Source organism: Bacteroides fluxus YIT 12057 (genome assembly GCF_000195635.1).
Classification (GTDB): domain Bacteria; phylum Bacteroidota; class Bacteroidia; order Bacteroidales; family Bacteroidaceae; genus Bacteroides; species Bacteroides fluxus.
The window spans coordinates 1-55,232 of sequence record NZ_GL882646.1 but is presented as its reverse complement, the minus strand read 5'-3'; the positions used below and the strand labels follow the sequence as shown (position 1 = coordinate 55,232).

42 protein-coding genes and 5 pseudogenes are annotated in these 55,232 nt (G+C 37.5%); 23 read left to right on the top strand and 24 right to left on the bottom strand.

Annotation, left to right across the window (positions count from 1 at the left end; translation table 11 throughout):
* The 4 genes and pseudogenes from HMPREF9446_RS11450 to HMPREF9446_RS11435 all read right to left on the bottom strand — a co-directional run.
* Positions 1-980, bottom strand: a pseudogene (locus HMPREF9446_RS11450) (hypothetical protein); the annotation flags it as partial.
* The gene (locus HMPREF9446_RS11445) at positions 964-2,685 is read right to left on the bottom strand and encodes a restriction system-associated AAA family ATPase (protein ID WP_009125822.1); all 1,722 of its coding nucleotides are present in this window, start codon (positions 2,683-2,685) and stop codon (positions 964-966) included. The pseudogene HMPREF9446_RS11450 and the gene HMPREF9446_RS11445, both read right to left, overlap by 17 nt.
* Positions 2,660-4,051: a restriction endonuclease subunit S gene (locus HMPREF9446_RS11440; RefSeq protein ID WP_039969213.1), complete on the bottom strand. Its 1,392-nt coding sequence runs from the start codon at positions 4,049-4,051 to the stop codon at positions 2,660-2,662. Before HMPREF9446_RS11440 ends, HMPREF9446_RS11445 begins: the two co-directional genes overlap by 26 nt.
* Positions 4,051-5,505 (bottom strand): HsdM family class I SAM-dependent methyltransferase, encoded by a 1,455-nt coding sequence (locus HMPREF9446_RS11435; RefSeq protein WP_009125820.1) that lies wholly within the window; start codon positions 5,503-5,505, stop codon positions 4,051-4,053. Before HMPREF9446_RS11435 ends, HMPREF9446_RS11440 begins: the two co-directional genes overlap by 1 nt.
* A 234-nt stretch (positions 5,506-5,739) precedes the next feature.
* On the opposite strand from HMPREF9446_RS11435, the gene HMPREF9446_RS11430 reads away from it, so the two are divergent.
* From HMPREF9446_RS11430 to HMPREF9446_RS11380, 11 genes are all read left to right on the top strand, one after another.
* Positions 5,740-6,777 (top strand): alcohol dehydrogenase, encoded by a 1,038-nt coding sequence (locus tag HMPREF9446_RS11430; protein ID WP_039969225.1) that lies wholly within the window; start codon positions 5,740-5,742, stop codon positions 6,775-6,777.
* A 43-nt stretch (positions 6,778-6,820) separates the two neighbouring features.
* Entirely contained in the window at positions 6,821-7,147 is a 327-nt protein-coding gene (locus HMPREF9446_RS11425; RefSeq protein ID WP_009125818.1) for a hypothetical protein, read from the top strand.
* Positions 7,148-7,974: 827 nt separating this feature from the next.
* On the top strand, positions 7,975-8,295 hold the full coding sequence (locus HMPREF9446_RS11420) for a helix-turn-helix domain-containing protein (RefSeq protein ID WP_005845276.1): 321 nt from the start codon (positions 7,975-7,977) through the stop codon (positions 8,293-8,295).
* Positions 8,296-8,297: 2 nt separating this feature from the next.
* Complete coding sequence (locus HMPREF9446_RS11415; RefSeq protein ID WP_009125816.1) at positions 8,298-9,563, top strand: type II toxin-antitoxin system HipA family toxin; 1,266 nt, start codon at positions 8,298-8,300, stop codon at positions 9,561-9,563.
* A gap of 21 nt (positions 9,564-9,584) precedes the next feature.
* Positions 9,585-11,303, top strand: a complete 1,719-nt coding sequence (locus tag HMPREF9446_RS11410) for a hypothetical protein (RefSeq protein WP_009125815.1) — start codon at positions 9,585-9,587, stop codon at positions 11,301-11,303.
* Between the two features lie 135 nt (positions 11,304-11,438).
* On the top strand, positions 11,439-11,720 hold the full coding sequence (locus HMPREF9446_RS11405) for a helix-turn-helix domain-containing protein (RefSeq protein ID WP_009125814.1): 282 nt from the start codon (positions 11,439-11,441) through the stop codon (positions 11,718-11,720).
* A gap of 23 nt (positions 11,721-11,743) precedes the next feature.
* Positions 11,744-14,572 (top strand): type I restriction endonuclease subunit R, EcoR124 family, encoded by a 2,829-nt coding sequence (locus HMPREF9446_RS11400; protein WP_009125813.1) that lies wholly within the window; start codon positions 11,744-11,746, stop codon positions 14,570-14,572.
* Positions 14,573-14,580: 8 nt separating this feature from the next.
* Positions 14,581-15,327, top strand: coding sequence for a GIY-YIG nuclease family protein (locus HMPREF9446_RS11395; protein ID WP_009125812.1), 747 nt, complete (start codon positions 14,581-14,583; stop codon positions 15,325-15,327).
* A 5-nt stretch (positions 15,328-15,332) separates the two neighbouring features.
* On the top strand, positions 15,333-16,886 hold the full coding sequence (locus tag HMPREF9446_RS11390) for a type I restriction-modification system subunit M (RefSeq protein ID WP_009125811.1): 1,554 nt from the start codon (positions 15,333-15,335) through the stop codon (positions 16,884-16,886).
* A gap of 7 nt (positions 16,887-16,893) precedes the next feature.
* Positions 16,894-18,300, top strand: a complete 1,407-nt coding sequence (gene rhuM, locus HMPREF9446_RS11385; protein ID WP_009125810.1) for a RhuM family protein — start codon at positions 16,894-16,896, stop codon at positions 18,298-18,300.
* The gene (locus tag HMPREF9446_RS11380) at positions 18,300-19,523 is read left to right on the top strand and encodes a restriction endonuclease subunit S (RefSeq protein ID WP_009125809.1); all 1,224 of its coding nucleotides are present in this window, start codon (positions 18,300-18,302) and stop codon (positions 19,521-19,523) included. The genes rhuM and HMPREF9446_RS11380 overlap by 1 nt, the downstream gene beginning before the upstream one ends.
* Here the strand turns inward: HMPREF9446_RS11380 and HMPREF9446_RS11375 are convergent.
* On the bottom strand, positions 19,516-19,947 hold the full coding sequence (locus HMPREF9446_RS11375) for a restriction endonuclease subunit S (RefSeq protein ID WP_234393924.1): 432 nt from the start codon (positions 19,945-19,947) through the stop codon (positions 19,516-19,518). The two genes, HMPREF9446_RS11380 and HMPREF9446_RS11375, sit on opposite strands and share 8 nt — an antisense overlap.
* 163 nt (positions 19,948-20,110) lie before the next feature.
* Here HMPREF9446_RS11375 and HMPREF9446_RS11370 point away from each other — a divergent pair, with 163 nt between their 5' ends.
* Positions 20,111-20,500, top strand: coding sequence for a hypothetical protein (locus HMPREF9446_RS11370; protein ID WP_009125807.1), 390 nt, complete (start codon positions 20,111-20,113; stop codon positions 20,498-20,500).
* 135 nt (positions 20,501-20,635) lie between these two features.
* Here HMPREF9446_RS11370 and HMPREF9446_RS11365 read toward each other — a convergent pair whose 3' ends face one another.
* On the bottom strand, positions 20,636-21,805 hold the full coding sequence (locus tag HMPREF9446_RS11365; RefSeq protein WP_009125806.1) for a restriction endonuclease subunit S: 1,170 nt from the start codon (positions 21,803-21,805) through the stop codon (positions 20,636-20,638).
* A gap of 40 nt (positions 21,806-21,845) precedes the next feature.
* On the opposite strand from HMPREF9446_RS11365, the gene HMPREF9446_RS11360 reads away from it, so the two are divergent.
* Positions 21,846-22,772 (top strand): tyrosine-type recombinase/integrase, encoded by a 927-nt coding sequence (locus HMPREF9446_RS11360; protein WP_005864322.1) that lies wholly within the window; start codon positions 21,846-21,848, stop codon positions 22,770-22,772.
* Positions 22,773-23,097: 325 nt separating this feature from the next.
* Here the strand turns inward: HMPREF9446_RS11360 and HMPREF9446_RS11355 are convergent, their stop codons facing one another.
* From HMPREF9446_RS11355 to HMPREF9446_RS19155, 6 genes and pseudogenes are all read right to left on the bottom strand, one after another.
* Positions 23,098-23,625 carry a hypothetical protein gene (locus HMPREF9446_RS11355; RefSeq protein ID WP_005864323.1) on the bottom strand — a complete coding sequence of 176 codons (528 nt, stop codon included), beginning with the start codon at positions 23,623-23,625 and terminating at the stop codon, positions 23,098-23,100.
* Between the two features lie 4 nt (positions 23,626-23,629).
* Positions 23,630-24,841, bottom strand: a complete 1,212-nt coding sequence (locus HMPREF9446_RS11350) for a hypothetical protein (RefSeq protein ID WP_009125804.1) — start codon at positions 24,839-24,841, stop codon at positions 23,630-23,632.
* Positions 24,838-25,257: pseudogene (locus HMPREF9446_RS11345) on the bottom strand (plasmid mobilization protein). Before HMPREF9446_RS11345 ends, HMPREF9446_RS11350 begins: the two are co-directional and overlap by 4 nt.
* A 314-nt stretch (positions 25,258-25,571) precedes the next feature.
* Positions 25,572-26,642, bottom strand: coding sequence for an AAA family ATPase (locus tag HMPREF9446_RS11340; RefSeq protein ID WP_009125801.1), 1,071 nt, complete (start codon positions 26,640-26,642; stop codon positions 25,572-25,574).
* 2 nt (positions 26,643-26,644) lie between these two features.
* Positions 26,645-27,019, bottom strand: a pseudogene (locus HMPREF9446_RS11335) (helix-turn-helix domain-containing protein).
* A gap of 102 nt (positions 27,020-27,121) precedes the next feature.
* A pseudogene (locus tag HMPREF9446_RS19155) lies at positions 27,122-27,454 on the bottom strand (hypothetical protein); the annotation flags it as partial.
* A gap of 211 nt (positions 27,455-27,665) precedes the next feature.
* Between HMPREF9446_RS19155 and HMPREF9446_RS11330 the strand changes: the two are divergent.
* The 5 genes from HMPREF9446_RS11330 to HMPREF9446_RS11310 all read left to right on the top strand — a co-directional run bounded on the left by HMPREF9446_RS11330 (position 27,666) and on the right by HMPREF9446_RS11310 (position 33,118).
* Positions 27,666-28,427 (top strand): type IV toxin-antitoxin system AbiEi family antitoxin, encoded by a 762-nt coding sequence (locus HMPREF9446_RS11330; protein WP_009125798.1) that lies wholly within the window; start codon positions 27,666-27,668, stop codon positions 28,425-28,427.
* Positions 28,420-29,937: a DUF262 domain-containing protein gene (locus HMPREF9446_RS11325; RefSeq protein WP_009125797.1), complete on the top strand. Its 1,518-nt coding sequence runs from the start codon at positions 28,420-28,422 to the stop codon at positions 29,935-29,937. The genes HMPREF9446_RS11330 and HMPREF9446_RS11325 overlap by 8 nt, the downstream gene beginning before the upstream one ends.
* 5 nt (positions 29,938-29,942) lie before the next feature.
* Positions 29,943-31,976 carry a GmrSD restriction endonuclease domain-containing protein gene (locus tag HMPREF9446_RS11320; RefSeq protein ID WP_009125796.1) on the top strand — a complete coding sequence of 678 codons (2,034 nt, stop codon included), beginning with the start codon at positions 29,943-29,945 and terminating at the stop codon, positions 31,974-31,976.
* A gap of 189 nt (positions 31,977-32,165) precedes the next feature.
* Entirely contained in the window at positions 32,166-32,420 is a 255-nt protein-coding gene (locus HMPREF9446_RS11315; RefSeq protein ID WP_148345793.1) for a hypothetical protein, read from the top strand.
* Positions 32,421-32,437: 17 nt separating this feature from the next.
* The gene (locus HMPREF9446_RS11310; protein WP_148345791.1) at positions 32,438-33,118 is read left to right on the top strand and encodes a hypothetical protein; all 681 of its coding nucleotides are present in this window, start codon (positions 32,438-32,440) and stop codon (positions 33,116-33,118) included.
* Between the two features lie 249 nt (positions 33,119-33,367).
* Here HMPREF9446_RS11310 and HMPREF9446_RS11305 read toward each other — a convergent pair whose 3' ends face one another.
* The 10 genes from HMPREF9446_RS11305 to HMPREF9446_RS11255 all read right to left on the bottom strand — a co-directional run bounded on the left by HMPREF9446_RS11305 (position 33,368) and on the right by HMPREF9446_RS11255 (position 48,574).
* A complete protein-coding gene (locus HMPREF9446_RS11305) occupies positions 33,368-34,033 on the bottom strand; it encodes a hypothetical protein (protein WP_009125793.1) in 666 nt (221 codons plus the stop codon).
* A 15-nt stretch (positions 34,034-34,048) separates the two neighbouring features.
* A complete protein-coding gene (locus HMPREF9446_RS11300; RefSeq protein ID WP_009125792.1) occupies positions 34,049-35,083 on the bottom strand; it encodes a nucleoid-associated protein in 1,035 nt (344 codons plus the stop codon).
* A complete protein-coding gene (locus tag HMPREF9446_RS11295) occupies positions 35,067-36,590 on the bottom strand; it encodes a hypothetical protein (protein ID WP_009125791.1) in 1,524 nt (507 codons plus the stop codon). Before HMPREF9446_RS11295 ends, HMPREF9446_RS11300 begins: the two co-directional genes overlap by 17 nt.
* Complete coding sequence (locus HMPREF9446_RS11290) at positions 36,590-37,621, bottom strand: hypothetical protein (protein ID WP_009125790.1); 1,032 nt, start codon at positions 37,619-37,621, stop codon at positions 36,590-36,592. The genes HMPREF9446_RS11295 and HMPREF9446_RS11290 overlap by 1 nt, the downstream gene beginning before the upstream one ends.
* A 17-nt stretch (positions 37,622-37,638) precedes the next feature.
* Positions 37,639-39,486: an AAA family ATPase gene (locus HMPREF9446_RS11285; protein WP_009125789.1), complete on the bottom strand. Its 1,848-nt coding sequence runs from the start codon at positions 39,484-39,486 to the stop codon at positions 37,639-37,641.
* 3 nt (positions 39,487-39,489) lie between these two features.
* Positions 39,490-43,020 (bottom strand): Eco57I restriction-modification methylase domain-containing protein, encoded by a 3,531-nt coding sequence (locus tag HMPREF9446_RS11280; RefSeq protein ID WP_009125788.1) that lies wholly within the window; start codon positions 43,018-43,020, stop codon positions 39,490-39,492.
* Positions 43,021-43,031: 11 nt separating this feature from the next.
* Positions 43,032-46,301, bottom strand: coding sequence for a helicase-related protein (locus tag HMPREF9446_RS11275; RefSeq protein WP_009125787.1), 3,270 nt, complete (start codon positions 46,299-46,301; stop codon positions 43,032-43,034).
* Between the two features lie 2 nt (positions 46,302-46,303).
* The gene (locus HMPREF9446_RS11270; protein WP_009125786.1) at positions 46,304-46,507 is read right to left on the bottom strand and encodes a helix-turn-helix transcriptional regulator; all 204 of its coding nucleotides are present in this window, start codon (positions 46,505-46,507) and stop codon (positions 46,304-46,306) included.
* Positions 46,508-47,210: 703 nt separating this feature from the next.
* A complete protein-coding gene (locus HMPREF9446_RS11260; RefSeq protein WP_039969206.1) occupies positions 47,211-48,170 on the bottom strand; it encodes an IS3 family transposase in 960 nt (319 codons plus the stop codon).
* A 26-nt stretch (positions 48,171-48,196) separates the two neighbouring features.
* Positions 48,197-48,574, bottom strand: coding sequence for a transposase (locus HMPREF9446_RS11255; RefSeq protein WP_009125783.1), 378 nt, complete (start codon positions 48,572-48,574; stop codon positions 48,197-48,199).
* A 167-nt stretch (positions 48,575-48,741) separates the two neighbouring features.
* Here HMPREF9446_RS11255 and HMPREF9446_RS11250 point away from each other — a divergent pair, with 167 nt between their 5' ends.
* The 4 genes from HMPREF9446_RS11250 to HMPREF9446_RS11230 all read left to right on the top strand — a co-directional run bounded on the left by HMPREF9446_RS11250 (position 48,742) and on the right by HMPREF9446_RS11230 (position 51,429).
* Positions 48,742-49,062 carry a helix-turn-helix domain-containing protein gene (locus tag HMPREF9446_RS11250; protein WP_009125782.1) on the top strand — a complete coding sequence of 107 codons (321 nt, stop codon included), beginning with the start codon at positions 48,742-48,744 and terminating at the stop codon, positions 49,060-49,062.
* 41 nt (positions 49,063-49,103) lie between these two features.
* Positions 49,104-49,409, top strand: coding sequence for a helix-turn-helix domain-containing protein (locus HMPREF9446_RS11245; RefSeq protein WP_009125781.1), 306 nt, complete (start codon positions 49,104-49,106; stop codon positions 49,407-49,409).
* 354 nt (positions 49,410-49,763) lie between these two features.
* A complete protein-coding gene (locus tag HMPREF9446_RS11235; RefSeq protein WP_009125779.1) occupies positions 49,764-50,528 on the top strand; it encodes a type IV toxin-antitoxin system AbiEi family antitoxin in 765 nt (254 codons plus the stop codon).
* Positions 50,521-51,429 (top strand): nucleotidyl transferase AbiEii/AbiGii toxin family protein, encoded by a 909-nt coding sequence (locus HMPREF9446_RS11230; protein ID WP_009125778.1) that lies wholly within the window; start codon positions 50,521-50,523, stop codon positions 51,427-51,429. Before HMPREF9446_RS11235 ends, HMPREF9446_RS11230 begins: the two co-directional genes overlap by 8 nt.
* A 183-nt stretch (positions 51,430-51,612) precedes the next feature.
* On the opposite strand, the gene HMPREF9446_RS11225 is transcribed toward HMPREF9446_RS11230, so the two are convergent.
* The gene (locus tag HMPREF9446_RS11225; protein ID WP_009125777.1) at positions 51,613-52,611 is read right to left on the bottom strand and encodes an IS110 family RNA-guided transposase; all 999 of its coding nucleotides are present in this window, start codon (positions 52,609-52,611) and stop codon (positions 51,613-51,615) included.
* A gap of 536 nt (positions 52,612-53,147) precedes the next feature.
* Positions 53,148-54,386 (bottom strand): site-specific integrase, encoded by a 1,239-nt coding sequence (locus tag HMPREF9446_RS11220; RefSeq protein ID WP_009125775.1) that lies wholly within the window; start codon positions 54,384-54,386, stop codon positions 53,148-53,150.
* Between the two features lie 248 nt (positions 54,387-54,634).
* On the opposite strand from HMPREF9446_RS11220, the pseudogene HMPREF9446_RS11215 reads away from it, so the two are divergent.
* A pseudogene (locus HMPREF9446_RS11215) lies at positions 54,635-54,943 on the top strand (hypothetical protein); the annotation flags it as partial.
* Positions 54,944-55,232 lie beyond the last annotated feature (289 nt).

Below are 55,232 nucleotides of genomic sequence, written 5' to 3'. Positions count from 1 at the left end.
ATCGTGTATTGGATGATAGTTGCGGATTTTAGGATATTGATGATCTCATTGTGAGGCATACCTCCTTGTTTGATCATTCTGTATTGCTCCAAATTGTTTTTCATATTGGGTGAGCAACATTCTGCTTTATATCGGGTGTCTATGTCGTACAGCCTTTTCCAGTTGCTGAGTTCTTGGGGATGATCGTTGCAGTCTATTTGCATGTCGATGTCCTGTGGCTGTATCTTCTCCAGGTCGCAATTGCCCTGTACCTTGATTTTGATTCTAATTTCCGGAATATCATGTCTGAATGGATAAAAGGCTTTGATCCGTTCTTTGCCGGCTCTTCCGGGCTTTTGTATGAATAGGGTATCTTTATCGTGTTTATACCTGTTGCAATGCTCGCAAGTTGGAACAAGATTGTGGGTGTTTAATGTGGTGAAAGGGTATAGTGACTGAGGCAGGAAGTGGTCGAAAGGACTTCGTATGGAATTGTACCGGTTCGAAATTCTATCCAGTCCACAGCAGTGGCATGTGGTGTCACACCCTACAATATTCTTATAATAATCTTTCAGCGTCGGATATTTCTTCTGGGATGTACTTTTGAGGGTTGCATTTTGGTATAGATTGGAGCAAAACTTCCGGATGCAATCTGATAATCCTTTGTTTATCCGGGATAGTTCATAATAGGTTACAGGTTGGTGGATGCCGATACAGAGTTCACGAATCTGGTTGTTTACCGATACAGCCCGGCGCAAGGTTTTGATATCTTGACCGGGTAATCCCTGGACTATCTGGTAAATGGCGCTTAATGTGTCCAGTAAATTGCCATGATTTTTCAGAAAATCTTTGTAGAAGTCAACCTTGACCATATCAAGAGTGAAATCCGGATAGTGTTCCTTTAATTTAGGAGCCTTGCAGATTACCTCCAGAAATATATAATTGACAAACGACTGCATTTTCCGGATTCTATGTCTGATTAGCTTAAATGGTATGAGCATCGTCTTCTTGATTTGAAAATTCGTATATTAGCAATAACTTCTCAATGGAATCGCCAAGTTCTCTGTTGATATCCTCTATGATATCTTTGAGTTTTTTCCCTTCCTTCAGTTCTTTTCTGTATTTGTTGATTTTATCCAAAGAGTATTTTCCGATGGTGGATGTTTCTTGGAATATGTTGCTTGTAAGCGTATTGACTGAGGTTCCGTATGTCTGATAACCTGACTCTGCCGCTTTTCTGGCATGGACTTTATTGTCCTTGTCCCGGCGGAATATAATAACCTTGTCCGAAGGACAGTCGGATATGATGTATGCGGAGTGGGAGGTGAGCAGAATGTCTTTTGTCAGGTTATTGTCTCCCCCGTTTTTGAGACATCCCTCTAGTATCTGGATAAACTTGGATCGCCATTCCGGATTGAAATGGGTTTCGGGTTCGTCCAGCAATAGCAGGGCGTTCCTGTTTTTGAGCATCAGGCATATTCCCATAGCATGCAATAGTTGATGCTCGCCGTCGGAAAACTCACGCAACAGCAATTCTTTGCTTCCAGAATCTTCCTTTATATTCTTCTTGATCATAAAGTCCAGAAAATGAAATACGTCTTGCAAAGGATTGGCATCCGGCATTTTGCCGTGTGTATATACGCCTTTGGATTTATAAATATCTTGTTTGATGTCTTCTCCGATAAAATTGTAATTCAATTCGTAAAGCACTTGGAAGAAGCGAAAGCAGTCGAATGCACTTCCAAACATCTTAGAGAAGGCACGACGGGTATTTGCATCTACCAAAAAATCCAGGACAAGGACGGATGGCGGGCTTTCGGGGTTGCCGGGAGTATGTTCATGAGTCTGGTACCAGCATGTGGCACAGCCTTTGAGTATGTTTATCTTGTTGCTGATGTGGTCGGTGACAAAAGGAGCTTTCTCAGAAGTGATGTGGTTTGAGAGTATTTGCATGTTGATGTTCATGCGAAAACTTACAATGTCTTCTATGCCTAGCTCTCTGGTCAGGAAAGACAGGGTCGTTTCCCGGTTTTCGAACAGAAGGCAAGATAACAATACAGCCTGGCTCATGCCTTCGTCAATATAGATCAAGCTGTTTTCCGGATATTGGAATTCCAATCCGTTTTCGAAGTCGTTTCTATATTTGTCAAAATTGATCAGACGGCTTTTACGAAAAGGGATGCTTAGTATTTCATTCTCACCGGATGAATATCCTGCTATGATATCCGGCAAGTAGTTTTTTCCCGGAGCGGCTTCTATTCTCTTGCCGTTTTCATCTGTCGGGGCGAGTATGTCTATTCTTCTAAAAGGAGATGCCGGATTTCCATACTCTTTGATATACAATGATGGTACACGACCGGCTTCTTTGGTGATTTGCACATGAACGTAGTTTTCTATATTGTATCGGCCGTTCCAGTCCTGGATTAGATATTCCAGAAAATAGGCATCGGGAAAACCTTCTTCGGGATTGAAGTCGAAATTGTCGGGAAGAAACTTGCACGAACAGCATTCCAGATGAAAGAAAATGGAAGCCAAGGCTTCGAGTACATTGGATTTGCCTGTCCCGTTGACACCTACAAGGCAAAAAGGGTTGAATTTGTCCCAGTCCACGTCTTCATAGGAGTGGAATTGTATCGTAAAACCTGGATACAGGCTTCGGAAATGTTGCTGGGAATTATCGTTAATTGTAAGTTTCAGTAGTTTCATTTATATGGAGATTCATCTTGTTTTTCTTCGGATCATATTCCTGCATGACGAAACCCTCTTTTAAAAGTGCAAAAAGCACTTTTTGAGCACGGTTGTACATGTCTATGTCAGGAAATTCTTCTTCTTCGCGTGAAATCTTTCGTATCAGTTCATTAACTAATGGAACATCTTTAAAAGCTGAATAATCGTAATTGCCGTTTTCCGGATCTATCCTGGCTAGCAGAGCGTTCAAATCTGGCTTTATATGTATAATCTCTTTTCCGGAAAAAAGATCATTGGAAGCAATGGATATAAATTGGCGGAGTCTCGATAATTGTTTCGTCATCCTATCTTCCATTTGTCTGAGAAAAAGAATGTTTTTTTCAAACTTGTGTTGCAAAGCGAGATCCGGACAAGGAATTATGAATTGCTTCAGCTTCTTGGTAGTTATGCTCGACATGGTTGGCAATGTCCCTCCGAAGTAACTTCTAAGTTGTTTGTTGAAATTTTCGTCATTTAATAGGTAAGTGAGGTAAACTCCTGATATTTTTTTAGGATTACAACAGATGCGAAAGATGGTATCCGGTATGGTCAGGTTGGCTATATCATCATATACGTATGCTGCTGAACCAATAAGCTTGAGACTGTTCTTCCTTGAGAAAAGTACATCTCCCTTTTGTATGTAATGTGAATCTTTTACAAATTGTTTGTGGAGAAACCTTTTATTCTGGACCGGGTCGAATTCTCGTCTGGTAATGGCTGTTTGAGTAAGCTGGGCTAATTGCTCTTTACTCTCGCGGGGAACATTCTGTGTCTGATAATTTCCGCCTCCATGAATAGTCACGAGGTTATGGAAGGGGGTGGAAAACAGAAACTTTCCTTTATCCAAGACGGGATCGCCGAAAAAATTCAGGAACATTACTTTTTTCAGTTTGGAAACCAACAGTAAGTTTGTTCCCCTTTTTTGAATGAGTGTTTCTATTTTATGGAGCGTACCGATTATTCTCTCTTGGGTTTCAAGACTATTCAATGGAATTTCAATCTTCTGTATGGACTGCCTGGAGAAACTCTTTTTCTCTTCATGTTCTAGAAGAGATAAGTTTCCGAGCAGATAGAAATATACATATTGGGGATCAACCTGTGTGAAGCAATTTCTATTGGCCTTTGCAATCATAAAATCGTTGGTTGCCGAGAAAGAGCCGTTGCAATAGTATATGCTGACCGGAACGGTCTTGCTGATAATCAAAGCTGGACCGTTGAACATGCTCTGGTCTGTTCTTTGAGGAAATTGCTGTCCGGTAGTGTATAATGGATATTTTCCCCGGTTTCTTCCTTTTTCTGCTTTTATCTTGGGAGCAGGAACGAAACTGAATATTTCTCCAAACATTATTTTTTCCATATAAACGTAGATTCAAGTTCGTTTAGTATGTTCTGTATGTCTCTTTCATTGTGGATGATTTCTTGCATCATCTCACAAACGTCACCATGGTCCTGTCTTTCATAGTTGAACTGCTTATAACGGCTATAACTCAGATTATAATCATTTCTTTGGATTTCTTCAAATGAGACGAAAAAACAGGTTTCGGTTCTTTTGTTTTGAGAATTATATAGCCTTTCTCGGAAAGCTTTTACAACTTCGGGAAGCGGAAATTCTTTCGTGCGCCGTTTGGCTCTGTCATTTGTATATCCGTCGTTCTGCAATTCATAGAACCATACGTCCGGTCTGTTGTTATGTTCATCCTTGCTCAATATAAGTATGGATGATTTAGCTTGCGTATTTAGAAAAATTCCAGAAGGTAAGGATATCACCCCTTCTAACCTGTACTGCGTGAATAATTTTTTGCGACATTGCATATGCTGCGAGTTAGTATTGGATAGAAAACCTTCAGATACGATAATGGTTGCTCTTCCCGTTGGAGATAAAGTATCGGCAATTTTATCAATAAAGACTATTTCTGCATTTTTTATTACCACTTCATTGATTTGATGCGGCTTATTGAATTTTTGTCCGAAAGGGGGATTGGCGATTATAACGTCGAAATGTTCAGAAATGTTGTCCTGTATAAAATTGTTGGGTTGCAGATTGGCTTTTTTTATTCCTCGTAACTGAAAACTCAAGGCAGACAATAATAATTGTTGGGGGTTGGGATCACTTCCATTGAGCGTGTCCGGTGATGGCAGGTTTGCCATCAATGAATATCGAAGAGTACTGAAACCGTCATTGTCTGTATCAATAACATCTTGATTCTGGCTTTCATACTCTTTTATCATAATTCTTTCATAAACACTGAGCAGCAATCCTCCGTTTCCGCACATCGGGTCGTAGATGCGGTCTGAATAATTGATTTGGGTAAGCGAAGCCATGAGATAGCGGATATGCCTTGGAATGTAAAGATTCTGGAATTTTTCTGGCTTTTTCATAATCTTTTCATATAGGTCGTCAAAGATGGCACTATCGATGTCGTAATAGGTGATGGTTCCGTTGAGTGAACTTCCGAGGTTTTCGGTTTCTTTATAAATAGAGTTTATAATATCCACACATTCACTTACTATCTCTATTCTGTTAATCTTAAATTCAAAGTCTTGGATGATGTAGCGAGGGAGATTGTAAGAATCGGCTGTTTGCTGCTGTATGTGGACAATCTGTTCTCGTATCTCATCAATTGCCGGTGAATGGCCTTGTTGTTTTATCTGTTTCCAAAGATTAGGATTTTCTCTTTTAAGAAGCAGCAAATAGGCTATCTGAATGACTATATGTATAGATTCAATGCCTGATTTTTCATTCAGCACATTGAACAGTCTGTCTGTGAGTTTTATTATAAGATTGTTTTTCGGTAGCATAATGGTTGATATTTGTCTGTTGGTTCAGTTTGGAAATCTTAGCCTTTTCCATCTTTGTCATGGATAGTGCATTCACAAAAATAATAATTCTCGTTGAAAAAAACATTCTATATGCAAAAAAAATGTAGTATGCGAGGATAAAGAGGTTAAGTAGTATTTACGCAAGGGGCATTTGTGGATTTTGCGGTTGAAGTTACTATCTTTGCAAATAAACAGATTAACAAATTGAATATTATGCTTGCATATACATACGTTGAACATGGTAAATTTGAATTGCAGGAAAAACCGATGCCGGAATTGGCGGATTCACAGGATGCGATTGTGCGTGTGACGCTTGGCAGTATCTGCACTAGTGACCTTCATATTAAACATGGCAGTGTGCCGCGTGCTGTACCTGGAATAACGGTTGGACACGAAATGGTAGGCATAGTTGAGCAAGTAGGGGCGGGGGTTACCACAGTGAAACCTGGTGACCGGGTGACGGTGAATGTAGAAACTTTTTGCGGTGAGTGCTTTTTCTGCCGTCATGGGTATGTCAATAATTGCACGGATCCTAATGGTGGTTGGGCTTTAGGTTGCCGTATTGACGGTGGCCAGGCTGAATATGTGAGAGTGCCTTACGCCAACCAGGGGCTGAACCGTATTCCCGATACAGTCAGCGACGAACAGGCTTTATTTGTAGGAGATGTGCTTGCAACGGGATTTTGGGCTGCCCGGATTTCGGAGATTTCCGAGGATGATACAGTGCTTATTATTGGTGCAGGCCCTACTGGAATTTGTACTTTGTTGTGTGCGATGTTGAAGAAGCCGCAGCGGATTATAGTCTGTGAGAAATCTCCGGAAAGAATCCGGTTTATCCATGAGCATTATCCTGATGTGTTGGTGACAGGACCGGAAAGATGTAAGGAATTTGTGCTTGAACATAGTAATAATGGTGGTGCGGATGTTGTGCTGGAGGTGGCTGGTACGGAAGCTACTTTCCATTTAGCATGGGATTGTGCCCGCCCGAATGCAGTTGTCACTGTTGTGGCTCTTTATGATCAACCTCAAGTTCTGCCCTTACCTGATATGTATGGAAAGAATCTGATTTTTAAAACAGGTGGGGTAGATGGTTGTGATTGTGCTGAGATTCTTAGATTGATTGAGGAGGGTAGGCTAAATACTGTTCCTCTTATTACCCATAGATTTCCATTGGATAAGATAGAGGAGGCTTATCGTATATTTGAGAATAAGTTGGATGGGGTTGTCAAGATAGCTATATCGGGTGTCTAACCTATATCCAATTTTGATTAAATGATAGATAGAGTGAAGTGGTATGGGTAAACAAAAAAAGAGCAGGATTACTCTTGATGATTATATTAAGAACATGAAGAAAGGGAGTCATGAGCTTGGGAAAGGTTTACTAGGATTCGGTTTTCATGCTGTACATCATATGTCACGTCATTCCAGAAGAACTTATACGGAGAAAGATAAACATAAGGGTGGGGGAAGAGTAAGTAAAGTAGAGTTACTTGACAAGTATTCTTTAATTATTTGCACGATGCAGCATATTAGACCAGTTGACTACCAATGTTTTATAAATAAAATGGTAGAAAAGTCCGTTTTGCACTTCTTTTTCTTCGCTGAACGAGTACAAAATTAGTGCATTTTTTCGGATTATGAAAGCAAGTGAAAAACTTTGTGTGAAATCATTTTTGAAGGGCTGATTTGAGGTGTATTTGGGGATATATGGAATGTGTTGCATCGCATTTTGTTGGTGGTGATGTTCGTGGTTATTTTGTTGACAATTTCTCCAAGGTTGAAGATGATGTAGCGTATTATAACGGTGCTGACCAAAAGAAAAAATAGTTTGCTTGCCGAATGTTTTTCTTTCTCCCTCTTTTTAACTTTACTTTAATGGACGTATATATGAATACGAGGATAAAGTAAAGTCGTTTTTTCTTTTGGTTGGCAAAATAGTTTTATCAAATCCTATGAAACAATGGTTGAAAATAAAACCGTTATAGGTGTCCTTCACTTATAACAGTTTAAAATGTAACTGTTATGGAAGATGTATATTCGTTCTCCGATGCTCACGCTGCGAATAAGTATGTAAGCCATATCTTTTGTTAAAATAGCCTTATTCCCATGGGGTGGTTTGAACCCAACCCATGGGAAATACTCTACTTGGTATATAGCAGTCATTAAAGTCAAGTTGGAAATGTGGTTACTCCTTTTGGGGTTGGCAAAATAGTTCTTTGACATGATGCGTGAATGAGGAACAGATTGCATCTATATAACAAACAATATTTCGTTAATTAGGTATATATAGCGATAATAAACAATATAATAGCACTTAGCTCTGGGAGTTTCTGCTCAAAATGGATTATGTGCATGGTTAATTATGCAATGATGTGTATTTTTCTATGTGTAATACATCATTAAATAAATAAAAAGTATTATCTTTGCATATTATATGATAGGTTGATTATGGCAAAGAATACAATGGGTACTAAGTTGCCCCGAAAATTGGAGCAGAAGATGCAGATAGTAGGGGAGCAGATTAAGTTGGCTCGCTTGCGTCGGAATTTGAGTGTGGCTCAGGTGGCCGAACGTGCTACCTGTTCTCCGCTAACCGTATCCCGAATCGAGAAAGGTGCACCGACTGTGGCAATCGGCATTTATTTGCGTGTGCTGTATGCTTTGCAGCTTGACGATGATATTCTGTGGCTGGCGAAAGAAGATAAATTGGGGAAAGCCTTGCAGGATTTGAGTTTGAAGACAAGGGAGCGTGCATCTAAAAAAGAATAGGGATGAAGAAACTGTATGTATATGCTGATTTTGACTGGCTGAAGGAGATAGAACTCATTGGCGAGTTGGGCTACGAATCACTTCGTGGCTCTGACAGTTATTGCTTTACATTCAGCGATGATTGGTTGAAAAAGCATGGAGATTTGTTTTTGAGCGATGATTTGAACAATTATCCGGGACAACAATATACGCAGCCGGGGAAGGATATATTCGGATGTTTTTCTGATGCTTTGCCTGATCGTTGGGGACGGACTCTGTTGTTGCGACGTGAGCAGCTTGCAGCAATAGAAGAAAATCGGCCAGTACGAAGATTGTCTTCATTCGATTTCCTGACCGGCATTGATGACTTCTCCCGAATGGGTGCTTTCCGTTTTAAGGAAGACACTGATGGAGAGTTTATAAATGTAAGTGAGTCGTTGAAAATTCCGCCTTTGACGGATATTAGGGAATTGATTGCGGCCAGTGCGGAGATTGAGAGAAGCGAAGAGGATAATGTGTTGCCAGACAGAAAGTGGATTACGCAACTTGTGCAACCGGGTTCTTCATTGGGTGGAGCAAGACCGAAAGCCAGTGTGATAGATACGGATAAAACGCTTTATGTCGCCAAGTTTACTTCTCGTAATGATGATTACGATGCCGGACTTTGGGAACATTTCAGCCATTTGCTTGCAGCAAAAGCCGGTATAAATGCAGCAAAAACAAAAGTTATTGCCACAGGCGAAAAATATCACACCTTGCTTTCAGAACGTTTTGACAGAACCAAAGATGGAAAACGGATTCATTTTGCTTCTGCAATGACTTTGTTGGGACTGAATGACGGAGATAATGCAACTACAGGGCATGGTTATTTGGATATAGTGGATTTCATTATTCAAAACTGTACGGATGTTGAGTACAATTTGCAGGAACTCTATCGCCGTGTGGCTTTCAATATCTGCATTGGCAACAGCGATGACCATTTCCGCAATCATGGTTTTCTTTTGACTGCAAAAGGCTGGACGCTCTCACCTGCATACGATATGAATCCCACTCTGAACGAATATCAAAGTCTGCTTATTTCGGCAACTTCCAACAAGACAGACCTCGGCATTTTGCTTGATGCTTGTGTGCACTATATGCTCAACAGAAAAACAGTTGAACATATTGTTTCAGAGGTTATTAATGTTGTGAAAGGGTGGCGAGGGTTGGCGGTACGGTTAGGTATATCTAAGCGAGAAATGGATATGTTTAGAGGGGTGTTGGATGAGAGGTGTAAAATGAATTTTTAGTAATGTTATTGTTTTGTAAATATGGCTTCAGAAACTAAGCGTGAAAAGACAAGAGTTTGTTGTCTAGATTTAGATGAGGATTGTTTGAACTTGTTAAAAGACAGATTTGATGTTTATGACGGAAGTTTGGGAAAACCTATTGATGTGTCTGGGAAAAATCATGGTGGTTTGAACTTATTACTCAATTATGAATTACCTCAAAATATACATGAATATGATATATTTATCGAGGATATGATAAGGCCTGATAGGATTCCGTATAATACAGAAGAAAATACGAGGACAGAGATTTTAGGTTCAAAAGCATATTATTTTATCAGTAATGCTTCGCAAACAATATTTGATCCATGCCCATATGGTAGTTCAATTCTGAATTATAGTCTTCATAAAGACAGAAATAGACCAGCCATAAGAATAGCATTTCAAGCCCCATATCAGTTAGTAAAATATGTCATTAGGGATATAAATGATTATTATTCCAGTCAGAGTATAGAGCATAATAACTATGAGCATTTGGTGGATTGTTGCTCTTCTAATATGGTTGGTACAGAGGTGAAATTATGTGATTGTATATTATCAAGAGTATTGTTTGAACCTTTTCTTAATGATGTTTCTTATTGTCAGATATATGAACATCCAACAGTATGGGATAATAACGGCGAAAAAAGAGTAAAAGATGACCAATTCTTACCTTTGTTAATGAATAGAACTGGAGGTGTTGTTTCTTACTTCTTTATGAGTAAGAACGATATAATTTTGGTATTGCCTCAAACAAAAAGGAAGCGAGAATTGTTACAAAAGGTAATGCAAGAGTTTCTGTTTAAATATTTTTCTGGATATTTTCCAGAAGTAGAAGAGTCGTTATGGTTAAATCAGTCAATTTATTATTTACCAGGGCAAGAAGAATTGCTTAGAGAAAAAGAGGAGTTAATTGCGGAATATAATGAACGTCTGATTGCTTTGGAAGAAAAAATAGAAATGAATAGTAACGAATATTCATTTTTGCATAAACTTCTTACTGCAACAGGGGATGAGTTAGTTGAAGCTTGTCTTGAATATTTTAAATGGTTAGGATTTAAAGATGTAATTGATAAAGACAAGGAACTCGATAAGGAATTCAATGAGGAGGATATTCAAATTAATACAGAAGATAAAGGATTGCTCCTTGTGGAAATAAAAGGTATTAATGGAACCTCAACAGATGCACAATGTAGTCAAATCTTTAAGAATGTTTTTCGCAGAAGGGAAGAACAACAAAGATTTGATGTCTTTGGATTGTATATTGTTAATAATGAAAGAGGTGTAGAACCTCTCTCCAGAACAATTCCTCCATTTAATCAGCAGCAGATCAAGGATGCGGTAAATGAAAAAAGAGGATTGTGCTATACGTGGCAATTGTTTAATCTGTATTTCGAGATAGAAGATGGGATCATAACTAAACAAGAAGCCCAAAGTATACTATTTAATAATGGCTTAATAGATTTTAGGCCAAAAGTAAATGAAGTGGCCGTGCCACATAAGTATTATGGACAACATACCATAGTATGCCTGAAAATTGACAACGTAAAAATTAGTGTTGGGGATTTTTTCTTTTACGAGGAAGATGGTAGGTGGAAGAAGTTAAAAATATTAACTATTAAAGATGGAGATGAAAAATTTCAATCCGTATCAAAAGGTAATTACGGATTTGAACTAGATAGGCGATGCCCTAATAAAAAGATGTTATACGTAAAGCAATAAAATATTATAGTTCTATTGTACAATAGGTGATTCTTGAGTTTTGGCTGTCAAACAACAACCTGAAAGTTGTGTAATCTCGATTATTTATAGTACCTTTGCCTACAAAATAAGGCAAAGGTATTTTTGATGCATACAATGGCTGAAGACAAGATAGACAACGCTTTAGGAGAAGGAATGAATATAATGGAAAATAAGAGCGAGGATTGGATTTGCCATTCACAGGCTATAGCAGCAATCATGTCAAACCGAATGGAGGAACTTGGTATGACACAACGAGCTTTGGCTGAGAAAATGAATTGTACCCAGCAGTATGTTTCTAAAGTGTTGAAAGGTCGTGAAAATTTGTCGTTGGAAACCTTATGCAAAATAGAAAATGCATTAGACATCAAGATATTGCAAGCTAGAATAAATAAGTAGTAACACCATAGCAGGACAAGAATATGTCAACACAAAGCGAAGCGGCGTTGGAAGCCGGACTGATAGCCACACTCCGACAAATGGACTATGAGTATGTCCAGATTGTCGAGGAAGATAATCTTTATGTTAATTTCAAACGTCAGTTGGAGATTCATAACAAGAAACAACTGGCGGAAGTTGGTCGTACTTCATTTACGGATGAAGAGTTTGAGAAGATATTAATTTATCTTGAAGGTGGAACTCGCTTTGAAAAGGCCAAGAAACTTCGTGACCTCTATCCGCTTGATATGGTAAATGGACAACGGATTTGGGTGGAATTTCTCAATCGTACCCAATGGTGTCAGAATGAGTTTCAGGTCTCGAATCAGATTACTGTTGAAGGACGGAAAAAATGCCGCTATGATGTGACTATACTTATCAATGGTTTACCATTGGTTCAGATAGAGTTAAAGCGCAGGGGAGTAGAACTCAAACAGGCATATAATCAGATACAACGCTATCATAAGACTTCGTTCCACGGATTGTTCGACTATATTCAATTGTTTGTTATATCAAATGGTGTCAATACCCGCTATTTTGCCAACAATCCTAATAGCGGTTATAAGTTTACATTCAATTGGACGGATGCAGCCAATCATCCGTTTAATGAATTGGATAAGTTTGCCGTATTCTTCTTGGAAAAATGTACGCTTGGCAAAATAATAGGGAAATATATCGTGCTGCACGAGGGCGACAAATGTTTGATGGTGCTTCGTCCTTATCAGTTCTATGCCGTAGAGAAAATTCTAGATCGTGTGCAGAACTCCAACGATAACGGCTATATATGGCATACAACAGGAGCCGGAAAGACATTGACTTCGTTCAAGGCTGCCCAACTTGTGTCAGAGTTGGATGATGTGGATAAGGTTATGTTTGTTGTTGACCGACATGACCTTGATACTCAGACTCAATCGGAATATGAAGCGTTTGAGCCGGGAGCTGTGGATAGTACTGATAATACGGATGAACTTGTGAAGCGACTTCAAAGCAATTCTAAGATTATCATCACTACCATTCAGAAACTCAATGCCGCAGTCAGCAAGACGTGGTATAGCAATAAGATTGAAACTATTCGCCACTCACGTATCGTGATGATATTTGATGAGTGTCATCGTAGCCACTTTGGGGATAGTCATAAGAAGATTATGAAGTTCTTTGACAATGCTCAAATCTTTGGCTTCACGGGAACACCTATTTTTACTGAAAATGCGGTAGATGGGCATACCACTAAGGAGATATTCGGAAATTGTCTTCATAAATATCTTATTAAGGATGCCATAGCCGATGAAAACGTGCTTGGATTCCTTGTGGAGTATTATCACGGCAACGAAGTTGTTGACAACGACAATCAAGCTCGTATGGAGGAAATCGCCAAGTTTATCCTTAACAATTTCAACAAATCCACATTCGACGGAGAGTTTGATGCCTTGTTTGCTGTGCAATCCGTGTCGATGCTCATACGATATTACAAGATATTCAAATCGTTGAATCCGAAAATCCGTATAGGTGCTGTGTTTACTTACGCTGCCAACAATAGTCTGGATGATGAACAGACCGGCATGGGTACAGGGCAGTATGCAAAAGAGGGTGTGGGTGAGGCTGATGAACTGCAAACAATTATGGACGATTATAACAATATGTTCGGCACTGCCTTTACTACAGAAAACTTCCGTGCCTACTATGATGACATCAATCTGCGCATGAAAAAGAAGAAAGCGGATATGAAACCGCTTGACCTTTGTCTTGTCGTGGGTATGTTCCTTACCGGTTTCGACAGTAAAAAACTGAATACGCTCTATGTAGATAAGAATATGGAATATCACGGTTTGCTGCAAGCATTCAGTCGTACCAACCGAGTATTGAACGAGAAGAAACGTTTCGGTAAAATCGTTTGCTTCCGTGACTTGAAAAATAATGTTGATACGTCTATTAAATTGTTCAGCAACTCTGATAATTCTGAAGATATAGTACGTCCACCGTTTGAGGATGTAAAAAAGGAATATAAATGCTTGGCAACAGAGTTCCTGAAAAAATATCCTACACCCAGCAGTATAGATTTTCTGCAAAGCGAAAATGACAAGAAAAATTTTGTTCTGGCATTTCGTGATATTATCCGTAAACATGCGGAAATCCAGATATACGAAGATTATAGCGAGGATGCGGAAGATCTTGGTATGACTGAGCAGCAATTCAACGACTATAAGAGTAAGTATCTTGACATTACAGTCGGGTTTATAGAACCGCCTGTAATTCCATCTGTAGTTGCAGAAGACCCTGTTCCGTATGGGAACAGTCAGGGATTAGAGGATATAGATTTCTGTCTTGAACTTCTACATAGCGACATTATCAATGTGGCTTACATTCTTGAACTCATTGCAGAACTTGACCCATATAGCAATGATTATTCAGAGAAAAGGCAACATATCATTGACACAATGATTAAGGATGCCGGGATGCGAGGCAAAGCCAAACTCATTGATGGCTTTATTCGGAAAAATGTTGATGAAGATAAGGAAAACTTCATGAGCGGACGTAGTAAGGCTGATGGTACAAGTGAATTGGAAGAGCGTTTGAATCAATATATTGTATCTGAACGCAATAAGGCTGTAAAAGATTTGTCGGATGATGAACAAATTCCTACCGAGGTGCTGAATCTATACATAAAGGAGTATGACTATTTGCAAAAGGAACAGCCGGAAATCATACAAAAGGCATTGAAAGAAAAACATCTTGGTCTTATAAAAACAAGAAAGGCGTTGACGAGAATCATGGAGAGATTGCGTAATATAATAAGAACATTTAATTGGGAGTAAATACGTATATGGTAAAAACAAATGAACCCGGATATGTGTATATCTTGACTAATCCAAGTTTTCGTGAGGATTGGGTTAAGATTGGCAAAAGCGCACGCCCTGTTGATATACGTTCCAAGGAACTTGACAATACGGCAGTTCCGTTGCCTTTTGAGATACATGCAACCATTAAAACGGTTAAATATAATGAGGTGGAAAAACTCGTGCATAAGATAATCGACAATTTGACTGATTTTCGTATTCGTCAGAACAGAGAATTTTTTAATGTCGCTCCGCAAAAAGCATTGGAAATTTTTAAAGAAATAGCACAAACTATAGATGATGCCGTAATAACAGAATATGAGAATAATCAACCTTTGCGTAGCGATAACTTTATATCTCAATCTGTTCAAAATGAATTGCCAAGAAAATGTACTAATAGCAGAAAAGACTATACAAAATATTCACTTAATGGAGTTGGTTCTTATGGGAAAGGTAGATTAGCATTAGAAGTAGTTCGACTTTTTATCGAGTCTACCTCTGTTGATTATAAAGAGCTAATTAATTTGTTGCCTAAACACTTAGTTAAAACCGTTGAAGAAGTCGGAAATTGGAAACTTAAAACGTCAGATACGCATAAAAGATGGTTTGAAAAAGATATTCTTATGTCTAATGATGGTGTCAGGTTTGTTGTATCATCACAGCATGGTAAGAATAATATAGGTCGTATTTTAGAGTTTGCGAATAAATTTGGTTTTGTAATTAAAGAATTATAATAAATATGAGCGAAGAACTGCAACAGAAACTCCGTGACCAGCTTTGGGAGGTCGCAAATCGTTTGCGTGGCAATATGTCGGCAAGCGACTTTATGTATTTCACATTGGGTTTTATTTTCTATAAATACTTATCTGAGAAAATAGAAAAGTATGCCAACAATGCCTTGGTGGATGATGAAATAACCTTTAAGGAATTGTGGGAAATGGATGATACCGATGTAGTCGAGTTACAAGAGGAAGTAAAGAATCAATGCTTGGAAAATATAGGTTACTTCATTGAACCGAAATTCTTGTTTTCGTCCGTAATAGAGGCCATCAAGTGGAAAGAGAACATTTTACCTATACTTGAACGTTCATTGAAGCGTATCGAAGACAGCACTCTTGGACAGGACAGCGAAGAGGATTTCGGAGGATTGTTTTCAGATATAGACTTGGCTTCACCTAAATTGGGTAAAACAGCCAATGATAAAAATACACTCGTCAGCAATGTGCTTCTTGCATTGGACGATATAGACTTTAGCGTAGAGGCATCACAGGAAATTGACATCTTGGGTGATGCTTACGAATATATGATTTCGCAGTTTGCGGCAGGAGCCGGGAAAAAAGCCGGGGAATTCTATACTCCGCAGGAAGTTAGCCGTATTTTGGCAGAGATTGTTTCCATTGGACACCAGCGTTTGCGCAATGTATATGACCCTACTTGTGGTAGTGGCTCATTGCTTCTTCGTGCTGCAAGTATTGGAAATGCGGTTGATATTTACGGACAGGAAAAGAATCCGACGACCTACAACCTCGCCAGAATGAATATGTTGCTTCACGGTATCAGATTCAGCAATTTCAAGATTGAAAACGGCGATACGCTTGAATGGGATGTCTTTGGCGACACTCAGTTTGATGCGGTAGTCGCAAATCCTCCATTCTCTGCCGAATGGAGTGCTGCCGACAAATTTAATACCGATGACCGTTTCAGCAAAGCAGGGCGACTTGCGCCAAAGAAGACAGCAGATTATGCTTTTATCCTACACATGATTTATCACTTGAACGAAGGTGGGGCGATGGCTTGTGTCGCTCCACACGGTGTTTTGTTCCGTGGTAATGCAGAAGGGGTAATACGCCGTTTCCTGATAGAGAAGAAAAACTATATCGATGCCATTATCGGTTTGCCGGCTAATATATTCTATGGTACAAGTATTCCGACCTGTATTCTTGTGATGAAGAAATGCCGTAAGGAAGATGATAATATTCTGTTCATAGATGCGAGCAAGGAGTTTGAGAAAGTCAAGACACAAAACAAACTGCGTAAAGAGCATATTGACAAGATTGTTGATACCTATCGCGAGCGAAAAGAAATAGAAAAGTACAGCCATCTTGCCACTTTACAGGAGGTTGCCGATAACGACTATAATCTGAATATTCCTCGTTATGTCGATACTTTTGAAGAGGAAGAACCTATTGACATTAAAGCTGTAATGGCAGAAATCAAGGAGTTGGAAGCCAAACGTGCCGAACTAGATAAGGAGATTGAAGTATATCTTAAAGAATTGGGACTGGTTGAATAATAGTGTTATGGCAGAGATAGATAACATCCCGGAAATGCGTCCTTCATTCGACAATATCCGCCGTCACGATGAGAGCGAAAATGAATATTGGAGTTCACGTGACCTATGCGCTGCTATGGGTTATTCGGCTTATTGGAAATTCCAAAAAGTCATAGACAAAGCAATCAAAGTCGCAGGCATAAAAGGAATGAATATTGATGAGCATTTCAACCAAGCGGTTGATATGGTGAAGATAGGCAGTGGCTCGTTCCGTAAAGTCAGTATCTTCCGCTTGTCACGTATGGCGTGTATGATTATTGCTGAAAATGCTGATGCAAAAAAAGTATTGGTACAACAGGCAAGAGATTACTTTTCTCAAACCATATCTACTAACGAATTGGTGCTTAACTCATATAGTTCCAATCTGTTACTGTATAAAACCGCACAAGGAGAAGTTCGAGTAGAGGTAATATTCAATAGTGAAACATTCTGGATGTCGCAAAAGCGCATGGCGGACTTGTTTGGGGTGGATGTACGAACCATCAACTATCATCTTGGACAGATTTATGAATCCGGTGAACTTACCAAAGAGGCAACTATCCGAAAAATTGGGATAGTTCAATCCGAGGGAGAACGAGACGTGGAGCGTACACCGTTGTTCTATAATTTGGATGCTATCATAGCGGTAGGTTATCGTGTCAATAGCTATCAAGCCACTCAGTTTCGTATTTGGGCTACGTCTGTTTTGAAGGAATTTGTCATTAAAGGGTATGCTCTTGATGATGAAAGACTAAAACAGGGAAAGCATTTTGGCAAAGATTATTTTGATGATTTGCTGGAGCGTATTCGTGAGATACGCACATCGGAACGCAGATACTACCAGAAGATAACAGACATCTATGCGGAATGCAGTGCTGATTACGACCCGAAATCGGATTGTACTAAATTGTTCTTCAAAATGGTGCAAAATATGATGCATTTGGCTGTGACTAATCGTACCGCTGCTGAAATAGTGTATGAACGTGCCGACTCTGAAATGCCCCATATGGGATTGGCCACTTGGAAGAAAGCTCCCGATGGTAGAGTCCAGAAGTCCGATACGATTGTGGCAAAGAACTATTTGTCAGACAAAGAGATTTCCGAACTTAACGGCGTAACTAACGCATTCCTTGAATTTGCAGAGCTTCGTGCCCAACGTCACATTATAACAACGATGGAAGATTGGAAGCAACGTCTTGAACAGTTTCTTGGCACTATGGATTATAAGGCACAAGATACTGCCGGTAAAGTTTCACAAGAAGCAGCACGAGAGAAGGCGTATGGCGAGTACGAGAAATATAAAGTGATTCAAGACCGTTCTTTTATCTCTGATTTCGACCGGTTTAATAATGGCGACAAATTGTTGCCGTTTGATATTAACCCTGATAAAGAATAATGATTATGGCAAATAATAACGAAAATAAAATCCTCAATGTTCCAAATCTGAGATTCCCGGAGTTTAGTGGGGAGTGGAGCAGTCAACCGCTCACCGATTTTATGAATTTCAAAAATGGTTTGAATCCTGACGCTAAGCGTTTCGGACGTGGAACGAAGTTCATATCTGTTATGGATATTCTTAATAACCAATATATTTGCTATGATAATATTCGTGCATCTGTAGAACTTCAAGATGGAGATATTGAAACATATGGAGTTGATTATGGCGACATCCTTTTTCAACGCAGTTCAGAAACTTTGGAGGATGTTGGTCGGGCAAATGTTTATTTGGATAGCAAGCCTGCAATATTTGGTGGCTTCGTAATCCGTGGAAAGAGTAAGGGCAACTATAATCCTTTATTCTTTCGCTACCTTTTGGCTTCACCTACTGCACGGAAAAGAATCATTGTGAAAGGAGCAGGAGCACAGCATTTCAATATTGGACAAGATGGATTAAGTAAGGTATCTCTTGATATACCAAGATTGTCAGAGCAAGAAAAGATTGGAAAACTCTTGCAATGTGTGGATGCTCGCATCGCTACCCAAAACAAAATCATTGAGAAACTGCAATCCTTAATTAAAGGGCTTATAGATGATATAATAACTCTGAAATGTGGGCAGTTAGTGGCATTTGAAACATTATATAGTAAAGCAGGTGAGGGTGGAACACCCACTACGTCAAATACAGAATTTTATGATAACGGCAGCATTCCTTTCATAAAAATAGACGATTTGAGAAATAAATATTTATCGGCTAACAAAGACTATATTACAGAGTTAGGACTCAAAAAATCTTCAGCATGGCTGATTCCTACGCACTCCATTATATACTCTAATGGAGCAACAATCGGTGCTATTTCTATAAACAAATATCCAGTCTGTACCAAACAAGGAATTTTAGGTATTGTCCCTAATACAAATATTGATGTTGAATTTCTTTATTACTTTATGCAATCTTCATATTTTCAAAAAGAAGTTGAACGTGTTGTAACTGAAGGTACGATGAAAACAGCCTACCTAAAGGATATAAATCACATAAAATGCCCAATACCAGATTTAGATAGGCAAAAAGAAATTAGTCATTTTCTTTCAGTGTTATCGCTTAAAGAGGATGTTGAAAGGCAACTATTACAGAAATATCAAATACAGAAACAATATCTATTAAGGAAGATGTTCATATAAACATCTTCCCCAACAAATACAGTTTTTGTTGATTGAATGACGCAAGAAGTTCTTGCTCAACAAAAAGTTTGCTCTCCAATTTGTCAAGCACGTTTGCGACACGCTTTTGTTCAGCAAGTGAAGGACAATATATTTTCGCTTTACCATAATCTTTGAAGTAGATATGTGGTATCGCCATACCAGTTTTGTACGGTTGAAAGTTGAACACTGACAGCGCAAAGTACAGATACCGCAAATCATTGTTGCCTATGACAGTAAGATAGTTGAGTGTGCCAATTACCGAAAATTTGCCCTGTGCATAGGAAACTGTACCAACACCCGAACCATCCTTGATTACCAGTATCGCATCACCGTTCATTTGTGGCACATCTTTATAACCAACCAATCCATTTGCACCAAACACTTTGCATAGTCCACTAGACAAAACCTCGCTCTCTTGAAGTGTTGAGCTATGACACTCTAAACACTGAGAAATTGCAATGTTAGCCTTTTCTTTGGTCGTTAGCGCAACTGCAAGCCCTTTAATTAAGGATTGCTGTACAGTAATGTCCGCAATTATTCATCGGTGCTATTCTTCACAAACAAATATGATTCCACTGTCCGAATTACTCAAACAATGTTCTGATAGAAATCGCAGTGGCTCTGATTTGCAAGTTCTTTCGGTTAGTAACAAATACGGATTTATAGCTCAATCAAACCAATTTGAGGACAGAGAAGTAGCAAGCGATGATACCTCAAATTATAAGGTTGTGAAGAAAGGTATGTTTGCATACAATCCTGCTCGTATAAATGTTGGCTCAATAGCATTGTACGAAATGGACGGTAATGGTATTGTTAGTCCCATGTATGTTTGCTTTACTACAAAATCAGAATTATTACCCAGTTATCTAAAGTACTATTTTGCATCACAAACATTCAAACATGAAATGTATAAACGCCTGGAAGGCAGTGTTCGCTTGAGGAGTTGTGCAATATAGAAATTCATTTGCCAAGTATTGAGCAACAAAAGAATATCAGTAAGTACATTTCAAAAATCGAAAACAATCTTTCATTAGTGGATAGCATATTTTCTAAATATCAGCAGCAACGAAGATACCTGCTCTCGCAAATGTTTATATGAACATCTGCGAGAGCAAAAATTGCTTCAATTCTTGTAAAATAGAAATGCCCCTTTGTTCGACTTCAAGTTTAGTATAAAAAGCATCAATAATTTTACATATATGCTGTTGCTTTGGTATAGGAGGTAGTCTAATTTCTACCTTTTGAAATATATCCATTCTCAAAGATGGTACAGTAGAACCAACTGAATTTCTAACAAAATAAGAATTTAATGTATTCATAAAATGGTAACAATACTTTGGTATAATACATGAAGCGAAATCCGTTATGGCGTAACACCTTTGGTGTAAAGCAAATTTCCCATTATAATATCGAGGATAAAAACTTTGTCCTTCGCCAGCATAAATAACAGCTTCTTTGTCAAACGAATAAGTTGGAAACCATTTTAATTCTTCTGAACGGTCAAAGAAAGGATACCAATCTTCTTGATGTTCTGTATTAGCATCTTGCACGTCACCAGCACCATTCGTAATATGTGCAATTTTGCCTAAACGTATGGTATGAGCATCTGCTATTGAATGAAAGAGTAAATCTGTTATTGCGGACTTTAGTTTTTTCAAATCCTCAATGATTTTGTTTTGGGTAGCAATGCGCTTGTCTATGGTTATTAACAGTTTTGCAATTTGGGTTTGTTCTTCTTTTGAAGGGATTCCGATATATGCTTCATCAAAATTGCGAACACTGATAGAAAAAACCTTTGTACCTTGAGCAATTCTTCTAATCTGCTTGTGGAATGAATCAGAAGCAAAAGCATAACCTTTATAACCAATAACAGTCCGATTAGAATTATCACGTCCATGTATTGTGTGTAAGCCAGAAACGATTTGTTGGTTATCACAATTAACAACTTCTATGGCTTTAGCTACATCGTTTGTATCTTCAGACGCATCAGCAAATGCTACATCTCCTTCTTTGAATAGGGTAAATGATTTGAGCATAGATTCCTCTTTGATGTAAGGAAGAGAATCACAAGCAACATCTACCATGGTAGGTACTCCTTTATGAATTAAACCGTAATGCAAATTCTTGATTTTACCGTTACTATAATCTAATTGTTCCCATGACAGAGAGTTGGTTGAGTAGAAATCTAAAAGCTCTGAAACTTTTATCGTTTCCCACTCCCCACAGAACTCCGGGAATCTCAGATTTGGAACATTGCCCATTATATTTCTCTAATTATAGGAAACCCCTAAAAAAGCAATTATGACAAAGAAATCAATTAGAGAAATTGCGATGGCTTGGCGAGAAGACAAGCGTCCGTATGTGAAGCAATCAACATTTGCAGCTTATATGTTGATTCTGGAAAACCATCTTTTACCATATTTTGGTGAAAGTGATGCGTTAAGCGAGAAAGCGGTACAAGATTTTGTACTACAAAAACTCAATGGTGGTATGAGTGTAAAATCGGTAAAGGACATTCTTATTGTGCTCAAAATGGTGATGAAGTTCGGAGTAAAACACGAATGGATGAATTATTCAGAATGGGACATAAAATATCCTACAACAGAAAAGAACAAGGAGCTGGAGGTGTTGACTGTAGCCCATCACAAGAAAATATTGGACTACATTCGTCAAAATTTCACATTCCGTAATTTAGGCATCTATATAAGCCTAAGCACCGGACTTCGTATTGGTGAAGTTTGTGCTTTACGCTGGAGTGACATTGATGTGGATAGCGGAACTATCAGCGTTCAGCGTACCATAGAGCGTATTTATATTATCGAAGGTGAAATGAAACATACTGAGCTGGTTATCAATACGCCTAAAACAAAGAACTCCTGCCGTGAAATTCCTATGAGCAAGGAGTTGCTTGCATTGGTGAAACCGCTGAAAAAAGTGGTAAATGCGGATTACTACATACTCACCAATGAACCATTGCCCACAGAACCACGAACATATCGCAATTATTACAAACGGTTGATGGAGCACCTTGGTATCCCCAAATTGAAATTTCATGGGCTTAGGCATAGCTTTGCGACTCGCTGTATAGAAAGCAATTGTGACTATAAAACAGTCAGTGTATTGCTGGGACACTCAAATATCAGTACCACGCTCAATCTTTATGTCCATCCAAATATGGAACAAAAGAAACGTTGTATCGCCAAGATGTTCAAGTCGCTTGGCAAATAGCATTTTACTGGTATGTAACTTCTGTGCGATCATTTGGAGAAAAACGGTCTAAGTTAGCAAGTCCAAGTGAAAATGCACTAAGCTCAGTCATTGTTAAATAAAACGTAGAAGATGCCCGACATGTACCCGACAAGTTCAAAGAAAATAGCTATGTTGATTGAAGTATAGCTTGTATGCACTTTTAGTTCAAATGTCAAATCGCAGAACTATACAACAATTCCGTAACCACCGTAACAATTACGGCGGTTACAGGATTGTTATAGCCTATGATACGACCAAACAAATGCCAATGATAGTTGCTTTCTAAAGATTCGTAAACTTTCAATTACGTCCATTTATCCAAAATCTTCGGTACGATTATAGCCATGGCAATCCCCAAAATTGCAATAAGAATATAGATAACGACTGCTTTCCATATCAACGCTGAATGCAATATTTCTGCATTGGCCACTATCATGCTGACGAAAAAAGAAGATAGGGCTACCAGTATTATAATGGTGATATAAAATGTGGTAGCCGGAATATGGATGGCATTGTCGGCTTTCTTTATTCTCCGCTCGGCTTCCTTGCATTTGCTTTCAATCTGACTGAGAAAATCACATAGAAGCCTTGCGCCAAATTCTACTGCCATTTTCTGCATTTCTTCAGAAATGATAGGTTTACACTCTCGTATAGAGTCGGACAGATTTTTAACATCCGTTCTCAACTTGAACACGTTGTCATTCAGCTTGACAAGTTCTTGTGCATTGATATCGAGTAGGCGATTTTCTTCCTCCTGATATTCATTCTTAGGATTGGACTTTATGGATTCCGCTTCTGCCATTTCTGCGGAAAAATCAAATTTCTTCTTCATGCGCTTATCGTTTTAATCCTATTATCGTTTTCTTTCCTAACGAACGACTGGCAGCACGAGCGCATCTGCGAGCCCATTGCAAATCGTCTTCGTCTTTATCTCTCCATGGAAGCTCGCTTTGCGAACCTCCGCCACCTCCGCCGGTTGCTACATTCGGCGTATCAAGCAGTCCGACAAAAATAGCCACGGCCATATCAGCCAGTTCATGCGAGTTGGAAACGAACCTGTAATTAAATTCGTCGTTGAAACAGTCAAGCACTTTTTCCGGAATATAGAACTTGTGTTCCTTATCTTTATGGGTAAGGGTGTAGGGAATCATATCCGAATGGTCTGGGCGATATTGGGTGTAGTCAATAGGTGCAGCCTTATGTTCTGCTATTTGTTGAACCTCTAAGGGTGTATTGTTTCTAATGGCAATTGCTGGCTGATGGTACAGTTTCTCCCATGTCGCAGGAAGTTTCGAGACCATTAGGTTCCTGCCGACTCCCAATTCGGAAGCCTTGTATTTGGTATTCCCATGCACGAGTGCATATCCACGAAGAATACCCTTCTTGTCCTCTCTTTCATGGACGGTATAACCTTTCCGTATAAGAGCACTCTTGTATTCATCCCATGACCATGATGGCATTGCTTTCAACACCTCCATACAGTCCCAGTTCACTTGTGGAATGTTCCAATTTCGGATTTGCGCTGCAGTTGTCCAGCCTCGTTTCTTTGCCACTCGCTCGGCTGCACGTTGTGCACGAAGATGAATGTTATGGTCGTTGTTGATATTGCCATCTTCATCCAAACGGCAAATCGCAGCATGGAGGTGAGGGACTTCGCCTTTGGATTCCGTATGCAACCAAACTGAGTATTTGCTGCCCGCCAAATTGGTCGGACAGGAACGGACTTTTCCGTTCTTGCCGATAATCACTTGTTTGTCGAACTCCTCGGCGAATTCCTGCCAAAGTTTTTGCCAATCTTCGATGTCATAGAATTGGGTATGTTCGGGCGATGGGCTCAACTCGATTCTGATTACAGAATTCTTTATAGACCGATATTGGGATAGGGTCAACTGCATGGAGTTCAATATCCCCATAGCGTCCGGTTCTGAGGACAACAGATTGTCCAATACCCGATAGATTTTCTCCGGATGCTTCTTATGCTGTGATTCGCCGGTAATGTAACGGAGGTCGTTTATGCCGTGCGATATGGCTTTGGCTTTCGCAATCATTCTTCTTCGGATTTAGGGTTGGACGGAATTTTGTTCTTCTCTTTTACAGCATTCAGGAGCTGGCAGATATTTTCGGCCACATTGCCAAGTTCCTTAAGCCAGCCGACCATGAACGGAATCTAATTGAACATTACCATGCGTTGCTTTGTGGACATTCCGTGTAGGGCGGAGATGTATTTTACGAGGTCTGATCGACAATCGTCCAGATTCTGCAACAGTGCTGCTTCTTCTTTCGTGAGCCTTGCTTTTGGCTTGAAGTTATACGCACGTGATAATATGTAGTCACTTACAGTCATGCCGCATTGTCCGGCCAGTGATTTTATATGCTCCTTCTGAGTAGGAGTGACTTTTGCTCCGATGAAGACGTTTCTGGTTTCTTTCAAGGAATCCGATGTATTTTCAATATCTTCTTTCATTTGAATCGTTTTATAATGGTTGAATAGGTGCGAGCTTGCGAGTACCGCACCGGCGAGGGAACTGAGCAGGTGAGAGTGCCAATGTACAACCGTAACGCAGTGAGGTTATACCTTGGCATATCTCGCAACAGTTACCTGTTGATGTTTCCCGACACACTATATAGGATGCGTATAGTGAACTGGCACTCAGATAGGAAACATAGGATGATATGAGCCTCTAAAAGAGGGGAGAATATGAATATCTCACATGATGTCTTCCTGCCGACTTTGCTTTATTTTTATATATACGCCCCGACAATAAAGTAAAGTTGAACTCAATAATGGTATTCTGGATTGAAGGCATAATCTTTCCCTTCTTTTATAACCATTTGTTTGTCGCTTAGCAATGTTGCGACCTTTACTGCCTTGTTATAACTGAGTTTTATACCCTGCAATCCGTAACCCTCTTTCAAGCGTTCTATATAATCATCGTAATTGCTGATGTTGCCATTGGCAAAAACGGTATCCAATGCTGGACGATGTACATTCTTTGGAATCTCCTTGTCCGGATCGAACGGTCCTTTGGTTGGTCGTCCGGTCTTCTTCTCTTTGGGCAGATAGGACTCTACCGGTTCGGGCATGACTTCCTCGTTTATGCGGAAGGCGAAAGGCTCAAACTCACGGTCACGGATATGGACGGCTTCGACCACGCTTACAGTTTTGTCTTCTTTGTCCACTTCGACCTGCATGATGGTTTCCGCTTTATTGTTGAGTTCCGTGCCGATGTGACCACGGGCATGTTCATCATTCTTGTTCTGATGCAAGACGGTATGGATATGGATTTGCCTGTCATCCGTCCACTGCATGAATTTGGAGATGATGTCGGTGGATTCGCTGGAGGAGTTGGTGTCGTAAAGGAAATTACGAATGCCATCTATGATGACCAATCTCAAATCCGGTATTGTGCCAATGGCCTGTTCAACTATCGCTAGACGTAATTTAGGGGAAAACTTGTGCAGAGCCAGCATAATTAGATTATCCGGATTCTTGTATTCCGGCAAGTCGGCCAAACGTAAGGTGCGTTTCAATACCAACTGGCAATGATACCGCCTCTGCTCTGTGTCTATGTATAGAATCTTCCGCTTGTTTTCGGGAAATGTAGACCGATAATGAAGAACGGTGCTGCCACTCAATGCCGATGCGACAATGGCTGAAACGTTGAAAGTTTTCTTGCTTTGGGCTTTCCCGATGGAAGCACTGAAGTTTCCCAATGTTCCGATAACAGTATCGTCCACCATCAGAACCACCGGGGAGTGTTCGTATGTACTTGTTACGCTTATTGTTGACTCCGCCATATAAGCGGCCAATTCTTCCGGAGAAAGAATAATAGTGTTCGTCTTTTCCATCGCTACCAGTTTTTAGGGTTCGGTTTACGGCGATGGGAGGCGAGCAAGGATTCATTCTCGTCTTCGAAACTTTGCGGAGCCGGATTCTTCCGGGAAGATTCCAGCCATCTATCCAGTTCGTCACGATAGATGTAGAGATGCTTTCCTTGTTTTATAACCGGAATATCGTCCTTCTTGACCTTGTAATAAAAGGTCTACAACGGCATTTTAAGATAGTTGCAAGCCTCCTGTACGGTCATGGGAACGTGCGTGTTCTCTTTGGTTTCGTACTGCTTGGAAAGTTTCTCCGTAAGCAGGTTTTCCATACTTGCGATTCTGTCGCATAGTTCGCCTACCACAGTAGGCAGGTCGTTGAATGTCAGTTGGTCTTTTTCCATATTATAACTATTTTAATCGTTTAACATGCTGCGAACCAACTCAATGAAACTTTGCAGAACAATACAGACCGGATTAATTATTTCGTCTGCATACTTTTTTTATTACGAGTCATCATTATCTGCATCTAAATGGAAACGATAATCGCCTTTATCGGGCACATCAATGGGAATCTGGCTTGAGACATTATCCCGTAAATTGAGTTTAAGATATTCAAGGGTTGCGTTTGCAAGTTCGTATGGGAATGATTCCTTAATAAAAACAACTCTTTTCGCCAAGGGCACTCCCAATCGTTCACCGATATTCCATGCCAGATGGCGTAGTTCCGGCTACCTTAAAGGATTATCTATATTGGAACGGAGCGGTTTATATAAATCGGTTTGACCGCAAGCCATGCACTCGATATTTCCAATGAGAGTGGCAAGAACTTCTTTAGACTGAGTTTCTCATTTTTCTCTTTTGGATGACAAACGTCTCATTATATGTAGTTACATGCATACTTTTTGTGTCTGAATTCGCTAAATATATGAATTGGTGGATAAATTTCTATAAAAATTTCACCAATATTTGAGGAAAATGTTTGGGTGGACAAAATTAAAAGAGTAATTTTGCTATAAATTTAGGCTGAAATTCATAAAATAAACGAAGATGGCTACAAAAATGCAGCAAATATTAAAGTTTATCCCACGAGATTCAGTTTTGTTCGGTTCATGGCTTTCAAGTCAGGGATTGGATGCACGTGGTCAGTATGCTTATATGAAAAGTGGATGGCTTGACCGTATTTCGAAAGGGGTTTATAAGCTACATGGAACAGAACCAAGTCTATTGACTACTGTTTCATCATATAACACACAACTTGGTAAGAGTTGTGTTGTAGGTGCATATACAGCTTTGGAGCTCCGAGGGTACTCCCATTACCTATTTATAGGAAAACCTGTGGCTTTTCTCTTTACTGACAAAAGCAATAAGTTGCCTTCGTGGTTGCTAAAAGAGGAGTGGGATATGAATATAAAATACATGACTACCTCTTTTCTTGGCGATGAACTTTTGGGTGTAGAAACGATGACTATCAATCAGTGCAATTTTCTTGTGTCATCTCCAGAGCGAGCTATATTGGAGTGCTTGAACCTACCTGATTCTTCATCTTCTTTGCTCGACATTTATTATATCATTGAAAGTATGACAACCCTTCGTTCCAATTTGTTTCAGACATTGTTGGAGGCCTGCACGTCTCAGAAAGTGAAACGTCTTTTTCTTTATATGGCTGAAAAAGCAGGTCATTCCTGGTATAGGGCATTAAAACTGGATAATATTAATCTTGGTACATCTAGGTTTATGATCACGCCAACGGGAAAGTATATCAATAAGTATAATATGACAATTTCAAAGGAACTTGCAGAATATGAATAATAATCTAACATTATCAATAACTACTATAGGTGATTTGCTCCTTCGCAAAACCATTACTATTACTAATAGTGGAGAGCCAATTAATGATGTAAGTCTATGTGTGCCTATTTATCAGCGTCCATACAAGTGGACGGCTCGTAATGCCATACAATTGCTTGATGACATTATTGAAGCGAAGAATAGCAACAAAGAAAGATACAGGGTGGGTACACTTATCCTTCACAAAGCAAAGGATAAGGAACAATATGATATTGTTGATGGTCTGCAACGTACCATAACTTTCTCATTACTTTTGACTGCATTAGGCGAAGATGGCATTGAGTTCTTGCAGCAGAAAATATATAATAATGTGCACAATAACCATAATATTGCTAACAACTATAATGCACTTAACCGTAGGGTCGGATTAAAGTTGCAAGACAGCGACTCGGCTACTGAACACCAAAGAGAGATGGAGCGTCTTAGGGACTATATTGAGAATATGTGTGAATTGATTGTTGTAATAACTCCCGATGTGTCGGAAGCATTCCAGTTCTTTGATTCTCAAAATGCACGAGGTAAAGCTCTTTATCCTCATGATTTGTTGAAAGCATACCATCTTCGCGAAATGAATACCATTAGTGAGGATGAAACAGAAAAGATAGTAAAGGATTGGGAACAGGTTTCACAAAGTGGTTTAGCAGATTTCTTTGGTAATTACCTATATCGTATCAAAGAATGGGTAAGTGGCAATAAGGCAAATGTTTTAAATGAACACAACATCCATATGTTCAAAGGCATTACGCGTTTTTCAAGAACACCTTATGCCCAATTCTACAAGAGTGCCTATTGTTATGCAGATATGGTCAACTCTTCTGCTATGCCTTTTGTCTCTGGTACTCGAAATGTAAATGCGTTCCAATTAGATACTCCAATAATTGCTGGTAAACCGTTTTTTGAATATACAAAGCACTATTATAATATACTAAAGGATATTCAGAACAACAACAAATATGAGGGCTTCTATATTAATGACAACATTATAGTTAAAACATTGGATAGACATTTAAAAAAAGGAATAGGTAATGGTATAGCACGCCTTTTGTTTGATACTTCGGTTCTGCTTTACGTTGATAGATTCTGCCCAGAAACATATCCTACAAAAGAAGACATGGAACTATTTGAACAATTTGTTGTATACGCATTCATTTGGGCTTATTCATTAAGAGCCCAATACACTAATCTTGGTTGGCTTTCTGCACAGAATTATATTATGGGGTTGAGTGATAAAATCAATGCATTCAATATGTATAAATTGATTGCCAAGCAAGATACTTCATCTTCATTATTGAGTGCTTTGGCTGACAAAGTCAATCCTCTTTCGAATGATGATATTAAAGATGGTTGGGCGCAGGAATGCTATGAGTATAGTGGTAAAGGAGATACATTAAAGAATCTAAAGGATGAGATAGATGGCGTGTATGAAAACTATCTGTATTTTTTCCATATAAACGGTTTTTATAAAAATTGATTACAATGAAATATTTGAAAAATATTCTTGAAGAATGTTCGATTAATGACATATATTTCTCAAACAGCGGGGTATCTATATTATACAAGATACCTATCTATCAGCGTAATTATGCTTGGGGGTGTGAAGAGATATACGCCTTAATAAAGGATGTACATGATTCGTTGGAGAAGTCCGTTTACTATATTGGCACTCTTGTCACATACAAAAGAGATGAAAATATTTTTGAGGTTATCGATGGTCAGCAACGACTTACAACAATCTACATCATCTTGAAGGCTTTGGGCATAGGAACTATTGCAAATAGTCTTACTTATTCTGCAAGAAAGGTTTCAGCTATGACAATAGAAAAGATGCCTAAGTTTGGTGAAGAAAAAGATAAGGGTATTGTCGATGGATTCAATTATGCAAAGGAAGCAATTAAAGACATTGTTGGCGAAAAGAAGGCTGACATAGATGCATTCAAGGATTTTTTTTTGAACAAAGTGCATATTATCCATTATCGTGTGCCAAAAGATGTGGATTTAAATCACTATTTTGAGGTTATGAATTCTCGTGGTGAGCAGTTAGAAAAGCATGAGATAGTAAAAGCTAAACTCAGCGAACAGTTGATAGGTGATGAGGACGCTATGGAGAAGTTTAGTCGTATATGGGAGGCTTGTAGCGACATGAGTTTCTACATTCAGCAGAAACTTCCAGAGATGACAACTGTCTTTGGTAAGACTATGGAAGATTTTGTTATAGAGTCTTTCGACGAGTTTCCAAGTTCTAATGAAGGCTTATTTTCGTCATTAGGAATGAAAACTATTTCAGAACTTTTAAATTCGTCTATAAAAACGATAGATAAAGATGATGAAGTAGACAAGAATGATAATTTCCAGCCAATTATTGACTTTCCGAATTTCTTATTGATTGTACTGAAAATTACAAGGTTGCTGAGTAAAGATGATTTTAATCCTTTGAGTTTTACACTTGACGATAAAGAACTAATTAAGGAGTTCGAGAAGGTAAATCTTACTCCAAAGTTCGTTAAGGACTTCGCCTACAATCTCCTTTTGGCTAAATATTTTCTCGATAACTATGTTATACACCATGCAAATGGTGAAGATAGAGCCATTGAAAATCCATGGAAATTGCAATATTATTATAAGAAGGGTAATAAGGCTGCCTATCTTAAGGATTTGTATGATGGTAATAAAGTACAACAAAATGAAGCAATTCAATTACTGTCTATGTTTGAAGTTGCTTTCACGCCTAAGCAAAGAAAAAACTATCTGTTCTATTGTTTATATCACTTGTTTGAGGATTGTGATCTAAATGATTATGTGGATTTTTTAAGAAAACTAGCTGATAAGTATTTCTTTGATGTATATCTTGATACGGGTAAACTCAACGAAATAAATCAGCCTAAGCCTAATAGTTTTGACGAAACTATTCTTAATTGTTATGAATTGAACATCGAATTAGAAGGAGTGAATCGAGATTTCAATAGTGTTTATCCTACTGGATCATGCAATATACCTCTGTATGTTTTTAACTATACAGATTATAAGCTTTGGAAGAAATATGCGGAAGAACTTCGAGGTAACAAAGAAAAGAAAGGTTCTCGTAATAGAATAAAGTTTTTTAGAGCATTAGGTTGTAGTGACTTTGAGTTGGAACCTTTTAAAAATTTCTATTTCTCTCGAACACGAAAAAGTTTGGAGCATTATTATCCACAAGCCAAGGCTGGGGATAATATGCTAATTAACTTGCAAGATATAAATTACTTTGGTAATTTGGCTATGATAGGTTCTGATGCAAATAGTTCTGGCTCCAACTGGAATCCTATTGATAAAAAGAATCGCTATCTTGATACAAAGTCCAACCAAGTAAGCGTTGCTTCATTAAAATTCAGAATCATGTTACAAATATGCCAAGATAATTACGATGCTGGTATTAAAGACGATACCTTAAAACGTCCATTTGGATTAGAATGGAATGTTGATGATATGGTTCGACATCAGGCAAAAATGCTCGAAATCATTATGAACTTATAATCAGCCTACCGGAAAATACATCAATAAGTATAATATGAATGATATAAAATCGGGTGTTTACGCTCATAAAGTTGAGTCGTTGCTCCGTCTTATCCCGATTGTATTATTCACTGAAGTTGCGTGAGGAGGTAGAGTATTTAAGAGATGCTTTTTAGTGAATTTTATTATGTAGTAAATAATAACGAAATTATGAAACAAGGACATAAAAATATAGATTTGGGAGACATGGTTCCTTATAAGATTCCCTATGGTGAAAGAAAACATGTTGTCTTTCTTATTGGTTCCAGATTTTCTGTACCTTGTGGAATGCCAACAGGAAAGCAATTGAATGATTTTGTGCTCAATATTAATAATGAGCCTATTACTGTTGACTTTACAGGGAAACTTGCAATTTCAGTTGATGGGAAAAATATCAAACTGGCAGTCTATATGAGAGTTGTTTGATGTTCTGTTCAGAAGCAATGAAGGAGTATAATAAAAACCATGAGTTTGATTATGAACAGTTCTTTGATTTTATAAGTAATGAAGGAATATATGACTCCTCATATGAGAAACTCGCAAAACCATTTCTTTATATGTTCTCTGACTACCATCGGTTGGTTTCTAATATGAAAACTATTTATACTCAGATGATAGAACATGAACTAAGGAAAGGAAGAAAAACAGAAAAATTTGAGCGTGAGATTGCGTCTGATAAATTTTCGAGATACGAAAACTTAGTGAAGTATCTTGATAAACTTTCGATAGACTATGTCGTTGACATCTTTTCTTTGAATCACGATTTACTTATTGAAAATCTTCCAAGAACAAACTGGCTACAACATGAAGGTATATCAGATGGTTGTCATAGCTATAGGTCGCCCTATTATGGAGAACTGGAATGTAATGGCAATAAATATGATTGTAGACTTGAAGAATATAAAGCCTTTTATAATACGGCAATTAGGTTATATAAATTAGACGGTAGTCTGGATTATCTTATGTTCAAAAGGTGTGGCAGTAATGGATGTTTCAGGAATGACAAAATGATTAAGGTACCATATGGAATAAGTGTTGATAAAACGAAGAAACAGAACAAGAAACGTCTTGACTATATAATGGATTGGATTGAGTATAATTATGATTTCCACCAGGAATCGTAATCTAACGATAAGTGGCTGAATATCTTTGATGTAACTTTTAGCTAAAGAAGTAATCTCCCGCTATTGCTCCACCGGAGGCTTGCAATATTTTGCAGTGTCTTGCGGAGTCGATTTCCTATTACACGACAAAGGTAACGCTTTATTTTGAAATACAAGCAGATGCCTTGTGTTTTTCCTCCACCTAACAGGGAAATTTGAATTAAAGTGGAGAATATTGCAGAATATACCTACTAAATGATATTTCGATTTTTACAAATAATCACCAATCTTTAATGACTTAGAATAACTATCAACTTCTTTATCTGAAGATAATTTCTCTACATGCTCAATAGATATACCTTTCCACCCTCTTATATTTGAAAACATAGGCCATATTGTACATTCTCCTATTTCGGGCTCATATTCATAATCTATATCCTCAAGTTCCTGCATAGAGCATAAGTTCTTTACTTCATCGTCTGTTTTAGCTATTATAATTATATCTTCTGGCGATATTGAGGAAAAATCAAATTCATGTTTTATTCTCCATTCTCTCAACCAAGTGAAATCATGGGTCAGAACATTTAGTTTCTCAAATCTCCAATCCATATCTATTTTCTTAAGGTTTTCTTCGTCCTTTTTATCACCATAAATTACAGATTTGGCTCCAAAGTCTTTAATTAACAAATCTCTTCTAAAACCTATACCGTAAAAAGACAACATAGGTTTATAGAAACGATTCATATATAAAAGATTTTCTCTAAAGTGCGTTATCGGAGTCTCTGTAAAACAAATATAATCATGAGTGTTAGAAATCAATTTTAATTGATTCAAAATATTTACTAATTTATCATACGCATCTTCCCCTTTTGTGAAATGAAAGAGATAAGGTGAAAGATCATTCCTATTTTTTACTAAATTTTCAGATGGATTCATAATTATATATCTATATTATTTTTCTTCTTTGAAAAATAATTGATAATAGTACATTTTTTTTTCTTCATCATAACCTCTAACTATATATTGCTCTCCACCATGAATATTTATATCAAAGTTCTTGTCGAGTTTGATTGTTGTCATGGAAACGGTTGCTCTACGTTTTATTGCAGCTGATTCAGTTTCAAAAGTGTCATCAATTTCTATATCACGCTCTCTTTGATAGGTTTCTTTATATTGCTTAAATTCAGAAACTAACTTAGGAGTTTCAAAAACTTGTTCTGCAAAAGTATTTATATTAACAGACTCCTCCTTCAAGGCTTCAACGCTTCTATTCATATATGTTGCCTTTTCTACTTTGCCATTCTCGTTAGGCAATTTAGAAACAAAACTCTTGCATAGAGATAGCATATTTTGAGTTTGATTGAAACTATCTTTTCGAGGACGTACATGTAGAAAGTCATCTGTCCAATATTTTGCATCCGCTCCTTTATTAGTATTATCTACAACTGCAATGATATACCCACTTTCCTTGTTTGTATTAAAAATTAAGCATCCTTTGTCTAATTTGTTTATACTTGCACCAGTTTCACTTGATATTTCAAATCCAACATCTTTTTGGTGTAACATTAAGAAAGTATCTTTACTTTCTGATTTAAACAATCCTATAGCGTCAGTATATATTCCATCAATTATACAGTTTTTTATATATGCAATATATAACTCGCCTCCTTTTATTTTGGGATGGATACTATGCTCATAAAGAAATCTTGAAATATTAGATGAACTTTTACAGAAAGAATTATTGTCAGCAAATATCTCATTAATATAACTATATATTGTATTTAGCTCAAAATTCGTCTGATGATAGAATGAATAATAATCTTCTTTTGCTATAAATGCTTTGTAAAAATAATTACTAAGAGCTTGCCTTGTTGCCTCATTCAACATCAAAGGCTCCTTTGATAATCTTAATCCTTCATCATTGGTCTTATTACCTACCCAATGAACCATACATATTTGTATATGTGCATCATATAATTGTATCATTTTTTTCTTCAATTAAAATATTAGTTCTGTTTGGTATTTTATTCAATGAATCATTTATATTTATAATTTGTTCTTTGTTATTCTGAAACAGTGTTGTGGTCTTACATATGGATTGAAAATTATAACAAAAACATCCAATACCAATATATAAGAGTATTATAAAAATATAATACCAAAGTAACTGCTTAAATCTTTTATTAACTGTTTGTTCCTTGTACTCACTGTATTTATCTGCACTAATATAGGAACGTGTAATATTCCCCCAATAATCCAATTCTTTAAATGATCTATTGATATCAACACAATCAAAAATAGTTTGCAGTATTGCTGAGCACCAAAAATATACCCCAAAAGCTTTAAATACATAGCTAATTAAATTGTTGTCAAATAAGGCATTTACTTCTGTTACTTTAGAGAACAATGTTATACCTATCAAGATTAAAGCAGCAAGTACATCCCTCATCAAATTCCCTAATATACTTCGTATCTTATTAGAAAATAAGTCTGTAGTACTTTTTATATCTTTCAACATATCTTTCAGCTCCTTCTGATATGAATCTTTTCTATCATACATGATATAGGAATACTGTTCTTTTATTTGAGAATATATGTCCTTTAGAATAGGATATAATGAATCATATAGAGATAGGTTTTGATATAAATCTAAAGAAGCACGTTCTGCAAAAAGTCTCTTTTTGATAGACTGACTATCATCTGAAGTGTATATCCATTTATAAATATCAAATAATAAATTATAATAAATCAATGAATATTCATCCTTAAGTGTCTCTCCACCTATTTCCATAAGAATATATTTATATCCTTTAATTATGACTTTTTTATCCTTTGTTATTTCATCACATAAAGAAGCTAAAAAAAACAAAATAGCATTTCTATAAAAAAACCTAGATACGCTATTTACATCTCCCCAACTTATAATATGTTTATGAGGAGTAATTCTAAAATCAGAATTGCAATTAATTCTAATATAATGTTCCACATGAAGGTCAGGTACAGAATTTTCCACAGTAAGTTTGCATGAGGAGTCAGAACCATTAACAAGAAAATTTGGGCCACCAAAATCCTCACAGAAATCTTTTACATAAATATGGTAGCGGCCATTGTTTAGTGGATAATCATCTTCAAATGGATTTGATTCTTTGACCCATTTTATAAAGCTATCAATATAATAAAAAAAAGTATGACATACATGTGTGCTATCAAATTTACCAAGCCATGAAGCCTTATTAATATGTATTTTCCATTTGCTTCCTTCGTCAAGTTCTTCTATAAAATCAGAAACCAATATTCTTTCATTATCAATATAGAAGACAATTGCTTTACTTATCTCTTCTCTAACAAAAGCATCATATAAATCTGAAAAAAATGAGCTTGAATAACGATTACTATAAACACCCTCAAACGTTAAGTTCGACCAGCTCTCAGAATGGGATATTGAAATTCCATTTATGATATCTATATTTTTTACAATATTTTCAAATTTCATTATTGTATATCTTTTATGTCACTAGTTTTAATAACTATTTTATACAATCCCTGCCTGTCTTTTATATCAGAAATAGAAATATTGTTTTCCTCTAGTGAACCTTCCCATTCAATCTTTACTCCTTCCGCTGTTTGACGAATATTTTTGCACTCTTTTTTTGTCAAAACATCTTTTTTAGGAATAAAAATTTGCCCATATAATCCATCCTCCATCATGAAATTTCTTAAAGACTCTCTTAGATATTCTTGTTTTTCCTTATCACTGTCTTGAATTACAGCCTCAATATACTGTTCAGAATTAAATGTATCTACAAAAGTCAAATAACTTCGTGCTTTATTTTTATAGGCAGAAGGTTCATTAATACCTTCGAATTTATTCAGGGAAGCCCAACGTCTAGCACATGATTGTGCTTTTTTAGTCAAATCAGATTCTGTTTCTCGTGGAATAACAGATAGAAAATTACCAAAAAATTTTGTGATACCAGATGGGCAACTTCTGTCAAAGACTAGAACATCCCACACAACATTAGGATTGATATCTATTAACGCTACTTTTTGTATCGCAGTTTTATCTTCGCTGAAGGTATTCTTTACTTCTTCTAATAGAGCCTTGTTGTTTTTCAGTTTGTACTCATAAACTTTTTTATGATCAAGCTTTATCAAAAATAAAAGTTTTCTAGTACGAATTGAAGCAATGGAGATTATAAAAACCCCATCATTCATATTAGAGGTATGGGTAGTTCTGAATCTACTTGTAATATCTTTAGATATTCTTAGAAAATCCTCATCTGATGCGTTTACTATTTCTTCCGCAAGATCCTTTATAGGAGAATTGTTTTCAGTGAAAATAAACTGCCTACCTTGACTAGCATCAGCTAATCTATCCCTGAAAAATTTTTGTTGTTCATCTGTAATTTTAACTTCTTCAAGAAATATCGGATTTATATCATCTGTCAAAATAATGTGAAATATCAATTTCTCTATCTTTATTGCTTCCTTATCAGCAATAGATAAAACACTTTCTCTGGGCATAATAATAATTTTATATGTTATATAAAGTTATAAATAGGATCTTCTGTTTTTGAAACTATAATACTGTTTAGATAATTAGAACTTTTACTTTTGTCTGATTTACTATAATTTACATCATAAAAATGTTTTAAAGTAGTATTATCAGATTGCATTCTTCCAATAGTTTCATTTTTAATTACCCTATAGTTAATCATACCTTTTGAAATTATAGGTTCTTTATCAGGTAGTTTGATAATTCTAAAGTCATCACATAAAATGATTTCAAACTTGTATTTTTCAATGTTTGGTAATGGGGTTTTTAATTCAAAGTATAGTTTTGCACCATATTCTAGAAAGGGAATTATAACTATGGATTGAAATGCATGTAATGTATGCAAACATTCCTCTACCTCGTATCTATATTTAATAATGTCATAACTATCATGACTAGCTGGGTTAAGTATGAATTTACGAAAACCATCTAGTTCCTCAAAAATAGCAACATCTTTTAATCCACTTTCCTCTGCATATTTTTTGCAGTTTTGAATTAGACCATTCAGATCTAACCTACTATAATCTGTAGATAGTTGCCACTTTGTTGGCAAAAAGTTCTTACATAATAATTCCGCTGCTTTTCTTAGAAAGTTTCCGGCAATTTCATATTCGTGCTGCTTTATGAAATGTTCTGCTTGACCCAAATAATCCTCACTATTTCTAATATATGGAATCTTATTGTCATCCATATAAATTTCTTTACACACCCATTCACTTTGATGTTTTTGAGTTTTATGCTTGAAGTACTCAAAAAACATTTTGTCGTGAGTAAATAAATATATTTTATACATATTACATATCTTTAGCAAAAAATCTATGACTTTTGCTCTATTGCTCATATCAAGACTAATAAGCATATCATCAAGAGCTAAGAAAGAGCCAGGTGTTATTGCTGTAGTTGACATTGCCGCAAATCTAACAGCCAAAGCAATAGCAGTTAGTTTCGCTTCATTAAAATATGATTGTGGCTTATATATTAACAGTCCAGTCTCTTTTATTTCTATACCAATTTTAGGAGGATAGAATATATTTGCCCCATTCGTATTTTTCCCACAAAAGAGATAATATTGCTCTTTTAATACATTGTCTGGGTGATCTTTGCTGTAATAAATCAATTTGATATTAAGTTCTTTATCTCCTTCATTCTTGAAATTGTCATTATAGATAGAATTAATTCTTATATTAATCCTGTCAATGTACTTGTTTAACAAATCATTGAATTTGGTTATTTGATCTTGAAATGCTTTATTCTTTATATCAACACCTCCATTGTATTCTCTTTTTATATTGTCATATAAATCAGCCAAAAACTCAGATGTTCCTGCAGGTAAATGAAATGGAAGAATGTCTTTATAAAAGACATTCCATAAATTGATTTCTTCAGAGTTTCTTGCTGCATGAAAACGTGATATATAAGAATGGTTGATAAATGCAGAATCTTTATTTAACATTCTAATATCACTCTCACTTCCACCATTCTCAGATTGTAGTCCGCCATTATCCAGCCTCCAAACTTTTCCATCATCAAATGTAATACGTATATTGGGCGTATAAGTATTATCTTTTGCTTCATTAAACCTATTGATATTAATTAATTGTTCATTGTTAGGAATGAATTCACCCCCATTAGTATCTCCTGGCTTAAAATACTTAACGCCTTTGTCATCTTTAAATACACTTTGCATTAAAACATGTAAAGCATAATATAAAGAAGATTTTCCACTTCCATTTTCTCCATAAATCAGAAGGTTTTTACCATCTGGTAAATCTATAGAAAAATTATTAGGAAAAGCTTTGAATCCATCAATTTCAATTTTAGTTATAGTAGCCATATTTCAAGATAGTATTATAGTTCGTAATATTTCTGATTTTGATAATGCCAAAGAATCAACTGCTTCAATGATGCCAGTTGAATCAATATCCATATATAAATCCCAAATATTTTGAATATTGATATGCTTAAGTTTTTCTGCAAAATTTTTCAATACTGTTATTACTGAAATCGTTGGCATTTCTTCAGAAAGATATATTTCATAAATACACCCATTTATCAACTTTTCAAAATCAGAAGAAATATATGAGTTAAGAACAAGATTGCTTGCCCGTTTATCTGTACTATTCAACAGGATAATAGTATCAACCAAGTTTGCGATTATTGTTTGTACTTCAATTGATGGTACTGCTATAGGGATTTGTTGTAGAGGTTCTTTATCTAACTGATAATTTGCGCCCTGCATTTTACCTCTATTTTTAAGCCAAAACTCAATTAACTTAGAATTTAATAATCCTGTTAAGTACTTCATATTAACTCTATTGGTTTTTATTATATAGAAAGTTGCAGACATGTAATTTTCACCATTAGCATATGCAAAAATAGGCTTACCTGCACACTTTCGTAAGGCTACTATTTTTTCACCGACAAAGAATGATTCAACTCTTGCTCTATGAAGTCCATATGGTTTATTATCAGATGTAATAACATCTTTAAATTGATCTAAATGAGTTTTTAGATGAGGATAAGAATCCATACTATGTGGATTCTTAAACGCTGAGGTTGTATAAATTATACTTAAATCTGTTGTTCTAACTATATATCGACTTACGTTATCTGATGAATTATAATATGGCTTAATAAGTTTTAATTCTGACTCAGTGAGTTGTAAAGCATTAATTTCAGACATTGATAATCCAAATATGCCTTTGCCGATGGGAAAGCCGTATTTTTCTGATAATTTCTTATTGACAAAATCGAAATGTGGATGTATTCCATTTGTTAATTCATTTTCTGATAAAAATATGCCATCCTTTATACTGCAAATTTCATCTAATATTTCATCACTTTTACTGAACGTGATATTTTTACCATAAAAATTTACTCTTCTAATAATTGGTCTATAACACTCCCCATTATTAGAAACTTTACTTAAAATACCAATAGCCTCTTTTTCAGTTGCTTTATATGCTGTTAGTTTACGATAATCAAATGAATAATCATCTGAAATTCTATCTTTTTGGAACATCATAATCATTGTTTGAATACTTGCGCTTTCAAACATCATTACTGCTCCAAAATCAACAATATTACAAATTCTTGTTTCTTTGATAACTTTATCTCTTAATTTACTGGCACCATAACTGGTAACCCAGTTGTTGGTCGCAATAAAACATAAAATACCATTGTTATTCAGAAGGTCTAATCCGTTACAAGCAAAAAGATACCATATATCCATTTTTCCTTTATAATATGGAGAATCTTTATATGGTTCAAAGAATGTTTTTGACATACGTCCCTCTTTTATGTATGGAGGATTTGCAATAATTATATCAAATCCCATAAAATCTCCATCCTCATTTAATAATTGAGGATATTCAAAGCGCCACTCAAAAGAGTTTTCGTACTTCTTATTGTTCAAAATTTCCTTTTCTTTTTCTACCAGTTTTTTTAGTTCGCTCTTCGCTTTGGAGTAACCAATTGGATCTTCTTTTGCTAACGGTTCACCGAATAAAGGTATCGCTTCATAATCATATACCTTTTTCTCTGCCGATTGCCTTTTCTTTATATCCCCTTTTGCTAAGGTTGTTTTGAAACAGCTTTTTATTTCATTGATTTTAGCTTTTAAACTATTTTTATCATCATGTTCTTCTGTGTAACCAACAACAAGATTTTTATAATTTTCTAACGTAAAATCATTCCAAGTCTTATTCTCTTTTTTTGCCGTCTCTTTTCCTATTCTATTATATTCTACAAATACATCAGATATAGGAGTATTTAATGAATACCTACATATCTGTGAATTTCCACATGTAATCTTATAATCCAAATTAGGTAGTGGCTCTGGTTCATTGGCGTCGACCACCAATGCCAGCCAAAAGCGCAAGCGAGCGATATCAACTGCTCCCTGCTCTATATCAACCCCAAAAATGTTGTTCTGGATAATATTTCGTTTGGTTTTAGTAGAATCAAAATCACCATGAGGCTCTGCATATGATTGTAAATGGTGAATCGCATGGTATAACACATATAGAATACCCATAGGAAACGCACCGGAACCAATAGCAGGGTCGCATACTTTTACATTCTTGAGCAGTTGCATAAATCTAGACGCTATACTTTGTGCCTGGAGTATAGGCATAATAATCCCATTATTTATCAGTTCTTCTATTGGTTCTACATATTGCTCGTCAGGCTCGTGAGTTTTCAGATACTGGATGATACTTTGGCGGCACATATACTGTACAATTTCTTTCGGAGTGTAGAATGCGCCTTTATCTTTGTTGTCTTCCAAAAGATTCTCAAAGATATGTCCTAACATTTCAGGATCAATGCCCACCTCACTATCGTCTGGGTCGTTTTCGTCAATGGTAAAATTGTATATGGAGAAGAATTCCATAAGATCCTTGAAATAAGAATATGGAAAATCTATATCTAATTCATCAATTTTATCTTTGTCAAATAAGCCTCCGTTAAGATATGGAATACCATTAAATTCTTTCAAGAGTGATATATTCCATTGGTTTTTTAAAAAGAATGTTTCGCGTTCTTCAATTTTTGTATTTAAAATTCCAAAAAATAGTGGCTCTAATACATCACTTAATAATCTTTTATCATTCGAGTGGTTGTTAACAAGTTTGCTAAGAAAGTTTTTATCTCCACCTTTCCAATTAGAGTGTGAAGCAGAAGCCCCCATCCAGCCTTTTTTCTGAAGGAACTGTAGAAACACCAAACGCCCAAGCAGTTTCTTGACATAGTCACGATTCTGTTTGTTATCGGAAAGTTGTTGCAGAAATTTGTTATACTGAGCTTTGTATCCGGCAAAAAACTCTTTGTTTAATCGCTCAACAGAGAATGCATCAATTACATCTGCTAATTTAATAGAGGTGGTTTCCTTTTTTGAAATCAATTCAAACAAACGCTCTGTGGCAGTTCTACACGGTTCGTTTTCACCTAAAAGAAATGTGTATCTTTTAGGTGCAGTTTCTGTTTTTATTAGTTCACCATCTTCATTGAATGAAGTTTGTTTTGCGATAAAAGTCAGGCGATAATCCGATACATTTTTTGAATAGTAAAAAGCTAAAACACCATGAATGACAGACTGATCAATAGTCCTTGCGGTTATTTCACGCAATCCTTTACGATTACGATTAATTAGAACATTGTCATTTACTTCAAAAGTATATATAGCTAATGAACGCTTATCATCCAAACGAATTATACCTGTTTGCCCTCCGTCTTTAACCAAATCATGAGAAACAGGATTAACATGAGTGAAGAACTCGACCTTTGGAAACATCTCTGTCAATATGCCTTTCCACTCATCGAAATTAAATCTGGTAGATAACTTATTTTGTAATTCTTTTGATGTCATGCTTGTAATAATTAAAGATTAAAACTTTCGGAGATAATAATTTCCGGTACTAACTCCTTTGTCGCTTTTATAAGGTTTACACCTTGAATTTCATGAGTGTTTAACTCAACATGTTCAAGCGGATAAGAAGTTATTATTCTCATAAGTTGTTCTAAAAGGACTACTATTTTAACTGGAGTTTTTTTTGTGGCACTTTGCAATTTATTTATGTCACGCTGCAACTGTTGAAATTTTCCTGTAGAGATAGCACGTTTGGCCTTTTCTATCAGAGTCAACTCCTCATCTGTTACGTTAGGGACATGCAAAAATCCATCAAGATACGCCAGAGCTTTTTTCTCATTTGGCCCTTGTGTGGTAACAATTTTTTTAGTAACAGCTTTTGCATCTTCTTCTTTCTCTGAGAAAACTTCTATCGCTTTTGCTACTTGCTCATGATGTTTGTCATGCAAAGGAATAGCTTTTTCTTCTAACCTTGCCTCAAATTCTTTCACAGCTTCCAGAAAGGTAAGTTCTTCTATGCTTCCGTCTTCACGAATGAAAGTAAAGGCATCTCTTCTTTTATTTCGAATAAACGCAATAGTACTCATAGGAATAAGCTTGTTCTTTCTTCCTACACGGGCTCTTAAAGGCATCTTATTTATTCGTTTTATCAGGTCTGGGTCATCCTCCTTCAGCTGTCTAAGCCACATCAGATACCGTAATTTCTCGTCTCTTTCCTCATCTGCATTCTTATCAAATAGCCCGAAACTTTCCGGATTTTCATCTGTGGAATAAATCTGGCTGTCTTCCCCCAGCGCGGCATGGAAAGCAAAGAGTTTCATTTTGGCTTTTTTCTCCAACTCTATGTCGTTGTTTACTTTGGCCGTAGGGAAGAAGTTGAATATATGCACCTCTTTGGCTGTACTTCCGATACGGTTTACACGCCCAATTCGTTGCATCAGTCTAGTAGAGTTCCAAGGCGTATCGTAATTGACTATAACATTGGCACGATGCAAGTTTACACCTTCAGCCAGAACCTCGGTAGAAATGACTATGTTATAATCATTTTTTTTCTCTCCTTTATAATTGGCATCAAAATTAGCTTCAAGGACAGGCATCTTGTCGTTACGATTATCACTCTGAACGGTCAAAACACGGTTAAACCCGTTTGCTTTCAATGCATCTGACAAATACTTGGTAGTTTCCTTACTTTCAGAAAAAACAACAAGCTTATCTTCTTGATTGATGGACTTGTCAAACAGTTTACCTTTCAGATATTCATTAATAAAAATATCTAATTTCGGGTCATAGATTATTTTATTCCATGCTTCTACCAGTTCTTCCAAAATATGTCCGTCATCTTCCAAGCCTTCCTTAAACCCAGGCTCAAAGTCTTCAGGGCTACATATTTCGATCGTTGGATCGGTATATTGCGCCTCTTCTATCAATTGTATCAGTTCATCTTCCTTCCCTTCGCTTAATAATTCATTAACTTTCAGATTAGGTGCTATATATATTACGCCTTTTTCAAACATGCCTAACATAACTTTGTTGGCCAGATAGTATCTCTTTAAAGATTGTTTGAAAGCATAGAAACTACTGTCTATTCGCTTGACAAGCAATGTTTTCATAATACCTGCCAACTGGATAGATATCATATCTGCTTTTTTATACTTGGCTTTTTTCTTTGGAACCAAATATTTAATTGCCTGATAGCGATAGTATTTCAACACATTACCTTCTTTACCTCCTAAATAATGTATTGTTTTATCATACAATGCTTCTAATTCAGCATCCAACTGATAATAAATCTTATGGGGAGGCTTTACATCTGGAAAATGTACATTCTGTTTTTCCAAATCTTTCCGATATGCTTCATTTTCCATTAAATCCGTACGTGTACGACGAACGGTTAATGGTTCAACTACCTTTGTTCGAATCTTTTCGTAAATAGCTTTTATCTCTTTAGATATTTGCTCTATATCTTTTTGCTTTTTAACCTTCTTGTATTTATCGATTTGTTCACGAAAGAAACGCTGTAAATTTCCTTCTTCCAAAGTGCTGTCTTTGGAATCCTGAAACAGATAAACCAAGTTGGCTATATCTTCGGGCCTGTTGTTCAACGGAGTTGCAGAAACAAGTATCACTTTCTTATCGTGCAGGCTACCATCAGCATGCAGAGTTTTAGTCTTGCAAAGCTTCTGTAGCTCGTTGTACATGGATGCTGTATCACTTCTGAATTTATGGGCTTCATCAACGATAACCAAATCATAAAGTGACGGATCCTTTGTTTTATGCAAGCTTCCATTTGTGATAATCTTGTAATTGTCAAGTTTAAATTCTGTCATTGTTCTTTCCCAACCTTCTTTAAGAGCTGGCGGAACAATAATCAATGTATGAGAGCGATGCATTGGAAATCCATTAGCAAAGAAAAATTTCTTGGCAATGAGGGCAGCAACAATGGTCTTTCCCAATCCAACTACATCGGACAGGAAAAAACCGTTATGTTTCATCATTTTTGAGTAGCCATCATTTACGGCATCAACTTGATAAGATAATTTTTTATACCCTTTAGGCAAGTCTGACACTGAATTTGGATCGAAATCTATGCTGCGCCCAAAGTACTCCAAAAGAAACTTCAAGTAAACATCGTATGGCGTAAATTCAGTATTCAGATAAGATTCTTTTTTTATTTTCTCAATATGTGTGATATCAATCGCGACAGATTCAGCCCATAGCTTCTCAAAGGTATCCGTAGCAAACTGGATATCATCATCATATCTTAGTTCTACATTAAATTCAAAGTTTTTCTCAAGTCCGGCTTCTGTCAGATTGCTGGAGCCAGTAATGACAGAACCATAGCCATGAGGATGATATACTTCTTCACGAAAGATATAGATTTTGGCATGTATGTTTTGTTTGGGATGAATACGCATTTCTATTCTGCCGGAAACAATATCTTCGATAAACTGATACATTCCGTCTTCCACTTCCTTGTCGTACTTAGCCTCTTGGATATTCTTTTTTATGTCATTGAAGAATTCCTCTTGCGACTGCTCGTTGTTGGGATTAAAAAGCAGTCCCTGCTGATTGGCCTGATAAGTCAACTTGTCTACATTGATGCCTACTAAGATTCTAATGTGGGGGGTCTGTTGAATGAACTTTCGGATCCTAAAATATCCGGAAGCTCTGAAATACCCTACAAGCGCATCAAAGAAATGCACTTTCTTATACTTGAAAACTCCTTCTATCTTTTCAAGGAGGGTATTTTCTTTTTCGTTAGTAAAGAAATTTGTTCCCATAATTATTGCTTAGTAGTTACAATCAAGTTTCTTACATCAACATCCAATTTCTCAGCAATTTGCATCAACATCTCCAGAGACGGTTGCATTTTGTTTGAACACCATTTAGACACAGTAGATGGATCTTTTCCTAATTGCTCCGCAAGCCATTTACCTGTTTTCTTTTGCTCAACTAAAACGACTTTAATTCTATTTATATCTTTCATTGTACATCCTTTTATTGGCGTATAGGACAAATATACTGATAATATATGAAACAGTGATAATGATAAGTATTTTTTCTTTTAAGTTCCATGATTCTAACCTTACCCATCGATTCATTAATCTATAAACATTGTACTTTTTCCGACTTTGGAGGAGAAATTATTAGCAAGTAGTTTTGGGACGCCGAAAACATTTCGGGTGCACGAAAACACAACTTGCTATGTTCCTATGTTCCTATGTTCGCTTGAACATAAATTTTCGGTGCCGAAAATTATTCAAACTATGAACTTTTTAATGATAAACTCATATTGGGAAGTGTTGCTTATAATCAATACTGTTTGCTTGGTGATAAATAAGCAAACAAACACTCAGTCAATACTGATTGCACTCATTACTGATTGTGTGGCGGTTTGAAGTCATGCAAACAGTAATTCAGTCACTCAGTTGTTCAATTTGTATCATATGGAACGAAGCGACTTTACTAATGTTTTGTCTTTTCCTGATTTAGCTAGACGCTTTTTAATTTCATAAACTACTTCACTAGACGCTTTACGGAATAGCTTCCTGAAGTAGTAGTCACTTCTTTTTTGTTCATACTGATAAGGTAGACACCTTAAAGCAGTTGTTCTTCTTGCCGGACTTGCAGAGCCCGGGCTTGCTTGTTTGGTAAGACAAGGTGCCCCTCGATGTGGTACTTTGTCTTTGTCAGGTGCGCCGGCATGTGCCTTCGCCCGGGCTTGTTGTTTGGTTTTGCAAAGATACTGCATCCTTCTCATTGTTCTTGTCATTGGCATCGTGTTTTTTCATTTTCCACATTTTTGTCTGTACTCCTGTCTCCAGATGCGCCACGGCGGGTATCTTGTAGCCTATGCTCATGTGCGGTCTGCGGTAGTTGTAGAAATGTATGTAACGCTCGATTACCTTCCTTGCGTGTTCTATGCCATTGAAGTACCGTTGCCGGTAGACGCGTTCCACTTTGATAATGCCGTTTACACGTTCGGCAACCGCATTGTCCGTAGGTTTGTAATCCTCTGTCATGCTGACAGCAATGCCATGCGCTTGGAGAAGCGACACATACTGGTCGCAACAATATTGCACTCCACGATCGGAGTGGTGTATCAGTCCGGTGAGGCTTTCACTCCCTTTCATTTCAACAGCCTGCCTTATGGCCTGTCGCAATGCGTCAATGGTGGCCGATACCCGCAGGGTATGGGTAAGCACCCATCCCACAATCTTATGGGAATATGCATCGGTAATCAGGTGCAGGTAGCAGACATCCCCATTTGCCAATGGGGTATAAGTGATGTCACTGACCCACAGCTGGTTGGCTGATGTCAGGCAGAGCCCTCTGGTCAGGTTTTTCCATTTGTGGTAGCGATGGTTGGAGTTGGTGGTATGCCGGACTTTACGGGGTGGAAGCATCAGGCGGTGCTGGCGCAGAAGCGCATAAAAGCTGTCTCTGCCGGGAACGAAACCGGCGTCGAAAAGCACGGTGAGCATGATCCACAACTTGTAGCCGCCGATGCCCGGGTCCTCAACGCGTATTTCGCGGACGGCATCCAGTATCAGGCGTTCCCGCTTCAGGCGGGTCTCAATGTCAGCTCTTGACTGGTAGTAAGCTTGACGGCAATGGCCAAACAGACGGCAAGCCGGCGCTACTTTCATATTGCGCCGGCTGACCAGTTCCGTTACTATTTGGCCCCAGATTTTTTTCTGATGGGAATGTTAAAGTATTCTTCTGCGCGAGTAATCAAAAGGTCACGAGCTTCCGTCTCCAACTTGGAGAAAGAAAGGGCTTTCTCCAGTTCCTTGATGCGCTTTTTCAATTGCGCATTCTCCTCTTTGTACTCTTCTTTGCTACGATTGGGCATGGCTGTCGATGCTGGTTCTGAAGGCAAAGATAGCTGTTCGGACAGATAATCATACTTTTGCAGCCAACGATTTAACAAAGTTATACCACAAATACCATGATGGTGGCAGAAGGAACGTTTACTCATGCCCGACTGGTAATAAGAACGAAGAAGAGATAGTTTGTCTTCTTCACTGTAATGCTTACGAATTGGAATCATTTGTGTAACATATTTATAAGTTTGTAAATATGTCTACCTATGCCAGTATAAGACATTTCATTTCATTATGCAATATGTCGACAGTTGATGATACAGAATGTCAGAGTTGCGGCATGCATTGTTTTTTATCTTTACTTAGCACAAACATTTAGGTTTAACTCAAAATAATGAAGACAATGGAAATCATCAGCTTTGAAAAAAGAACTTTCGAGGAGATAGCCGCCAAGCTGGATCGCTTCGTGCAGCGGGTGGAAAGTCTGTGCCGTGAACACGGCGGAAAGGAAACAAGTGAATGGATGGACAACCACGAGGTCTGCCGCAGGTTGCGTATCAGTCCGAGAACCTTGCAGACCTTAAGGGATAACGGGACGCTTGCCTTTACAAAAATCGGGAACAGGACTTACTACCGTCCTGAGGATGTAGAGCGAGTGGTCGGGAATGTGGAGGAGAAACGTAAGGAAGCCCGCTGGAAAGGAAAGACTATTTGAACGAGTTTCAAGAATAATGTATAACCCAATATCAAGAGCATATGAGTAATGAAATCAGAGAAAAGGACCACGAGTGGGTAAAGACGTTCCATTCGAATTTCGACAGGCTGTTGGCCCTGCTCGAAAAGTTGTTGGAAAAACGGCAACCGTCTGCTTATGGCGATGAACTGCTGACGGACAAGGAAGTGGCATACCTGCTGAAAGTGAGCCGGAGAACCTTACAGGACTACCGCAACAACGGCATTCTGCCTTACACACAGGTAGGCGGCAAGATTCTCTACCGGGCTTCTGACATAGAAAAGACACTGATGAAAGGGTACAAGGAAGCGTACCGACTTAATGAATAAAATCGGTATCACTCTATTGGAATCTGTATCACTTATCAAACATGTGGGTGATGCAGATTCTATTTGTTTTATTGAAAAAAGTAGGGAGAAAAGCAAATAAAGTGGGGAGAAAAAGATTAAAAGTAGGGAGAAAGATTCTCGAAAAGCGGCTTGATGTTGATTCCAAGATAAACAATATGGCACAAAGAGACGTACACACTATAAGTGTTTTATGTAAACATAACCTTAAGAGTTGTTTTTATTTGGTATAACTATATTACAGGTGTATAATTATTGAATAAAAGCAACTATTATTGTGTGATAACTGGAAATTATGCTATCTTTGTAGTTGAATACAAGAGCTTATAATAAACTATGAGTGTAGAATTGGCTAATAAAATAGATCTTCTGCTACGAATGGGGACGAAAAACGGCCTTTACTTTTCAGAATGGCTGAAAAAAAACGGATATTCGGATCAGCTGATAAGCAAATATAGGCAATCAGGATGGTTGACTTCATTGGCAAAAGGCGTTGTATATCGAACTGGTGATAAGTTATCCGCGTATGCCGCTGTGTCATGTTATAATAACCAACTGAACAGGCAACTACGTGTGGCAGCCCATTCCGCATTGGAATTGTTTGGGTTCAACCACTATGTCCCGATGGGTAAACCAGTTCTGATGGTGGCACATTCAGGGATAAGTATTCCCAAATGGATGAATGCCGATTATTTTGACAGAACAATAAAACCGTTTGAAACGAATATGTTTACCACAATTCAGACTTCGACTGTTAAAGTGGAAGGAGTAAACCTACTTGTCTCTTCTCCGGAACAGGCTTTCATGGAATGCATGTTGCTTGCCCCCGACCGATATGGCTATATGGATTTATATTATATTATGGAACAGCTGACGTCACTTCGTGCAGATGTTGTTCAGACTCTGCTGGAAACAATAAAAAATCTACGAGTAAAGCGTATGTTCCTTTATATGGCTGAGAAAGCCGGTCACTATTGGTTCGAAATGCTGGACATGGTGAAAATAGACATAGGAACATCCAAATTGCAACTGGTGGAAAACGGTATATATATAAGTAAGTATAAAATAACTGTGCCTAAAGAATTGTTTGATTATGAATGAACTATATAAAAAACAGGTGGCACTGTTGATACGTATTATGCCCTCTGTTTATCGTATCAAGGATTTTGCCGTACATGGTGGTACGGCCATAAACCTCTTTCACAAGAATATGCCTCGCTATTCGGTTGACATTGACCTGACATATATTCCTGTGCAAGGAAGGGAGGAAAGTCTCAAAACTATAAAAAGCCATCTTGAAACACTGAAAGGATATATCGAGAAATCCATACCCGGAATCAAGGTTATTCCCAAATATGATGTATGGAAATTGCAGTGTACATTGAATGGTGCAACTGTAAAAATAGAAGTGAATGGTACTAAAAGGGGCATTATAGGAAGTACAGAGGAGAGAATGCTTTGCGAGAGATCCCAACAGGAATTCAGTATGGCATGTAAAGCCCGCAATGTGTCATATTCCCAATTATATGGAGGTAAGATTGCGGCTGCATTAAGTCGTCAGCATCCCAGAGATTTGTTTGACTGTAAATACATGGATTTGTCTTCTTTTGATGATGTCAAAGCCGGTTTTATTCTTTGTTTGCTCGGCAGTGATAAACCGATAATAGAGTCTTTGCAGCCGAACCCGATTGATCAAAGTGAAGTTCTTGAAAAACAGTTCAAAGGAATGTCTGATGTAGAGTTCAACTATTCAGATTATGAAGAAGCGCGGAAAAATCTGATCGCTTTAGTTAATGACGCTTTAACCGATACAGACATGGAGTTCTTACTATCCTTTGAGGAAGGTACACCTGACTGGAGTAAATGCTGTGCTGGAGATCTGAGCGGATATCCATCCGTAAAATGGAAACTTCAGAATATTGCAAAATTGAAAAAGGAGAATCTGGAGAAACACCGTCTTGGCATAGATAAGTTACGACAATTCTTTGAGAGTACAAAGTAACAATAACTTTTCTGGAGGGAGCGCAGTTTATCGCCTGCCCATTTTATTGCATTTCTAAAAAATATCCCTCTTTAAGTGATGAAAACGGCATATAGAATCGGACGTGATTTTAATTTCCATCTATATGCTGTTTTATTTTTTATTTTCTGACTTTTCCGTATTCTTATGATTTGAGCAAATTTTTCAGCCTAAAATAGGTTGATAAATGCGGTCATTTTTAATAACGGAGAACATTCTTGCTACAAGTTTGGCTCTGATTGCGTTTAATACGGTCATTTTGTTTTTACCTTCTTCTACTTTCCTCTGGAAATATTCTTTCAGCTCACCCCCTTTCCGATGTGCTATTGCCACCGCTGCCATATGCAATAGAGCTTTCATATACTTGGCTGCCCGTAAGGAAACCCTGTTCTGTGAGTGCTGACTACTGCCTGAGGTATATGCAAAAGGTGCAACACCGGCATAACAGCAAAATTGACGGGCATTTTCAAACTTTGTAAATCCTTCCGTTGCTATAATCATATTTAGTGCAATAACAGGGCCTATGCCATCAATAGATGTAAGTAATTGCATTTGGCGATTCAGCATCTTAGAACCTCTTATAATTTCATTCATTTTATCCGTTAGTGCATCTATCGTCTTTTGTAATGACATTATAAGGGATTTTAACCTTTTAGCTTTTGGGGCATAAATAGCACTTGGAATAAAATCTTTTTGGTCAGTAAGAATCGTCTTATATTTATCCAAATCAGTAACATACATCGTCCTTTCTGCCTCTAATTGGGTTAGCATTATAACCTCGTCTGTTGGGCGTTTATATCGTTTCATTTTGTCGAAAAAACGAAAAGCATAAGTTGCAATACGACGGGCATCAACCTTGTCATTCTTGCCTCTGGTCATTCCACATGAGTATTTGATTTGAGTGGGATTCTCCAGCCACAATTTAAATGAAAGAGAATTGGATGCACATATCAATGGATATGTATATTGTCCGGTGTGTTCTGCACAAATGACAAATTCATCGTTGTTAATTTCCAAATCATCCTTAATCCGACTTACAGCTTGTACGATTGCTTGTGTGTGGTTAACAATTTGTTCTTCAATAACCACCTTTGAGTTAAGCATAACGCAAATGTCCAATTTCTTTTTTGAGACATCAATGCCGATAAAATAAATCTTATCCATATATTTGTACTGGGATTTAAGCGAAAGGAAGGACCTAACCTTAACCTAACAACCTTAACAACTATGTGTTATATTCTTATACAGGTCTAGGGTTGGGAAAAGCAAAGAGTCCAAATACGGAAATGAATCTTATTCTCGGTCGCTCCTGGTTCACTCTTTGCACTCCTTTCTTTCAAAGTTTTTAATTCATCACAAAGTTAAATTTATTTTCGGCTACAAATCTAAGGTCAGTCGCTTGTTTCCGCTGCCGTCGGCGTTCATTGTACAGACGTGAAAGGGAAAAGGTTTTCGGGCTGAATACGCTCTGAAAGAGGAAGATTCTGCCCGAAACGGCATAGCCGCCAGACCTTTTCGCTTTCAAGAGAGTCTGTACTAACTTCTATGGACGGCGAGGAAATAGGCGACTGATGGGTATTTCTTTTGATTCGGAGATTTGTCTGGTATTCATGCGGATAATTAACCGCAGAATTTGCGGCTTATTATCCGTATGATAGAATGATTCAACATAATTTCTGAATTGTTTGAATGGGTTGCTATTAACGAGAAAGATTGCTTGAAAGCACACTCCTTACATTATTCATATCCTTCAGAATGGAACTGTCGAGTACCCTTGCATAGTGCTGCGTCATCTTGATATTGGAGTGACCAAGCATTTTGGTTACATTCTCAATGCTGACTCCATTGGCTAAACAGACAGATGTGGCATACGAGTGACGGGCGCGGTGTGTGGTCAGGTTCTTCTTTATCTGGCACAAGTTGGCAATCTCTTTCAGGTAGCTGTTCATCTTCTGATTGCAGGGAACAGGCAGCAATACTCCTTTCTTTTTAGAGGCAGGATAATCTGCATATTTCCTCAGTATTTCCAAAGGAATATCCAGCAACGGAATGTTACACATGTTCTTTGTTTTCTGACGCGGCTTTCTGATCCACAGATTTCCGTTGTTGTCTTTTACGATATGCTCAGGAGAAAGTTGTTGTACGTCAATGAAAGCCAAACCGGTAAAGGCGGCGAAAATAAAAACATCACGGACTACGGTGATTCGCTCCAGAGGAAACTCCTTGTGGTAGATGGTCAGCAGTTCGTCCATGGTAAGAAATTCACGGATTACTTCTTTTTCGTGGAACTTGATACCGATAAACGGATCCTTGGCTATCCATTCATTGGCCAGTGCCAGATTGGTAATCTTCTTCAGACACTTCATATAACGGATGACGGTATTCTGCTGACATTCCTTTTCCGTCTTCAGATAAAATTCGAAGGCACGTACCAGTTCACCGTTGACTTCCGCCAGCGGCAGATCATCCTTTTCGTATTTCTGTCTGATAAGTTCGGCAAGATAGCGCTTGCAGCTTTCATAACGGCGAACGGTAATCAGGGCATAGTCTTTCCCGACCAGGGCACGGCATTGGTCATTGTGCTCCTGCATGGTACCAATGAGAGTGCGTACCGCTTCCGGTTCTTTGTCCTGTCCGAAAAAAAATTCCTGTAACAGACGTGCCGTTATAGGCTGGTTCTGTTCTTCCAACTCACAAAAAATCTGATGGAGCTTGATTCTCGCATTCTCGATATAAGCATTCAGGTCGCATGATTTACGGCTTTTGCCTCTGGCGGATTCTTTTGCCTGACTCCAGAGAGACGGGTCAATGCTTTTGCGGATGTTGTTTTCAACTCGCGTACCATCTACAGTGATACGCATACACACGGATGTTTCTCCGTTTTTCAGCAGCTTGGTCTTCTTCAAGAAGAAAAGCACATTGAATGAACTTCTTTTCATTTTTCCTACAGTTTTTAGTTTGTACAAAAGTAGGAAACCGTATCCGTTTTCTTGCTATGCAAAATATTGACAATCAGTGAAAAAGGTCGTAATTCGGTGGAGATTTCTGCTCCACCTTTTATCTCCACCTTTTGCTCCACCTCGAACGGTAATATTTTGCCGTTTTTTGCGTACCTAGGGAAAATAAAAAATCCCGATTTCGCTTGGAAATCAGGATTTTACTGCTTTTTGCTTTTCTTCAAAGTGGTGCCAACAGTTACTCGTCCAATGTCAGGCTGGCCATTGAGGTGGCTACGGCTCTGTATAAGGCCGGGGCACCGCTGCTGATATACGATGCAAAAAAACTCCTAAGAATTCTGCTTGAAGAAGATTATGTGCGGCTGGTTCCCGACTCCTTTCACAACTATATGGGTTACCAGGAAGAGGGCGCTGTCTATGAACTGCTGTGGGAATATGAATGCTCGGACGATACTAATTCGGTTTTGACTAAGGAGCAATACCAAGCGATTGTCTCTCTTGCAGAATGGCAGGAAGTAGAGAAGATTAGGGCTACTTAACTCTTATTTTTCATCGGCTGACGTACATCGGCAATCTATTTGAAAATCGGTAGTATGCAAATTATCGACACTGATTCGAAATAGTGCTGATAATTTGCTTGATTCTGATATTTGATAATATGATTCTTGATAGCTTTCAACAGCCAGGCATTATCCTATTCGACAGAATTGTCCACAACCATATGGTTTATCAGGAGGAAGAAGCTGTTAATGGGCTATCATGTGAATATACATGTAGTGACAGACGGCAGACGTTTGTAAGCACTCACTGTGTGGCTATACTGCCCGT

Excerpts from the sequence above, each read along its gene's own strand:
- HMPREF9446_RS11445 (WP_009125822.1), bottom strand. The coding sequence starts at position 2,685 with ATGAAACTACTGAAACTTACAATTAACGATAATTCCCAGCAACATTTC.
- HMPREF9446_RS11440 (WP_039969213.1), bottom strand. The coding sequence starts at position 4,051 with ATGTTTGGAGAAATATTCAGTTTCGTTCCTGCTCCCAAGATAAAAGCA.
- HMPREF9446_RS11435 (WP_009125820.1), bottom strand. The coding sequence starts at position 5,505 with ATGCTACCGAAAAACAATCTTATAATAAAACTCACAGACAGACTGTTC.
- HMPREF9446_RS11430 (WP_039969225.1), top strand. The coding sequence starts at position 5,740 with ATGCTTGCATATACATACGTTGAACATGGTAAATTTGAATTGCAGGAA.
- HMPREF9446_RS11425 (WP_009125818.1), top strand. The coding sequence starts at position 6,821 with ATGGGTAAACAAAAAAAGAGCAGGATTACTCTTGATGATTATATTAAG.
- HMPREF9446_RS11420 (WP_005845276.1), top strand. The coding sequence starts at position 7,975 with ATGGCAAAGAATACAATGGGTACTAAGTTGCCCCGAAAATTGGAGCAG.
- HMPREF9446_RS11415 (WP_009125816.1), top strand. The coding sequence starts at position 8,298 with ATGAAGAAACTGTATGTATATGCTGATTTTGACTGGCTGAAGGAGATA.
- HMPREF9446_RS11410 (WP_009125815.1), top strand. The coding sequence starts at position 9,585 with ATGGCTTCAGAAACTAAGCGTGAAAAGACAAGAGTTTGTTGTCTAGAT.
- HMPREF9446_RS11405 (WP_009125814.1), top strand. The coding sequence starts at position 11,439 with ATGGCTGAAGACAAGATAGACAACGCTTTAGGAGAAGGAATGAATATA.
- HMPREF9446_RS11400 (WP_009125813.1), top strand. The coding sequence starts at position 11,744 with ATGTCAACACAAAGCGAAGCGGCGTTGGAAGCCGGACTGATAGCCACA.
- HMPREF9446_RS11395 (WP_009125812.1), top strand. The coding sequence starts at position 14,581 with ATGGTAAAAACAAATGAACCCGGATATGTGTATATCTTGACTAATCCA.
- HMPREF9446_RS11390 (WP_009125811.1), top strand. The coding sequence starts at position 15,333 with ATGAGCGAAGAACTGCAACAGAAACTCCGTGACCAGCTTTGGGAGGTC.
- rhuM (WP_009125810.1), top strand. The coding sequence starts at position 16,894 with ATGGCAGAGATAGATAACATCCCGGAAATGCGTCCTTCATTCGACAAT.
- HMPREF9446_RS11380 (WP_009125809.1), top strand. The coding sequence starts at position 18,300 with ATGATTATGGCAAATAATAACGAAAATAAAATCCTCAATGTTCCAAAT.
- HMPREF9446_RS11370 (WP_009125807.1), top strand. The coding sequence starts at position 20,111 with ATGATTCCACTGTCCGAATTACTCAAACAATGTTCTGATAGAAATCGC.
- HMPREF9446_RS11365 (WP_009125806.1), bottom strand. The coding sequence starts at position 21,805 with ATGGGCAATGTTCCAAATCTGAGATTCCCGGAGTTCTGTGGGGAGTGG.
- HMPREF9446_RS11360 (WP_005864322.1), top strand. The coding sequence starts at position 21,846 with ATGACAAAGAAATCAATTAGAGAAATTGCGATGGCTTGGCGAGAAGAC.
- HMPREF9446_RS11355 (WP_005864323.1), bottom strand. The coding sequence starts at position 23,625 with ATGAAGAAGAAATTTGATTTTTCCGCAGAAATGGCAGAAGCGGAATCC.
- HMPREF9446_RS11350 (WP_009125804.1), bottom strand. The coding sequence starts at position 24,841 with ATGATTGCGAAAGCCAAAGCCATATCGCACGGCATAAACGACCTCCGT.
- HMPREF9446_RS11340 (WP_009125801.1), bottom strand. The coding sequence starts at position 26,642 with ATGGAAAAGACGAACACTATTATTCTTTCTCCGGAAGAATTGGCCGCT.
- HMPREF9446_RS11330 (WP_009125798.1), top strand. The coding sequence starts at position 27,666 with ATGGCTACAAAAATGCAGCAAATATTAAAGTTTATCCCACGAGATTCA.
- HMPREF9446_RS11325 (WP_009125797.1), top strand. The coding sequence starts at position 28,420 with ATGAATAATAATCTAACATTATCAATAACTACTATAGGTGATTTGCTC.
- HMPREF9446_RS11320 (WP_009125796.1), top strand. The coding sequence starts at position 29,943 with ATGAAATATTTGAAAAATATTCTTGAAGAATGTTCGATTAATGACATA.
- HMPREF9446_RS11315 (WP_148345793.1), top strand. The coding sequence starts at position 32,166 with ATGAAACAAGGACATAAAAATATAGATTTGGGAGACATGGTTCCTTAT.
- HMPREF9446_RS11310 (WP_148345791.1), top strand. The coding sequence starts at position 32,438 with ATGAAGGAGTATAATAAAAACCATGAGTTTGATTATGAACAGTTCTTT.
- HMPREF9446_RS11305 (WP_009125793.1), bottom strand. The coding sequence starts at position 34,033 with ATGAATCCATCTGAAAATTTAGTAAAAAATAGGAATGATCTTTCACCT.
- HMPREF9446_RS11300 (WP_009125792.1), bottom strand. The coding sequence starts at position 35,083 with ATGATACAATTATATGATGCACATATACAAATATGTATGGTTCATTGG.
- HMPREF9446_RS11295 (WP_009125791.1), bottom strand. The coding sequence starts at position 36,590 with ATGAAATTTGAAAATATTGTAAAAAATATAGATATCATAAATGGAATT.
- HMPREF9446_RS11290 (WP_009125790.1), bottom strand. The coding sequence starts at position 37,621 with ATGCCCAGAGAAAGTGTTTTATCTATTGCTGATAAGGAAGCAATAAAG.
- HMPREF9446_RS11285 (WP_009125789.1), bottom strand. The coding sequence starts at position 39,486 with ATGGCTACTATAACTAAAATTGAAATTGATGGATTCAAAGCTTTTCCT.
- HMPREF9446_RS11280 (WP_009125788.1), bottom strand. The coding sequence starts at position 43,020 with ATGACATCAAAAGAATTACAAAATAAGTTATCTACCAGATTTAATTTC.
- HMPREF9446_RS11275 (WP_009125787.1), bottom strand. The coding sequence starts at position 46,301 with ATGGGAACAAATTTCTTTACTAACGAAAAAGAAAATACCCTCCTTGAA.
- HMPREF9446_RS11270 (WP_009125786.1), bottom strand. The coding sequence starts at position 46,507 with ATGAAAGATATAAATAGAATTAAAGTCGTTTTAGTTGAGCAAAAGAAA.
- HMPREF9446_RS11260 (WP_039969206.1), bottom strand. The coding sequence starts at position 48,170 with ATGAAAGTAGCGCCGGCTTGCCGTCTGTTTGGCCATTGCCGTCAAGCT.
- HMPREF9446_RS11255 (WP_009125783.1), bottom strand. The coding sequence starts at position 48,574 with ATGATTCCAATTCGTAAGCATTACAGTGAAGAAGACAAACTATCTCTT.
- HMPREF9446_RS11250 (WP_009125782.1), top strand. The coding sequence starts at position 48,742 with ATGAAGACAATGGAAATCATCAGCTTTGAAAAAAGAACTTTCGAGGAG.
- HMPREF9446_RS11245 (WP_009125781.1), top strand. The coding sequence starts at position 49,104 with ATGAGTAATGAAATCAGAGAAAAGGACCACGAGTGGGTAAAGACGTTC.
- HMPREF9446_RS11235 (WP_009125779.1), top strand. The coding sequence starts at position 49,764 with ATGAGTGTAGAATTGGCTAATAAAATAGATCTTCTGCTACGAATGGGG.
- HMPREF9446_RS11230 (WP_009125778.1), top strand. The coding sequence starts at position 50,521 with ATGAATGAACTATATAAAAAACAGGTGGCACTGTTGATACGTATTATG.
- HMPREF9446_RS11225 (WP_009125777.1), bottom strand. The coding sequence starts at position 52,611 with ATGGATAAGATTTATTTTATCGGCATTGATGTCTCAAAAAAGAAATTG.
- HMPREF9446_RS11220 (WP_009125775.1), bottom strand. The coding sequence starts at position 54,386 with ATGAAAAGAAGTTCATTCAATGTGCTTTTCTTCTTGAAGAAGACCAAG.